This is a genomic window from Streptomyces sp. NPDC048825 (assembly GCF_043198355.1).
Classification (GTDB): Bacteria; Actinomycetota; Actinomycetes; order Streptomycetales; family Streptomycetaceae; genus Streptomyces; species Streptomyces xiangluensis.
Genome location: NZ_JBICUR010000013.1, coordinates 55,487 through 108,405 on the forward strand (window position 1 = coordinate 55,487; position 52,919 = coordinate 108,405).

63 protein-coding genes and 1 pseudogene (2 of these 64 running past the window's edge) are annotated in these 52,919 nt (G+C 69.5%); 33 read left to right on the forward strand and 31 right to left on the reverse strand.

What is annotated here, in order from left to right; translation table 11 throughout:
• The 4 genes from ACGFNK_RS28840 to ACGFNK_RS28855 form a co-directional block, all read right to left on the reverse strand.
• A protein-coding gene (locus ACGFNK_RS28840) for a hypothetical protein (protein ID WP_393420511.1) crosses the window boundary here: on the reverse strand, nt 1-168 show its 5' portion. 72 nt of this gene lie to the left of the window's left edge; only the first 168 of its 240 coding nucleotides appear in the window; it begins with the start codon at nt 166-168; its stop codon lies beyond the left edge, outside the window.
• Nucleotides 165-491: a DUF6247 family protein gene (locus tag ACGFNK_RS28845; RefSeq protein ID WP_393420513.1), complete on the reverse strand. Its 327-nt coding sequence runs from the start codon at nt 489-491 to the stop codon at nt 165-167. The genes ACGFNK_RS28840 and ACGFNK_RS28845 overlap by 4 nt, the downstream gene beginning before the upstream one ends.
• Nucleotides 492-590: 99 nt before the next feature.
• Entirely contained in the window at nt 591-884 is a 294-nt protein-coding gene (locus tag ACGFNK_RS28850; RefSeq protein ID WP_393420515.1) for a hypothetical protein, read from the reverse strand.
• Entirely contained in the window at nt 881-1,093 is a 213-nt protein-coding gene (locus tag ACGFNK_RS28855) for a hypothetical protein (RefSeq protein WP_393420517.1), read from the reverse strand. The genes ACGFNK_RS28850 and ACGFNK_RS28855 overlap by 4 nt, the downstream gene beginning before the upstream one ends.
• Before the next feature lie 138 nt (nt 1,094-1,231).
• Here ACGFNK_RS28855 and ACGFNK_RS28860 point away from each other — a divergent pair, with 138 nt between their 5' ends.
• Together ACGFNK_RS28860 and ACGFNK_RS28865 are read left to right on the forward strand one after the other, a co-directional pair.
• Nucleotides 1,232-2,056, forward strand: a complete 825-nt coding sequence (locus tag ACGFNK_RS28860; protein WP_393420519.1) for a helix-turn-helix domain-containing protein — start codon at nt 1,232-1,234, stop codon at nt 2,054-2,056.
• A complete protein-coding gene (locus tag ACGFNK_RS28865) occupies nt 2,053-2,298 on the forward strand; it encodes a DUF397 domain-containing protein (protein ID WP_393420521.1) in 246 nt (81 codons plus the stop codon). Before ACGFNK_RS28860 ends, ACGFNK_RS28865 begins: the two co-directional genes overlap by 4 nt.
• Here the strand turns inward: ACGFNK_RS28865 and ACGFNK_RS28870 are convergent.
• A complete protein-coding gene (locus ACGFNK_RS28870; RefSeq protein ID WP_393420523.1) occupies nt 2,295-4,064 on the reverse strand; it encodes an Imm49 family immunity protein in 1,770 nt (589 codons plus the stop codon). The genes ACGFNK_RS28865 and ACGFNK_RS28870 overlap by 4 nt on opposite strands.
• 167 nt (nt 4,065-4,231) lie before the next feature.
• Nucleotides 4,232-4,618 (reverse strand): MerR family transcriptional regulator, encoded by a 387-nt coding sequence (locus tag ACGFNK_RS28875; RefSeq protein WP_393420855.1) that lies wholly within the window; start codon nt 4,616-4,618, stop codon nt 4,232-4,234.
• An 82-nt stretch (nt 4,619-4,700) separates the two neighbouring features.
• Between ACGFNK_RS28875 and ACGFNK_RS28880 the strand changes: the two genes are divergently transcribed.
• Nucleotides 4,701-5,588, forward strand: coding sequence for an NAD(P)-dependent oxidoreductase (locus ACGFNK_RS28880; protein WP_393420525.1), 888 nt, complete (start codon nt 4,701-4,703; stop codon nt 5,586-5,588).
• A gap of 154 nt (nt 5,589-5,742) precedes the next feature.
• Here ACGFNK_RS28880 and ACGFNK_RS28885 read toward each other — a convergent pair whose 3' ends face one another.
• Nucleotides 5,743-6,351, reverse strand: coding sequence for a TetR/AcrR family transcriptional regulator (locus tag ACGFNK_RS28885; RefSeq protein ID WP_393420526.1), 609 nt, complete (start codon nt 6,349-6,351; stop codon nt 5,743-5,745).
• Nucleotides 6,352-6,445: 94 nt separating this feature from the next.
• On the opposite strand from ACGFNK_RS28885, the gene ACGFNK_RS28890 reads away from it, so the two are divergent.
• From ACGFNK_RS28890 to ACGFNK_RS28900, 3 genes are all read left to right on the forward strand, one after another.
• Nucleotides 6,446-7,192: an SDR family NAD(P)-dependent oxidoreductase gene (locus tag ACGFNK_RS28890; RefSeq protein ID WP_393420528.1), complete on the forward strand. Its 747-nt coding sequence runs from the start codon at nt 6,446-6,448 to the stop codon at nt 7,190-7,192.
• A 241-nt stretch (nt 7,193-7,433) separates the two neighbouring features.
• Nucleotides 7,434-8,111, forward strand: a complete 678-nt coding sequence (locus ACGFNK_RS28895; RefSeq protein ID WP_386353832.1) for an RNA polymerase sigma factor — start codon at nt 7,434-7,436, stop codon at nt 8,109-8,111.
• Entirely contained in the window at nt 8,108-9,241 is a 1,134-nt protein-coding gene (locus ACGFNK_RS28900) for a CU044_5270 family protein (RefSeq protein ID WP_393420530.1), read from the forward strand. The genes ACGFNK_RS28895 and ACGFNK_RS28900 overlap by 4 nt, the downstream gene beginning before the upstream one ends.
• Before the next feature lie 22 nt (nt 9,242-9,263).
• On the opposite strand, the gene ACGFNK_RS28905 is transcribed toward ACGFNK_RS28900, so the two are convergent.
• The 4 genes from ACGFNK_RS28905 to ACGFNK_RS28920 form a co-directional block, all read right to left on the reverse strand.
• On the reverse strand, nt 9,264-10,730 hold the full coding sequence (locus tag ACGFNK_RS28905; protein ID WP_393420531.1) for a sensor histidine kinase: 1,467 nt from the start codon (nt 10,728-10,730) through the stop codon (nt 9,264-9,266).
• Complete coding sequence (locus tag ACGFNK_RS28910; RefSeq protein ID WP_344386615.1) at nt 10,727-11,461, reverse strand: response regulator transcription factor; 735 nt, start codon at nt 11,459-11,461, stop codon at nt 10,727-10,729. Before ACGFNK_RS28910 ends, ACGFNK_RS28905 begins: the two co-directional genes overlap by 4 nt.
• 113 nt (nt 11,462-11,574) lie before the next feature.
• Nucleotides 11,575-11,793: a hypothetical protein gene (locus ACGFNK_RS28915; protein WP_393420533.1), complete on the reverse strand. Its 219-nt coding sequence runs from the start codon at nt 11,791-11,793 to the stop codon at nt 11,575-11,577.
• Between the two features lie 52 nt (nt 11,794-11,845).
• The gene (locus tag ACGFNK_RS28920; RefSeq protein WP_393420535.1) at nt 11,846-13,063 is read right to left on the reverse strand and encodes a S1C family serine protease; all 1,218 of its coding nucleotides are present in this window, start codon (nt 13,061-13,063) and stop codon (nt 11,846-11,848) included.
• Between the two features lie 297 nt (nt 13,064-13,360).
• Here ACGFNK_RS28920 and ACGFNK_RS28925 point away from each other — a divergent pair, with 297 nt between their 5' ends.
• Complete coding sequence (locus tag ACGFNK_RS28925) at nt 13,361-15,097, forward strand: trypsin-like serine protease (protein ID WP_393420537.1); 1,737 nt, start codon at nt 13,361-13,363, stop codon at nt 15,095-15,097.
• 184 nt (nt 15,098-15,281) lie between these two features.
• On the opposite strand, the gene ACGFNK_RS28930 is transcribed toward ACGFNK_RS28925, so the two are convergent.
• Together ACGFNK_RS28930 and ACGFNK_RS28935 are read right to left on the reverse strand one after the other, a co-directional pair.
• On the reverse strand, nt 15,282-16,301 hold the full coding sequence (locus ACGFNK_RS28930) for a LacI family DNA-binding transcriptional regulator (protein WP_386353820.1): 1,020 nt from the start codon (nt 16,299-16,301) through the stop codon (nt 15,282-15,284).
• 23 nt (nt 16,302-16,324) lie between these two features.
• A complete protein-coding gene (locus ACGFNK_RS28935; RefSeq protein WP_393420539.1) occupies nt 16,325-17,143 on the reverse strand; it encodes a winged-helix domain-containing protein in 819 nt (272 codons plus the stop codon).
• A 247-nt stretch (nt 17,144-17,390) separates the two neighbouring features.
• Between ACGFNK_RS28935 and ACGFNK_RS28940 the strand changes: the two genes are divergently transcribed.
• The 9 genes from ACGFNK_RS28940 to ACGFNK_RS28980 all read left to right on the forward strand — a co-directional run bounded on the left by ACGFNK_RS28940 (nt 17,391) and on the right by ACGFNK_RS28980 (nt 23,870).
• On the forward strand, nt 17,391-18,266 hold the full coding sequence (locus ACGFNK_RS28940) for an alpha/beta hydrolase (RefSeq protein WP_393420541.1): 876 nt from the start codon (nt 17,391-17,393) through the stop codon (nt 18,264-18,266).
• Between the two features lie 49 nt (nt 18,267-18,315).
• Complete coding sequence (locus ACGFNK_RS28945) at nt 18,316-18,570, forward strand: MoaD/ThiS family protein (RefSeq protein ID WP_033324387.1); 255 nt, start codon at nt 18,316-18,318, stop codon at nt 18,568-18,570.
• Nucleotides 18,571-18,878: 308 nt separating this feature from the next.
• Nucleotides 18,879-20,174 carry a hypothetical protein gene (locus ACGFNK_RS28950; protein ID WP_393420857.1) on the forward strand — a complete coding sequence of 432 codons (1,296 nt, stop codon included), beginning with the start codon at nt 18,879-18,881 and terminating at the stop codon, nt 20,172-20,174.
• 459 nt (nt 20,175-20,633) lie between these two features.
• Complete coding sequence (locus ACGFNK_RS28955) at nt 20,634-21,383, forward strand: DUF2993 domain-containing protein (RefSeq protein ID WP_393420543.1); 750 nt, start codon at nt 20,634-20,636, stop codon at nt 21,381-21,383.
• A 233-nt stretch (nt 21,384-21,616) separates the two neighbouring features.
• A complete protein-coding gene (locus ACGFNK_RS28960) occupies nt 21,617-21,700 on the forward strand; it encodes a putative leader peptide (protein WP_352376456.1) in 84 nt (27 codons plus the stop codon).
• Nucleotides 21,701-21,853: 153 nt separating this feature from the next.
• Entirely contained in the window at nt 21,854-22,699 is an 846-nt protein-coding gene (locus ACGFNK_RS28965) for a sulfurtransferase (RefSeq protein WP_393420545.1), read from the forward strand.
• 36 nt (nt 22,700-22,735) lie between these two features.
• On the forward strand, nt 22,736-23,023 hold the full coding sequence (locus tag ACGFNK_RS28970; RefSeq protein WP_033324392.1) for a DUF1416 domain-containing protein: 288 nt from the start codon (nt 22,736-22,738) through the stop codon (nt 23,021-23,023).
• A gap of 135 nt (nt 23,024-23,158) precedes the next feature.
• Nucleotides 23,159-23,425: a DUF3099 domain-containing protein gene (locus ACGFNK_RS28975; protein WP_165343081.1), complete on the forward strand. Its 267-nt coding sequence runs from the start codon at nt 23,159-23,161 to the stop codon at nt 23,423-23,425.
• Between the two features lie 25 nt (nt 23,426-23,450).
• On the forward strand, nt 23,451-23,870 hold the full coding sequence (locus tag ACGFNK_RS28980; RefSeq protein ID WP_393420547.1) for a VOC family protein: 420 nt from the start codon (nt 23,451-23,453) through the stop codon (nt 23,868-23,870).
• On the opposite strand, the gene ACGFNK_RS28985 is transcribed toward ACGFNK_RS28980, so the two are convergent.
• Complete coding sequence (locus ACGFNK_RS28985) at nt 23,864-24,226, reverse strand: DsrE family protein (protein WP_393420549.1); 363 nt, start codon at nt 24,224-24,226, stop codon at nt 23,864-23,866. The genes ACGFNK_RS28980 and ACGFNK_RS28985 overlap by 7 nt on opposite strands.
• Nucleotides 24,227-24,504: 278 nt before the next feature.
• Between ACGFNK_RS28985 and ACGFNK_RS28990 the strand changes: the two genes are divergently transcribed.
• From ACGFNK_RS28990 to ACGFNK_RS29000, 3 genes are read left to right on the forward strand one after another with little or no spacing between them, the layout of a single operon-like run.
• Nucleotides 24,505-25,080: an FABP family protein gene (locus ACGFNK_RS28990; protein ID WP_393420551.1), complete on the forward strand. Its 576-nt coding sequence runs from the start codon at nt 24,505-24,507 to the stop codon at nt 25,078-25,080.
• 16 nt (nt 25,081-25,096) lie between these two features.
• A complete protein-coding gene (locus tag ACGFNK_RS28995) occupies nt 25,097-25,564 on the forward strand; it encodes a Fur family transcriptional regulator (protein WP_388687289.1) in 468 nt (155 codons plus the stop codon).
• Nucleotides 25,565-25,598: 34 nt separating this feature from the next.
• Entirely contained in the window at nt 25,599-26,573 is a 975-nt protein-coding gene (locus ACGFNK_RS29000) for a YgfZ/GcvT domain-containing protein (protein ID WP_393420553.1), read from the forward strand.
• A 19-nt stretch (nt 26,574-26,592) separates the two neighbouring features.
• On the opposite strand, the gene dtd is transcribed toward ACGFNK_RS29000, so the two are convergent.
• Nucleotides 26,593-27,018, reverse strand: a complete 426-nt coding sequence (gene dtd, locus ACGFNK_RS29005; protein ID WP_393420555.1) for a D-aminoacyl-tRNA deacylase — start codon at nt 27,016-27,018, stop codon at nt 26,593-26,595.
• A gap of 168 nt (nt 27,019-27,186) precedes the next feature.
• Here dtd and ACGFNK_RS29010 point away from each other — a divergent pair, with 168 nt between their 5' ends.
• The 4 genes from ACGFNK_RS29010 (at nt 27,187) to ACGFNK_RS29025 (ending at nt 31,682) form a co-directional block, all read left to right on the forward strand.
• The gene (locus ACGFNK_RS29010; RefSeq protein WP_393420859.1) at nt 27,187-27,876 is read left to right on the forward strand and encodes an aerial mycelium formation protein; all 690 of its coding nucleotides are present in this window, start codon (nt 27,187-27,189) and stop codon (nt 27,874-27,876) included.
• Between the two features lie 224 nt (nt 27,877-28,100).
• On the forward strand, nt 28,101-28,892 hold the full coding sequence (locus tag ACGFNK_RS29015; RefSeq protein ID WP_393420557.1) for a carbonic anhydrase: 792 nt from the start codon (nt 28,101-28,103) through the stop codon (nt 28,890-28,892).
• A gap of 192 nt (nt 28,893-29,084) precedes the next feature.
• Nucleotides 29,085-30,197 (forward strand): LacI family DNA-binding transcriptional regulator, encoded by a 1,113-nt coding sequence (locus ACGFNK_RS29020; protein ID WP_393420558.1) that lies wholly within the window; start codon nt 29,085-29,087, stop codon nt 30,195-30,197.
• A gap of 285 nt (nt 30,198-30,482) precedes the next feature.
• Nucleotides 30,483-31,682: a glycoside hydrolase family 1 protein gene (locus ACGFNK_RS29025; RefSeq protein ID WP_393420560.1), complete on the forward strand. Its 1,200-nt coding sequence runs from the start codon at nt 30,483-30,485 to the stop codon at nt 31,680-31,682.
• Between the two features lie 30 nt (nt 31,683-31,712).
• On the opposite strand, the gene ACGFNK_RS29030 is transcribed toward ACGFNK_RS29025, so the two are convergent.
• The 3 genes from ACGFNK_RS29030 to ACGFNK_RS29040 form a co-directional block, all read right to left on the reverse strand.
• On the reverse strand, nt 31,713-32,483 hold the full coding sequence (locus tag ACGFNK_RS29030) for a DUF1775 domain-containing protein (protein ID WP_393420562.1): 771 nt from the start codon (nt 32,481-32,483) through the stop codon (nt 31,713-31,715).
• Nucleotides 32,484-32,605: 122 nt separating this feature from the next.
• On the reverse strand, nt 32,606-33,211 hold the full coding sequence (locus ACGFNK_RS29035) for a sigma-70 family RNA polymerase sigma factor (protein ID WP_393420564.1): 606 nt from the start codon (nt 33,209-33,211) through the stop codon (nt 32,606-32,608).
• Nucleotides 33,212-33,290: 79 nt separating this feature from the next.
• Nucleotides 33,291-34,004, reverse strand: coding sequence for a hypothetical protein (locus ACGFNK_RS29040; RefSeq protein ID WP_393420566.1), 714 nt, complete (start codon nt 34,002-34,004; stop codon nt 33,291-33,293).
• Nucleotides 34,005-34,196: 192 nt separating this feature from the next.
• Here ACGFNK_RS29040 and ACGFNK_RS29045 point away from each other — a divergent pair, with 192 nt between their 5' ends.
• Nucleotides 34,197-35,255 (forward strand): nitrous oxide reductase family maturation protein NosD, encoded by a 1,059-nt coding sequence (locus ACGFNK_RS29045; RefSeq protein ID WP_393420567.1) that lies wholly within the window; start codon nt 34,197-34,199, stop codon nt 35,253-35,255.
• Nucleotides 35,256-35,328: 73 nt separating this feature from the next.
• A complete protein-coding gene (locus ACGFNK_RS29050) occupies nt 35,329-36,357 on the forward strand; it encodes a methyltransferase (RefSeq protein WP_393420569.1) in 1,029 nt (342 codons plus the stop codon).
• Nucleotides 36,358-36,462: 105 nt separating this feature from the next.
• Here ACGFNK_RS29050 and ACGFNK_RS29055 read toward each other — a convergent pair whose 3' ends face one another.
• The 11 genes from ACGFNK_RS29055 to ACGFNK_RS29105 form a co-directional block, all read right to left on the reverse strand.
• Nucleotides 36,463-36,795, reverse strand: coding sequence for a TcmI family type II polyketide cyclase (locus tag ACGFNK_RS29055; RefSeq protein WP_393420861.1), 333 nt, complete (start codon nt 36,793-36,795; stop codon nt 36,463-36,465).
• A 50-nt stretch (nt 36,796-36,845) separates the two neighbouring features.
• Nucleotides 36,846-37,325, reverse strand: a complete 480-nt coding sequence (locus tag ACGFNK_RS29060) for an SRPBCC family protein (protein WP_386353781.1) — start codon at nt 37,323-37,325, stop codon at nt 36,846-36,848.
• 1 nt (nt 37,326) lies between these two features.
• Complete coding sequence (locus tag ACGFNK_RS29065; RefSeq protein ID WP_386353779.1) at nt 37,327-37,584, reverse strand: acyl carrier protein; 258 nt, start codon at nt 37,582-37,584, stop codon at nt 37,327-37,329.
• A 63-nt stretch (nt 37,585-37,647) separates the two neighbouring features.
• Nucleotides 37,648-38,889, reverse strand: a complete 1,242-nt coding sequence (locus ACGFNK_RS29070; protein ID WP_393420572.1) for a beta-ketoacyl synthase N-terminal-like domain-containing protein — start codon at nt 38,887-38,889, stop codon at nt 37,648-37,650.
• Nucleotides 38,886-40,154, reverse strand: coding sequence for a beta-ketoacyl-[acyl-carrier-protein] synthase family protein (locus ACGFNK_RS29075; RefSeq protein ID WP_393420574.1), 1,269 nt, complete (start codon nt 40,152-40,154; stop codon nt 38,886-38,888). The genes ACGFNK_RS29070 and ACGFNK_RS29075 overlap by 4 nt, the downstream gene beginning before the upstream one ends.
• Nucleotides 40,151-40,612 (reverse strand): cupin domain-containing protein, encoded by a 462-nt coding sequence (locus ACGFNK_RS29080; protein WP_386353773.1) that lies wholly within the window; start codon nt 40,610-40,612, stop codon nt 40,151-40,153. The genes ACGFNK_RS29075 and ACGFNK_RS29080 overlap by 4 nt, the downstream gene beginning before the upstream one ends.
• Before the next feature lie 102 nt (nt 40,613-40,714).
• Nucleotides 40,715-41,845, reverse strand: a complete 1,131-nt coding sequence (locus ACGFNK_RS29085) for a SchA/CurD-like domain-containing protein (RefSeq protein WP_393420576.1) — start codon at nt 41,843-41,845, stop codon at nt 40,715-40,717.
• Between the two features lie 182 nt (nt 41,846-42,027).
• A complete protein-coding gene (locus ACGFNK_RS29090) occupies nt 42,028-42,660 on the reverse strand; it encodes a class F sortase (protein WP_393420863.1) in 633 nt (210 codons plus the stop codon).
• Between the two features lie 339 nt (nt 42,661-42,999).
• Nucleotides 43,000-43,578 (reverse strand): hypothetical protein, encoded by a 579-nt coding sequence (locus ACGFNK_RS29095; RefSeq protein WP_393420578.1) that lies wholly within the window; start codon nt 43,576-43,578, stop codon nt 43,000-43,002.
• 144 nt (nt 43,579-43,722) lie between these two features.
• Nucleotides 43,723-45,402 carry an FAD-dependent oxidoreductase gene (locus ACGFNK_RS29100; protein ID WP_393420580.1) on the reverse strand — a complete coding sequence of 560 codons (1,680 nt, stop codon included), beginning with the start codon at nt 45,400-45,402 and terminating at the stop codon, nt 43,723-43,725.
• Between the two features lie 153 nt (nt 45,403-45,555).
• Nucleotides 45,556-45,909, reverse strand: a complete 354-nt coding sequence (locus ACGFNK_RS29105; protein WP_393420582.1) for a hypothetical protein — start codon at nt 45,907-45,909, stop codon at nt 45,556-45,558.
• Nucleotides 45,910-46,048: 139 nt separating this feature from the next.
• Here ACGFNK_RS29105 and ACGFNK_RS29110 point away from each other — a divergent pair, with 139 nt between their 5' ends.
• The 7 genes and pseudogenes from ACGFNK_RS29110 to ACGFNK_RS29140 all read left to right on the forward strand — a co-directional run bounded on the left by ACGFNK_RS29110 (nt 46,049) and on the right by ACGFNK_RS29140 (nt 51,097).
• Nucleotides 46,049-47,128, forward strand: coding sequence for a YihY/virulence factor BrkB family protein (locus ACGFNK_RS29110; RefSeq protein ID WP_393420584.1), 1,080 nt, complete (start codon nt 46,049-46,051; stop codon nt 47,126-47,128).
• Between the two features lie 73 nt (nt 47,129-47,201).
• Nucleotides 47,202-47,750 (forward strand): phosphatase PAP2 family protein, encoded by a 549-nt coding sequence (locus tag ACGFNK_RS29115; RefSeq protein WP_393420586.1) that lies wholly within the window; start codon nt 47,202-47,204, stop codon nt 47,748-47,750.
• A gap of 134 nt (nt 47,751-47,884) precedes the next feature.
• Nucleotides 47,885-48,304 carry a phage holin family protein gene (locus ACGFNK_RS29120; protein ID WP_393420588.1) on the forward strand — a complete coding sequence of 140 codons (420 nt, stop codon included), beginning with the start codon at nt 47,885-47,887 and terminating at the stop codon, nt 48,302-48,304.
• A complete protein-coding gene (locus tag ACGFNK_RS29125) occupies nt 48,301-48,804 on the forward strand; it encodes a DUF3618 domain-containing protein (protein WP_393420590.1) in 504 nt (167 codons plus the stop codon). The genes ACGFNK_RS29120 and ACGFNK_RS29125 overlap by 4 nt, the downstream gene beginning before the upstream one ends.
• Nucleotides 48,801-49,065 (forward strand): annotated as a pseudogene (locus ACGFNK_RS29130) (DUF4235 domain-containing protein). Before ACGFNK_RS29125 ends, ACGFNK_RS29130 begins: the two are co-directional and overlap by 4 nt.
• A gap of 282 nt (nt 49,066-49,347) precedes the next feature.
• Nucleotides 49,348-49,746, forward strand: coding sequence for a DUF5994 family protein (locus tag ACGFNK_RS29135; RefSeq protein ID WP_393420592.1), 399 nt, complete (start codon nt 49,348-49,350; stop codon nt 49,744-49,746).
• A 622-nt stretch (nt 49,747-50,368) separates the two neighbouring features.
• Entirely contained in the window at nt 50,369-51,097 is a 729-nt protein-coding gene (locus ACGFNK_RS29140; protein WP_393420594.1) for a glycosyltransferase family 32 protein, read from the forward strand.
• A gap of 126 nt (nt 51,098-51,223) precedes the next feature.
• On the opposite strand, the gene ACGFNK_RS29145 is transcribed toward ACGFNK_RS29140, so the two are convergent.
• Both ACGFNK_RS29145 and ACGFNK_RS29150 read right to left on the reverse strand, forming a co-directional pair.
• Nucleotides 51,224-51,394 carry a hypothetical protein gene (locus tag ACGFNK_RS29145; RefSeq protein WP_393420596.1) on the reverse strand — a complete coding sequence of 57 codons (171 nt, stop codon included), beginning with the start codon at nt 51,392-51,394 and terminating at the stop codon, nt 51,224-51,226.
• A gap of 35 nt (nt 51,395-51,429) precedes the next feature.
• Nucleotides 51,430-51,786 (reverse strand): PRC-barrel domain-containing protein, encoded by a 357-nt coding sequence (locus tag ACGFNK_RS29150; protein ID WP_393420598.1) that lies wholly within the window; start codon nt 51,784-51,786, stop codon nt 51,430-51,432.
• 468 nt (nt 51,787-52,254) lie between these two features.
• Between ACGFNK_RS29150 and ACGFNK_RS29155 the strand changes: the two genes are divergently transcribed.
• Nucleotides 52,255-52,919, forward strand: partial view of a BTAD domain-containing putative transcriptional regulator gene (locus tag ACGFNK_RS29155; protein ID WP_393420600.1) — the 5' end (the start) only. It continues 2,530 nt past the right edge of the window; 665 of the gene's 3,195 nt are visible here — the first part of the coding sequence; its start codon is at nt 52,255-52,257; its stop codon lies beyond the right edge, outside the window.

Genomic DNA, 52,919 nt, shown 5'->3' on the forward strand with positions numbered 1-52,919 from the left:
CTTGAAAGCAGCCGACCAGCTGTTGTCACGGTTGCTGATCGCAGGCGGACCGAAGGGGTTCAGGCTGAGCCGTTTCTCGAGTACCTCCAGCGACGCACGCTGGGGCGAGGCCAAGGCCGCCTTGCACTGTGCCGCACGATCCACGTACCTGATGGCGTACGCGCTCACCCACACCTGCCCACATCGATGGGCTGGTTGTCGGCGTCGTACGCATTGCCGTCCGCGTCGCGGAAGATCACGCCATCGGTGTCGCCCTCAGCCATGGCCTTGACGGTCTGTTCCACCTCGTCGATGTAGCCGGGCGTCGCGCAGGCGCAGGCGAAGGGGAACCACTTGTCGATCACGTCGTCGAGCGCCGAGTGATCGAAGTCCGCCGCCGCGCTCAGCCAGTCCTGCTCGAAGGCCTGCAACCAGTCGGGGCGCCGCTGCAGCGCTGCGCGAATCGCCTCCGGCGTTCTCTCGCAAGAGTTCGGATCCACCTCGTGGGCCATGATCGGTTTCTCTTCTCCGGCGTGGAGCGTGTGTGGTGACCGGACCTCCACGGTAGAGCGTTGCCGGTGTTGATCGCTGATGGATACGACTGTCACGGTTCACTCGCCTCGGCAATCGGTCATCTGGATGCGGGCGCCTCGGCTGGCCGCGATGCGAAGTACGTCTCCCAGGGACTCCGCCGCCCTCGTGAGCGCGAAGCGCACGGCTCGTTCACCGGCCTTGGCGTCCGCGAGCACTGCTTTGGCTCCTGCGAGTACCTGTTCTCCGGAGCGGAGTTGGGCCTCTTCCACGTCGTCGGCGAGCAGGGAGAGCCTGCTTTCGTCGTTGTCGGTGCTGAGGTAGCAGGGGTTGCCCTCGGGGGTCGTCCAGGGGAGCAGGCGGAGCGTTGTCATGCGGGGAGCTCCACTCCGTGGATGCGGCGGGGGCCTGCGTCGATGCCCTGCACGGCCAGCCAGAGCTCGCGACGCCGTCGGCGTTGCAATCGCCGTTCCCGGTAGGTCAGTTGGGGCGAGGGCGCTCGGTGGCGGCCCTGCGCGGGCAGCAGTACTCGTAGCAAAGCCATCAGCAGTGACTCGCAGAGTTCCGCGATACGTGCGCTCATGTCGGCGCTCCTTCTTGCCGGTTGACATCGTCGTGACGAGCGTTGATTACCGTTCGTGCCCAGATCGTCACAGGCTCGGCGTACTCTGCGGAAGAGGTTCGGTGTTGCCTGGGGCGCCAGGCAACGGGGAGGGGTGACATGGGCGAAGTCGTTGACGGAAAGCGGGAGTCGGGGCGCGCTGTGCTCGGGCGGACGCTGAAGTTCCTGCGCGAGCAGGCCGGGAAGTCGCTGGGGCAACTGGCCGAGGAGACCGGGTACGACAAGAGCTACCTGAGCCGACTGGAGTCGGGTGAGCGGCTGTCCAAGGTGACGGTCATGGAGGACCTGGACGGGTATTACGGGGCCGGTGACCTGCTGGTCAGGCACTGGCAGGCGGCGCGGTTCGATGCCTTCAAGGACCAGTACAAGGAGTTCATGGAGCTGGAGGCGACGGCGCGGGTCATACGGGTGTTCACGCCAGCGGTGCCGGGCCTGCTGCAGACCGAGGACTTTGCCCGAAAGGTGTTGTCTGGGGCTCAGACAACGGCTGACGGTGACGAGGCCGTCGAGGAGCAGGTGGCGGCACGGCTGGGGCGGCAGTACCTCCTACGTCAGAAGCCGGAACCCGACGTCCGCATCGTCATGGACGAGTTCGCGCTTCGGCGTCCCGCTGCCCGTGCCAAGATCTGGCACGATCAGCTACTTCATCTTGAGGCTGCCGCGATGTGGGCCAACATGACGCTCCACGTACTGCCGTTCTCCGCGGGAGCGCACCACCATATGACCGGGTCGCTGACTCTGCTCTGGCAGAGAGACGGAAGCGCCGTTGCCTACAAGGAAGGCAACGGTTGCAGTCGGCTGATCGAGGAACCGGACGAGGTTCTGCGCCAGCGCTTGTCCTACGATCGGCTTCGCGATCTGGCGCTGTCCCCGTCGGACTCGCTCGCGTTCATCAGGGACGTACTGGAGGAGCACAGATCATGACGCGCACCCCCGACCTCAGCACCGCCTTGTGGCACAAGTCGAGCTACAGCGAAGGGGGAGCCAACGACTGTGTCGAGGTCGCCGACGGATACCCCGGCATAGTCCCGGTCCGCGACAGCAAGGTCCCGGACGGCGGGGTGCTCCTGTTCGGGTCGATCTCGTGGGAGTCCTTCCTCGTCTGTCTCGGGCGCGGAGAGCCGCCGTTGACTTTCCCCTCCGTTCGGGCACGCGGCGGGCTCTAGAACGGCTCCGCCGCCCGCAGTACCCGCGTCGGCAGATACGGCGACGTGACCCGGATGTTCCAGCCGCGGCGCCGCGCATGGCAGGTCAGCGCCAGGATGTCCAGGTTGATCGCGGCGTCGCAGTCCGTTGCGCGGTCGGCGACCCGGTGGTGGTCGCGGTGGGCTTCCAGGGCGTCGAGAAGAGCGAGGTTGAAGCTTTCCTCGTCGCCCTCGACGAGTTGGGAAAAGAGGACGGCCGGGGGCGGGAGGAAGGTCTGGTCCTTCGCCTTCTCGTAGTCCCGTAGCGCGCGGTCCGTGGCGGGTTCCGGGTCCTCGCCGCGCAGGTAGTCGTGCAGGGCCTCACGGTACGAGGCGAAGAGGGACCCGTCCTTGTGAGCGCGCGTCGGGCCGGCGAGGACCAGCGGTGCCAGGTCCTCGCGGCGGCCCGTGATCAGGGCGAAGTCGACGGCCTTGTGCCAGGAGCCCGGCCCGGCTTCCTCGTCGAGGCCAGCGGGATACCTCACCGTCGTACCGTCGATCGTCACCTCGACGTCGGTGCCGGGTTCCGCGAGAGTCGTACGGAAGAGCGCGGCGCCCAACTCCGCGGCGAGCCGCAGGTTTCCGAGCTGGAGGTCCGTGACGTCGGTGGAGTGCGAGGCGCGGGTCTTGAAGAGGATCTCCTGGTCGGTCATCGCGTGCGCCAGCTGCCAGACGGCGAGTTGCTCGCCGGGCACCGGCGTGAAGGCCTCTCTGGTGAACCGCTCGAACTGGGCCGCGCTCTCGAGGGTCAGCGGCTGCGGATCCACGGGACGCTCGAACTCGACCACTCCGTGGGCCAGTTCGATGATCGCGTCCGCGCGCCGGTCACGGCCGTACGGACCCACCCTCGGCGGCGCGGTCTCGAAACCGGTGACCAGCGCGCGCGGGAGGTAGTCGGTGTCGACGGGGAGCGGCCAGCCCTCGCGGCGGTGGGCGAGGGCCGTCAGGGCGAGGGGGAGAAGCGGCAGCAGGGTGCTCGGGGAGGCGCCCTGGCCGGGGAGGGCGGCGTGCGGAAGGAGGAGACTCACGACCGCGGTGCCGAAGGCTTCCTGATCGCCCACAGTGAGGGCCCGCAGGGCGTACAGCGCGGTGGTGTGTGGCCGGTCGAGCAGGTCCTCGGTCACCTCGGCGTCCTGGAGCCAGATTCGGGCCAGTGCCGCGTTGATTGCTGCCAGCTTCTCCTCGCGGGACGGCGGGTGGTTCGTGTCGTCGTCTCCGGTGTCGCCGATGACGTACGCCATGAAGCCGTTGATCAGCTCGGCGTCGGGGTGTCCGGCCCGATCCTTCTGGGGATGTTCGCGGGCGAAGTGGAATGCCTCGCCGTGCCATTGGGCCTTGTCGGCGAGAACGGCCAGGCAGAAGGCGTCGAGCCACTGAGCAGCGGTGACCGACTCGGCGCTGCCCTCGGACCCGGCGTCGTAGACCATGCCCCAGTTGACGTAGTTGAGGAAGACCTGGAAGTGGTTGTGCGGGTAGTACGCCGCGTACGCCACGGCTCCGGCGGCGGCCTCGGCGGCGTCCTGCAACACCGCCTTCGCCTCCGGGGTGTGGAGATCGGGCGTCTCGGCAGAGAGCGCACCCAGGTAGTCGACGAACTCCTCGGCCAGCGTCCACCACTCGTACGACGTCACCGGGCCGGCCTTCGACATCGACCGGACCTGCGAGCCGATGCGGTTGGTGAAGTCCTCGCGTACGGCCGAGACCGCCGCCTCACCGACCCGGTGCCGCTCTATTCGCTCCGCTCGCATTGCCCGCTCCCCCCGTTCAAGATCCGGCCCCAGCCTAAATCGCGTCGGCAGCGGTCTTTCGACGGGGTGAGTTCCGGCGTGAGGGAGAGGCGCCCGTCCCGCCCGTCAGGGCGCCGACCAGTCCGTCCTGGTTCAGTGGCGGGTTCCATGTCCGGAGCGGGGTGGGATCACTCCGCTCCGGACATACGGCTGTCCCGTGGCACCCGCCGTTCGGTGGCCTCGACGTAGTCGCGGAGCGCCTCGCGGGAGCGGGTGAGGGTGTCGATCTGTTCGTCCAGCGCGCGCAGGCGTGTTCGTAGGCCTTCCAGGAGTTCGGGGCAGGGCTCGAGGTCAGGAGCCGTGCCGGTGACACAGGGCTGCAGGAACCTGATTTCCTCGGTCGACAGTCCGGCGTCGAGCAGCTTCCTGATCTGCGCCACGGTCAGGACGGCGTTGTCGGCGTACTCGCGGTAGCCGCTGGCGCCGCGGCTCGGCTCGAGCAGGCCCTGTGCCTCGTAATAGCGCAGTTGATGCGCACGGACCCCGGTCTTTCGGCTCAACTCCCCGATCAGCACGCTCAATCCCCCTTGACCTTCATACCGGTATGAATGTTGAGGATTCTTCCATGGCTGCCAAGCCACTTGGAGGGAGCACATGATGAAGAATCGCGATGCAAGCCACACTCCCGTGACGGTCATAGGCCTGGGGCTGATGGGCCAGGCGCTGGCCGGAGCGTTCTTGCGCGACGGCTACCCCACGACGGTGTGGAACCGCACGGCGGCGAAGGCCGACCAGCTTGTCGCCCAGGGCGCGAAGCTCGCCGACTCGGCCCGCGACGCTGTCGCGGCCAGTCCGCTCGTGGTCGTCTGCGTCTCGGACTACGACGCCGTGCACGAACTCCTCGATCCGGTGGGCGAGGTCCTCGACGGCCGGGTCCTGGTGAACCTGACCTCGGGAACCTCGGCACAGGCCCGCGAGACCGCCGAGTGGGCGGCACGGCAGGGGAGCACCTACCTCGACGGCGCGATCATGGCCATCCCTGAGGCCATCGGCACGGCGGACGCCGTCATCGTCTGCAGCGGGCCGCGGTCTGCCTTCGACCTGCACGAGCCGGCCCTGAAGAGCCTCGCCGCGGAAACGACGCACCTCGGCGACGACCACAGCCTGTCGGCGGTGTATGAAGCGGCTGTGCTGAGCCTGATGTGGAGCATCGGGAACGGCTTCCTGCAAGGTGCCGCCATGCTCGGCGCGGCGGGGGTCGACGCCGCGACGTTCGCCCCGCTCGCGAAAAAGGGAATCGAGACCGTGACCGGCTGGCTGCCCGGTTACGCCCAGCAGATCGACGACGGCACGTATCCGCCCCTCGACGCGACCATCGACACTCACCTGGCCGCGATGGACCACCTCATCGACGAGAGCGAGTTCCTCGGCGTCAATGCCGAATTTCCAAGGCTCATCAAGGCGCTGACCGACCGGGCAGTGGCCGAGGGACACGGCGACGACGGCTACGCAGCGCTGATCGAACAGTTCCGCAAGCCTTCATGACCGGCTCAGATGCCGACGCCGGGGGCCGCCGACGCCCCCGGCAAGCGGATCGTTGCACCGCGCCGCCGCCCTCCGTCGGTGGCAATGTCACGTCGCTGCCCGATCGTCTTGCCGCAGAGCCCTCGGTTGTCAGAGCCCTCGGTCGTCGGGGCCGTCAGGCAGGTGGCCAGCTCTGCAGGGCCATGTCGGCCACCTGCTGGAGTTGGTCGCGGGTGGCGCCGCCGGCGGCTTGGACGGCGATGCCGTTCGCCACGGTCATGAGGTAGCGGGCGAGTAGTTCGGGGTCGGTGCCGGGGGGCAGGTCGCCTTCGTCGACGGCTTGCCGGAACCGGTCGCGGAGAAGGGAGGTGTGCTCGTTGCGCCAGACGATGAGATCGTCGCGGGCGTTGCGTCCCGGGTCGCCGGCGGCGAGGGACCCTTGGACGCCGAGGCACCCGGCGGGGCAGCCGGGGCGGGTGGTGGCCCGGACGGAGCCGTTCAGGAACGCGGTGGCCACCTGCCGGGCGGTCGGTTCTTGCAGGGCCCGGGCCCCGTACGAGGCGGGGCCTTCGGTGTAGCGCTCCAGGGCCTTCCGGAACAGGTCCTCCTTGTTGCCGAAGGCCGCGTACATGCTGGTGCGGGTGATTCCCATGGCGTTGGTCAGATCGGTGAGGCCGGCGCCTTCGTAGCCCTGTTGCCAAAAGACCCGCATGGCGTGTTCGAGGGCCTCGTCGGCGTCGAAACCCCTCGGCCGGCCGATCGGTGCCTTCTGCCGCGTCTCCATGCGATCGATCATACCTCTTCCGTACTGATCGGTGCAGATGCGCTACGGTCCCGTTCGGTATCGATCGGTACTGAATTTTGTGGAGGTCATTCGCATGGGGCAGCTTGAAGGCAAGACCGCAGTCGTCACCGGCGGCGGCACCGGGATCGGCCTGGCCACCGCCGTTCGGCTGGCGGCCGAGGGCGGTCACGTGTTCATCACCGGCCGGCGCAAGGACGTACTGGACGCGGCCGTCGAGACCATCGGCCCGGCACGGGCCACCGCGGTGGTGGGTGATATCTCCAACTTGGCCGACCTGGACCGGCTCTATGCCACGGTCCGCGCCCGGGGCCGGGGCCTGGACGTGTTGTTCGCCAATGCCGGCACCGCTTCGTTCGCGACGCTGCAGCAGGTCACCGAGGACCACTTCGAGGAGACCTTCAACGTCAACGTCCGGGGCACATTGTTCACGGTGCAGAAGGCGCTGCCGCTGCTCAACGACGGCGCGTCGGTGATCCTGAACTCCTCGGTGCGCGCCGATGACGGTGTCGCGGCGTTCGGCACGTATGCGGCCTCCAAGGCGGCGATACGGTCCTTCGCCCGGACCTGGGCCAACGAGCTCAAGGACCGCGGCATCCGGGTCAACGCGATCTCCCCGGGCACCATCGACACTCCTGGACTCGACGCCGTGGCCGCAGGAGGCGCGCCCCTCACCAAGTCACAGTTCGCCGCAGGCGTCCCACTGGGCCGGATCGGGCGCCCGGACGAGGTCGCCGACGTGGTGGCTTTCCTCGCTTCCGCTCAGAGCAGTTTCATCCTCGGAGCCAATCTGTACGTCGACGGCGGCGAGAACCAGATCTGACCGGCGGACGACATCCGTCGCGCGATCACCAGCGGCGCCGTCACGAGCGGCGACGACCGTGACTGACCGAGAAAGTGACAAGCTCGCCATCCGCAACGAGGCGACCATGCTGGCCGTAGTCCTCAACGAACAGCTATGACCAGCACTTCCCCATCAGAACCAACTACCCCAACCACCTTGTGACGCACGTCACGGGAAGGCGGCACCTCCTGCCGTACAGCTCATAGAGGTGACCACTCATATGCGAACCCGGGTACGGGCCGGGGATTCGAGCGCTTACGCCGAGCTCTTCGACACGTACTCCCGCGCGGTGTACAACCACGCGTTCCGGCTGACCGCGGACTGGTCGACGGCCGAGGACGTGATGGCCGCGACCTTCATGGAGGCTTGGCGGCTGCGGGACGGGGTCGACCCCGAGGGTGGCTCCCTACGGCCCTGGCTGCTGGGCATCGCCACGAACACGGCGCGCAACCAGTACCGCAGCAACCGGCGCTACCGCCGTGCCGCGAACGCCGCCGCGGCGGCGGAGCTATCCGTGCCCGACCACGCCGACGAGGTCGCCGACCGCGTCGACGACCGGCGCCGCCTCGCCACCGCCCTCACCGCGCTGGCGGCCCTGCGTAGACCCGAGCGCGAGGTCATCGCGCTCTGCCTGGGGGAGGGACTCGACTACGAGGCCGCGGCGGAGGCGCTGGGCATCCCGGTGGGCACCGTCGCCTCCCGGCTCTCCCGGGCCCGTAAGAAGCTGCGCGCGATCGCCGAGGCCCAACTGGCGCGTCCCGAAAGCGACTTGGGTCGCCCCGCTCCCGAAACCGCACTCGAGAAAGTTCGTGGAAAACGGGAAGGACCCCGCCCCGCCCGACAGACAAGAGGCGATCACATGAACGCGATCCGGCCCGCACAGGAAGGAAACCGATGAACGCGAACACGTCCCGGCAGCACCCTGCCGAGTGGGACCAGGAGGCACAGCTCCTCTCCCAGACGGCGCGTGACCTGCCGACGGGCCGCCACGAGTTCCACAAGGAGCGTCTGATGGCCCAGATCCACGAGCAGATCCAGCGGGAAGAGCGGGAAGAGCGGGAAGAGCGGGAAGAGCGCACGGCGGCCACGGCGGTGCCCGGGAAGGCACGACGATTCCGGTTGCCGCGCCCGGCGATCATGCTGCCCGCGATGGCGGCCGCCCTGTCCGCGGTGGTCGTCGCCGGGATATTGACGCGCGGCGGTGGCGAAGGGGTGCGGGAGAGCGGCGTCGCCACCGGCCCGGCCCTGACCACCGACCTCGGTACCGCGACCACGAAGGGGGTGCCCCAGCTGATCGACCAGATCTCACTGGCGGCTGCCGAAAGCGACCACCCGACCGTCAAGCCCGGCCAGTACATCTACATCGAGTCCGTGCTGGCCGACACCTTCCTGAAGACCGTCGACGACAAGACCAGTCTGGCCAGCCACAAACTGCACCGCCGCCAGATCTGGAACTCCCCGGACGGCGTCAAGGGCTGGCTGATCGACCCCGCCGTCAACGACAGCCCGGAGGGCGAGACCCTGAGCCTGCCCGACGAGCAGGGCAACACCCCGAAGGCGCATCTCGGCAGCCCGTCGTACGACTACCTGGCCAAGCTGACCACCAACCCCGACGCACTGCTGGCCAAGATCTACAAGGAGACCAAGGGCCAGGGGAACTCCCCCGATCAGCAGGCCTTCACCACCATCGGTGACTTGCTCGGTGAGAGCTACCCGCCGCCGGAGCTCTACTCGGCACTGTTCGAGGCCGCCGCCAGGATTCCGGGCGTCGTCGTCGTCGACGACGCGGTGGACGCGGCCGGCCGGCACGGAGTGGCGGTGGCCCGGCTGGACGAGATGAGCGGGCAGCGCGAGGAGTGGATCTTCGACAAGAAGACCCATGTCTACCTTGGCTCGCGCAGTGTCCAGGTGAAGCAGCTCAAGGGAGTGGACGCCCTGATGAAGCCCGGCACAGTGACCTTCACCAGGGCCATCAAGAACCGCGCCGTGGTCGACGACATGAAGCAGACACCGTCACAGGCGGGCTGAGGCCGGCCCTTCCGGGCCCGCCTCAGTCCAGCACGGGCGGCGGTGTCGGGGCGCCGGGCAACCGGATGGTCGCCACCGTTCCGCCGCCCTCCGCCGGCGTCAACGACACCTCACCACCCGCCTGTTGGACCGTACGTGCCACGATCGACAGGCCCAGGCCCGAGCCCGGCAGGGCGCGGGCCGAGGGGGAGCGCCAGAAGCGGTCGAAGACGTGGGGGAGGTCCTCGGTGGGGATGCCGGGGCCGTGATCCCGGACCGTTAGTTCGCCGGCCTTGAGGTTCACGTCGATCGTGGCGCCGTCCGGGCTGAACTTCACCGCGTTGTCGAGGACGTTCACGATCGCCCGCTCCAACGCTGTGGGTTCGGCGCGTACGTACCAGGGCTGGACGTCCGCCGTGATCGTCAGTTCCGGGCCGCGGAGGCGGGCGCGGCGCAGCGCCGACTCCACCGTTTCCTGGAGGTCCAGGATCTGGACGCGGTCACCCTGCTGGCCCGAGTCCGAGCGGGACAGTTCCTGCAAGTCGCCGATCAGGGACGCCAGTTCGCTCATCTGGGCCTTCACGGAGTTCAGGAGCGCCTTGCGGTCCTCGGGCGGGATCGCCCGGCCCGTCTCCTCGCTGCGGCTGAGGAGTTCGATGTTCGTACGGAGTGAGGTCAGGGGCGTACGGAGTTCGTGGCCCGCGTCCGCGATCAGTTGCTGTTGCAGGTCGCGGGACGAAGCCAGTGACGCCGTCATCGAGTTGAAGGAGCGGGACAGGCGGGCGATCTCGTCCTCGCTGTCGTCCTCCACCGGGATGCGGATGGTGAGGTCTTCGGTGCGGGCCACGTGCTCGACCGCGTCCGTGAGTTGGTCTACGGGGCGGAGACCGGCGCGGGCGACCCACAGGCCCGCCAGTCCCGCGCCCACCACTCCGATGCCGGAGACGGCGAGGAGGAGCAGGGCCAGTTCGTTGAGGGTGGACTCGGTGCTGTTGAGGGGGTAGGCGATGAGGAGGGCCGTGTCCTCGGCCACGATCTGGTTGTCAACGCTCAACTCGCCGATGGGAACGGTCAGCACGCGTACGGGATTGCCGTCGCTGTCGGTGCCGTTGCGGAATCGCCCGTCGCCGGAGTAGGTGTTCTCGATCACGTCGGTGTCACTGCCGGTGACGTTCACCGTGCCCGCGGAATCGTCGAAGACGCAGGGAGTGCCGTCGGCCTTGACCAACTGGAAGTAGTAGTCATTCCGGTGCGGGAAGCCATCCACGCCCCTCGGTGTCTCGGGGCAGGCGCTGAGGAGCGTCTGGATCTGAGTGATCGACTGCGGCTTGCGCGACTTCGCCGTCAGATCCTCGTTCAGCTCGTCGTACAGCTTCCCTTGCACAATGAACCAGCAAGCCACCGATACCGCGGCCACCGCGAACGCGACCGCCGCCGCGACCAGCAGCGCCAGGCGCGAGCGTATGGGCAGCGACCGGACGCGCCGTACGACCTTCGTGACTCCGTTCACTCCGCGCCGCCCGATCGCAACACATACCCCACGCCCCGCACCGTGTGCACGAGGCGCGGCTCGCCGCCCGCCTCGGTCTTGCGGCGCAGGTACATGACGTACACATCAAGGGAGTTGGAGGAGGGCTCGAAGTCGAAGCCCCAGACGGCCTTCAGGATCTGCTCGCGGGTGAGGACCTGGCGCGGGTGCGCCATGAACATCTCCAGCAGCGTGAACTCCGTGCGGGTCAGCTCCACTTGCCGCCCGCCTCGCGTGACCTCGCGTGTGGCGAGGTCCATGCGGAGGTCGGCGAAGGTCAGGGCCTCGTTGTCCTGGGCGGCGCCCGCCACGGACGCCGCGTACGAGCTGCGGCGCAGCAGGGCGCGGATACGGGCGAAGAGCTCGTCGAGTTCGAAGGGCTTGACCAGGTAGTCGTCGGCGCCGGCGTCGAGCCCGGTCACGCGGTCGCCGACCGTGTCGCGGGCGGTGAGCATGAGGATGGGCGTGGTGGTGCCGGCGCCGCGCATCCGGCGGGCGGCGGTCAGTCCGTCCATGCGGGGCATCTGGATGTCGAGGACGACCAGGTCGGGCTGGTACGCGGTCGCCTTCTCCAGCGCGTCCGCACCGTCGACGGCGACCTCGGTGTCGTATCCCTCGAAGGCGAGGCTGCGCTGGAGTGCTTCACGCACCGCGGGCTCGTCGTCGACGATCAGGATGCGCTGGATGTCACGGTCGCCTTCGGCGGAGCTCATCGGAGTTCGTTCCTCGGGTGGAATAGGTGGTGGGGGCCGGTTCGAGCCGCCTTCAGCGTCGCACGTTTCCGGGAACGTTTGCGGCGTCGTACGGATCAAGCTCGTAAACCGGCTCAACTCCGTACGGTACGGCGGCGGGCCGACGCCCTGCGCGCGGGCCGGGCGGCGGTGACGGGCGCCGGGGCCACCTCGGGCGCCCGGGCGAGCGGCGGGTGCAGGGCGCGGGCCACATCGAGGGCGAGGGCGAAGGCGGCGGGGTCGGTGATGGCGGGCAGGGCAGCCTCGCCTGCCGCGCCGTGCGACACCTGCTTGATCGATACGTTCCTGGTCATGGCGACCTCCAAGGTCTCCGGAGCTGCTGAGTGGCAGCTCAGTGGGGGTGGCTCAGTTGTCCGAGCCGCCCGCGCGCAGCGTGTCGAGGTCGGACTTGACGGTGTTGATCGGGATGGCGAAGCCGAGGCCGGCGCTGCCCGCGCTCGCCGAGGTGGCGGAAGCCGGCGAGTACATCGCGGAGTTGATGCCGATGATGTTGCCGCTCATGTCGATCAGCGCGCCGCCGGAGTTCCCGGGGTTGAGGGAGGCGTCCGTCTGGAGCGCCTTGTACGTCGTCGTCGACGACCCGGTGTCACCGTTGAACTCCTGGCCGCCGAAGCCGAACGGCCACTGGTCGTTGCCGCCGCCCTGCCCTTGGCCCTGACCCTGGTCCTCGTCCGTGGAGACGGTGACGTCGCGGTCAAGCGCGGAGACGATGCCGCTGGTGACGGTGCCGGTCAGGCCCTCGGGGGAGCCGATCGCCACGACCTCGTCGCCCACCTTGACGCCGTCGGAGTTGCCGAGCGTCGCGGCCTTCATCCCGGAGGCGTCCTGCAGCTTGATCAGCGCGAGGTCCTTCTTGCTGTCGGTGCCGACGACCTCCGCGGAGTACGACTTGCCGTCGCTCGTCCTCACCTTGATCGAGTCGGCGCCGGAGACGACGTGGTTGTTGGTGATGATCTCGCCGTCACTGGTGATGATCACGCCGGACCCGGTGGACTCGCCCACCGCGGAGGTCGCGTTGATCTCGACGATGCTCGGGCTGACCGCCTGGGCGACCCCGGCGACGGTGCCCTTCTGGCTGGTGGGCACGACGCTCGTGGTGGTGCTGCTCGTGGCGACGTCGTTGCCGCCGCTCAGCTCCTGGAAGGCGTACGCGGTGCCACCGCCCACGGCCGCGGCGGCTATCGCCACGGCGGCCAGCAGCGCCAGCGGACCCCGGGCGCGCCGGCGGCGGGTGGCGCCGGCGGAGACCGGCTCGGTGAGGAGAGCGGTGGGGGCGGCGGCCTGCTGCGACGGGTCGTGCGCCGGGGGCGCGGTGTGCGTCGGCTCGTGTGCCTGCGCCGCGTTGTGCGTGGGTTGCGGCGCCGCGTTGTGCGTCGGCTCGTACGACGGCGGGTCGTACGCCGGCGGAGGCGGCCACTCCGGATTTACGGGGGAGGCCGCGGAGGAGCTCGCGAAAGAGGAGTGCTCCTGCTCTGAAGTGGCGTGCTCCTGCTGGGAGTACGCGGACTGCTGCTGCTGTTCGCCCTGGGGGTACTCGCCGTTGCGGCGGAAGCTCTCGGTCATGACTCAGAGCTTGGCCCGCAAGCATGAGAGCTCCCTGAGTCCATGCTGAGAAGCCCACCAGAACCGCGTTTGCCCGATATAAAGCCGCGGGCCGGTGAAGCAGGTGGAACGAGGGGTTACGGCACGGTGCTGTGACGGAAGCGGCGGACGAACACTTGTCGGCCTGCTGTGCAGCTCATGTGCAGACGGGCTCGCGTGCCGCAATCTTGGTGGGTTCACGACACGTACCCCTCTCAACACCACCCCTCTCAGGAGCCCTGAGTGATAATTGCATTGCGTGGCCGCCGAAGATCGACTTTGACGGCGGCCGCTCTCGCGCTGGCGCTGAGCTGCGCCGGCGTTCTCGCAGCACAGTCCGCGACCGCGGCGGACGAGCCGCGCGGCCTCCCGGAAGCGGGCCTCGGGCAGGCCGCACCAAAGCCCACCGCGTCCACGAAGGAACTGCGCGAACGGATCGTCGACGCCGCCGAGGACCAGGCGACCGCAGCCGAAAGCCGGACTCCGGCCGAGGGCCAGGCCCCGGCCGAGAAGCAGACCCCCTTCATCATCGGCGGCTCGGAGACGACGATCTCCAGCGCCCCGTGGATGGTCCAGCTCGGCTACCACGACGAGGCCACCGGCGAGAGCTACTTCTGTGGCGGCACCCTCGTCGCCCCGAACAAGGTCCTCACCGCCGCCCACTGCGTCGCGGGCCTGGACTGGACCGCCAACGGCGCCGTCCTGGCAGGCAGCACCGACCTCGACGACTACGCGAACGGCACCCCTGCCGGCGTCTGGGCCCAGTGGTCGCATCCGCGCTACAACGAGGCCACCATCCAGAACGACGTCGCGGTCCTCACCCTCGACCGTCCGCTGGAGCAGCAGTGGCTGCGCTTGGCCGCGTCCGACGACAGCGCGCTCTACACGCCCGGCACCACCGGCACCGTCTACGGCTGGGGCCTGACCTCCGGCGGCGAGGGCGGCGAACTCGCGGCGAAGCTGCGTAAGGCGAGCCTGCCGTTGGTCGCGGACTCGACCTGCAACAGCGCGATGCAGTCCGTACTCGGCAGCGACCGCTTCATCGAGGGCTCGATGACCTGCGCGGGCACCCCGGCGACCGGCACCGACGAGGGCACCAACAGCCCCTGCAACGGCGATTCCGGCGGCCCGCTGGTCGTCGGCGGCAAGGTCGTCGGCATCGTCTCGTGGGGTGTCGCGGGCTGCACGGCCGAGGGTGCGTACCCGGTGTTCACCAAGGTGTCCTCGTACACCTGGGCGGCCCAGCCGCGCATCGACGACACCGATCTGTCGTACGACGGCCGCGCCGACCTGCTGGCCCGTACGCCCTCGGGCGGCCTGTTCCTGCAGGAGAGCAGGGGCACTTCACTCGCGCAGCGCGCCTACCAGAACACCGGCTGGGACTACATCAGCTGGGGCATGCAGGCCGACCTGGACCGGGACTTCTACCAGGACATGATCATCCGGGACAAGGACGACGGCAAGCTGTACCGCAGCTACATGGACCACTCCACCTGGGAGTGGACCTGGATGCCGATCACCACGGTCTGGGGCGGCTACAAGTCCTACGCCATCCCCGGCGACCTGACCGGTGACGCCCGCCCCGACCTGGTCGCGGTGGACGCTGACGGCTCGACGTACGTCTACGCGGGCCGGGGCAACGGCGAGTTCAACGCCAAGGTCAAGGTCGTGGACCGCGCCTGGAAGGGCGTGAAGGTCATGGGCCGCGGCGACCTTTCCGGCGACGGCAAGCCCGACCTGCTGGTCCGCTCCCCCGACAACACCCTGTGGCTGTACCGCGGCACGGGCAAGCAGTCGGCCCCGTGGTCGGCCCGCATCCAGGCGCGTACAGGCTGGAACTTCACCTCGCTCGTCACCAACGGCGACGTCTCCGGCGACGGCATAGCCGACGTCATGGCCCGCGGCTCGGACGGCACGCTGTGGCTCTACCGGGGCACGGGCAAGGCGTCGACGGACCTGTTCTCGTCACGCGTGAGCCTGGGCACGGGCTTCAACCAGTACAACTTGCTGTTCTGAGAACCGGTGTCCCCGCGCCCCTTCAGGGGCGCGGGGCTGTGACCTTGTGCGGCTCCGCCGCGATGGGGGCCCCGCTCATGGGGGTCCTCCCGCTCGAGCGAAGCCGGGAGTGGGAGAGCAGCCGAGAGTGGGGGAGCGACCAGCCACGACGGACCGGCAGTCAAGAACAGCCCTTCCCGCGGAGCTACTCGCAGCCGCAGGACCGGCGTACCACCAGCCGTGAGGGGAAAAGCTTCAACCGCTCCTGGCGAGAGCCGACCCGCACCCCGTCGTCGAGGACCAGGTCGACCGCCGCACGGGCCATGGCCGAGCGGTCCGAGGCGACCGTCGTCATCGGCGGATCAGTAAGTGCGGCTTCCTTGATGTCGTCGAAGCCGGCGACCGCCAGCTCGCCCGGTACATCGATACGCAGCTCACGAGCCGCTCGCATCACACCGACCGCCTGGTCGTCCGTCGAGCAGAAGATCGCGGGCGGCCGCTGCGGACCGGCCAGCAGCTTCAGCCCGACCTGGTACGCGTCGTACCGGTTGTAGAGCGCCTCGAAGAGGCGACCCTCCGTGGACTTCCCGGCCTCGTGCATCGCACGCCGCCAGCCCTCGACGTGATCGGAGACGGGGTCACCGACCGTGGGGGTCTCCGCGACGCCGCCCAGACAGGCGACGTAGTCGTAGCCGTGCTCCAGGAGATGGCGGGTGACGAGCTCGGCGCCCCCTATGTCGTCCGTCACGACCGCGACGTCGTCGATCGCCTCGGGCCGCTCGTGCAGCAGCACCACCCGGGCGTCCCACGCCTCGATCTCGGCGGCGGCCAGATCGTTCAGCGCGTGGCTGACGAGGATCAGCCCGGAGACCCGCATCCCGAGGAAGGCCCGCAGATAGTGGACCTCGCGCTCGCCGACGTAGTCCGAATTGCCGACGAGCACCATCTTTCCGCGCTCGAACGCGGCCTCTTCGACCGCGTGCGCCATCTCGCCGAAGAACGGCTGGCGCGCGTCCGGCACGATCAGGCCTATGAGGTCGGTCCGCCGCGAGGCCATGGCCTGGGCGACCCGGTCGGGCCGGTACCCCAGCTCCTTGATCGCGGCGAGAACGCGCTCGCGCGTGGCCGGGGCGACCGGCCGGGGTCCGTTGTTGATGACATAGCTGACGACGGCGGTGGAAGTACCCGCCAGTCGCGCCACATCATCCCTAGTCACCTTGGCCACGCGCGGAGTCTACGCGGATGGACCTACCTCTGGGCAGGGCGTACGGCGGCTTCCTCGGCCTCCGTCGTGAGCCCGGCGTCCGAGGTGGCGTCAAGGTGCGCCGTCTCGTCCGCATCCTCCTGCTTTGGCCGGTCTGCCGGGGCCTTCGCCTCGGTCGCGGTGCGGTCCAGCTTCTCCGGCGTAACGAATCGATAACCGACGTTCCGGACGGTCCCGATCAGTGACTCGTGCTCCGGACCGAGCTTCGCGCGCAGTCGCCGGACGTGCACGTCGACCGTTCGGGTGCCGCCGAAGTAGTCGTAACCCCAGACCTCCTGCAAGAGCTGGGCGCGCGTGAAGACCCGACCAGGGTGCTGCGCGAGGTACTTCAGGAGCTCGAACTCCTTGAAGGTCAGGTCCAGGACCCGGCCCTTGAGCTTCGCGCTGTAGGTCGCCTCGTCGACGGACAGGTCGCCATTACGAATCTCCATGGGGGAGTCGTCGTTGACGATCTGCTGGCGGCCCATGGCCAGCCGCAGCCGCGCCTCGACCTCCGCCGGACCGGCCGTGTCGAGCAGCACGTCGTCGATGCCCCAGTCGGCGGTGACGGCAGCGAGGCCGCCCTCCGTCACGACGAGGATCAGCGGACAGCCGGGCCCGGTCGACCGCAGCAGCTGGCACAGGCTGCGAACCTGCGGCAGATCCCGGCGGCCGTCGATGAGGATGACGTCGGCACCAGGGGTGTCGACAAGAGCGGGGCCTTCCGCCGGAGCCACTCGCACGTTGTGCAGAAGCAGGCCGAGAGCGGGAAGCACCTCCGTCGACGGCTGAAGGGCATTGGTCAGGAGCAGCAAAGAACTCATCGTGTCCCACCTACCCGGGTCGTCCTGCGGTTGTGCATGGTTCGCTCGCCCATAACGTCTGGTTCCTCCTCGGTCCCTGCGAGGACGTTTACGGCACTGCTTCGAACTCTTTGCGGCTCCCGCGCCCCCGGGTGCCGCGGTTCGCGCTTTCGCGTCGTATACAGCGTTCGTATACATCGCTCCAGAAAGCGCAAAAGGACCCGGGGGCTACGCTGCCCGAGTCCTCATGCCCAGCAGAATAGCCCACATGAACCAAGGTCCGGCAGGTCATGTGACGCGATCCTTCAATCGTCCACTACCTGAGACAGCCCGGCGAGCCCAGCGGCGGAGATTTCTGCGCACGGTCGACGGGGTCACGATCGACGCCATGTACGAGCCCGGAAAGGGCACGTCCGTGCCCTCTTCCGATCTTTCCGGCGAGCTCGCGATCGTCATCGCACACGGTTTCACCGGGGATCTCGACCGGCCACACGTACGCCGGGTGGCAGGCATCCTCGCGGAGCACGCGGCCGTGGTCACGTTCTCCTTCCGGGGCCACGGGGCCTCCGGCGGGCTCTCCACGGTGGGCGACCGGGAGGTGCTCGACCTGGCGGCGGCGGTCGCCTGGGCACGAGAACTCGGCCACACCCGCGTCGCCACGGTCGGCTTCTCGATGGGCGGATCCGTGGTCCTGCGGCACGCGGCGATGCACCGCCGGGGGCCCGCTCGGGAACAGGTGGGGCGCACGGGAGCGTATACAGACGCGGTGGTGTCGGTGAGCGCCCCCGCACGCTGGTACTACCGCGGTACGAAGCCCATGCGCCGGCTCCACTGGGTGGTGACCCGCCCGCTCGGCCGCACGATCAGCCGCTACGGCCTGCGCACCCGGATCCACCACCGCGACTGGGACCCGGTCCCCCTCTCCCCGGTCGAGGCGGTCCCGCTGATCGCCCCCACACCCCTGCTGATCGTCCACGGTGAGCTGGACGGCTACTTCCCGCTGGACCACCCCCGGATGCTGGCCGAGGCGGGCGAGGACCATGCCGAGCTGTGGCTGGAGGCGGGCATGGGGCACGCGGAGCACGCGGCGGACGATGCACTGCTGGGGCGGATCGGTGAGTGGGCGGCTTCGGTGTCCGGCTAGCCTGGCCGTGTCGACCGTTAACAATGACAAGCACTGATCGAGGAACCTGATGGCACAGGGCACGGTGCGTTACTGGGCCGCCGCCAAGGCCGCCGCCGGCGTGGCCGAGGAGCCGTACGAAGCGGAGACCCTCGCCGAGGCGCTTGACGCGGCGCGCGAACGACACCCCGGCGAACTCGTCCGCGTCCTGCGGCGATGCTCGTTCCTCATCGACGGTGACCCCGTGGGCACCCGCGGACATGAGACGGTACGGCTGGCCGAGGGCGGCACGGTCGAGGTGCTCCCGCCGTTCGCAGGAGGGTGACGGGCATCATGAGTAACCAGCCGTGGGGGTCCCCCCGCTCGAGCGAAGCCGAGAGTGGGGGAGGGTCCCACGAGGGCCACGGCTCCCATGACGGGCACGGCTCCCATCAGCAGCAGCCCCGCTGGCCCGGGCAGCAGCCGTCCGACGAGGACGCGCAGCAGCAGACCCAGCAGTGGGAGGGGCAGACCTGGGAGACGCAGACGCATGCGCGGCCTGCGGGGGTTGTGCCTCCGGCTGCGGCGCCGAACCCAGCTCCGAACCCGAACCCGAATCCGGCTGCGACGCCGGTTCCGGCTCCGGCTGAGCCGGTGTATGGGACGGGGCATGGGTACGGGGTTCGTGATTCGGGGTGGGATCGCGGGGCTGAGGGGTACGGGGCTCAGGCCCAGGCGTCGGGGTATGGGGCGCCGGCGTCGGCGTCGGACCAGCGGTCCCGGCGGTCTCAGGGGTATGGGGCTCCGGTTCCAGCGTCGGATCAGGGGTCTCAGGGGTATGGGGCTCCGGTTCCAGCGTCGGGCCAGCGGTCTCAGGGGTATGGGGCTCCGGCGGCGGCGTCGGACCAGCAGTCCCAGGGGTACGGGGCTCCGGCTTCGGATCAGCGGTCTCAGGGGTACGGTGCCCAGGCTCCGGCTCCGGATTGGGATCACGCGAACCAAGGCCAGAGCCAGGGGTACGTGCAGGGGCCCGCGTACGGGGACTTCGCGCTCGCGTCCGCTGCTGCATCCGCACCTTCGCCCAGGCCCGCAACTGCGCCCGCGTCGGCGGCAGTCGGCGATCAGGCTGCCGCTGTCCCTGCCTCCGGCCCCGCCCCGGTGTACGGGCCGCCCACCCTCACCGGAAACCCCCGCGTCACGGACGCCCAGCGGGCCCGTGCCGAGGGGCGTTCGCCGATCATCGAACCGGGTGGGCAGCCGGCCGTGCTGACGGCGGTACTCGGATTGCTGCTTGCGGGAACGGCGGCGATCGGCGAGTACGCACTCGTCGTCCCGCTGGTGATCCTGCAGGCGGTGACCGCGGCGGGCTGGTTCCGGCTGAACGGCATGTGGCCCGCCCGGCAGGGCATCGCGCTGGCCTTCGCGGGCGCGCTCACGGCGGACGCCGTGCTGCTGGCGGCCGGGCGCGAGAACGCTCCCGCCGCCATCCTCGGCACCCTCGGCGTCTGGGTCCTGCTCACCCTGGTCCTCCAACTCCGCAGCCACGCCGAACCCGACGAGCGCATGTACGGCCTGATGGCCACGGTCGCCTCGGCGGCGCTGGCCATCCTCGCGGCGGGGCATCTCGCGGCGGCTTCGGACGCGGTGACAGTGGGCGGGGCGGCGGTCGCGGCGGCGGTCCTGGCCCGCGCGCTCCCCCTCCCGACGCCGGGGTCGCTGCTCGTCGCCCTGCTGGCGGCAGGGGGTGCGGGCCTCGCGGCCGGCGCCCTGACGGACCTGGGCACGGGCGGCGCCCTCCTCGGCGCCGCGGCCGGAGCCTGCGCCCTCATCGGCCACCGGGTCGCCAGCTACGACTACCCGTCCCGCTTCGTCCACTTCACAGCGGGAGTGGCCCTGCCGCTGGCGGCGGCGGCTCCGGCGGTGTATTTGCTGGGCAGGGCGCTGGGCTGAGGCGGGTTTTCTCGCCCCCGCCGCCCCTACCCGTCCCGTCCCTGGGGCTTCGCCCCAGACCCCACCAAGGGCTGCGCCCCTGGACCCCATCGGCCTGAACGGCCTCGTCCTCAAACGCCGGACGGGCTGATTGATGCGGGCCTGCGCTGACAAAGTTCGGCCACGAAAAATCAGCCCCTCCGGCGATTGAGGAGCGGCGGTCCGGGACTGGCACCCGAAACGGGGTCCGGGGCGGAGCCCAAAGGTGTCTGGGGGCGCAGCCCTCAGCGGGGTCCGGGGCTGGCCCCGGTATGGGACGGGCAAGGGCGGCGGGGCCGAAATCCCTCAGGCCCCCCAACCCCCACCTGTCACAGGTGATCGACAACCCACCCCATCCCCGCCGACCAACCCCCCACCCGAGTTACCCTCGCTCGACGGCCACCGGACGCCGTCGATGCCGAGGTGGGGGAACACCAAGACATGCGCGCACTGCGAATACTTCTGATCGTCACCGTCATCCTGGGTGGGCTCTTCGTCATCGCCGACCGCGTAGCCGTCGGCTTCGCCGAGGACGAGGCCGCGGACAAGCTGAAGACCAGCGAGGGCCTGGCCAGCACCCCCGACGTGTCGATCAAGGGCTTCCCCTTCCTCACCCAGGTCGTCGGCGGCGAACTCGACGAGATCGAGGTCGGCATCCAGAACTACGAGGCGGACACCGGCGGCACCGCACAGAACACCGGCCCCGACAAGATCCGTATCGACGACCTCACGGCCCAGATGCGCGGCGTCGCCTTCTCCGGCAACTACAGCTCCGCCACCGCCGCCTCGGCCACCGGCACCGCCACGATCTCGTACGACGAACTCCTCAAGGCCGCCAAGTCCGAACCCGTACAGCTCGCGAGTGGAGTCACCGCCGAGGTCGTCGGCCTCTCCGACGGCGGCAACGGAAAGATCAAGGTCGAGGTCGAGGCCACCGTGCTCGGCGCCAAGCTCCCCCAGCCCGTCTCCGTACTGAGCACGGTCAGCGTCGAGGGCGACGTCGTCAGGGCACGCGCCGACGCGCTCCCCAACCTCGGCATCCAGCTCGCCGAGGACAAGGCCCGCACGGTCACCGACTTCCAGCAGCGCATCGACGGTCTCCCCGGCGGCATCAAGCTCGACAAGGTCGAGGCGGCCCCGAACGGCGTCGACATCACGGTGAAGGGTTCGGACGTCACGCTCGTCGGGTAGGACGGCAGGCGGGTACGACGACCGATGAGCTGACGACGGATGCGCCGCTGTCCGAAAGGCGAGACGCCCCTGTCCGCGAAGCAGGTGTGAAGAAGAGCACGGGTCTGCAATGTCCGTATGAGTGCGATCGAACGGGGCTTTCGCAACTCCACCGTCCCGCATCGCGGACAATCGCGTCTCACCATCCGACACGCCGGTGACATGCCAGCCCCACCCTCCCTACGATCGACCTCATGAAGCGACAGCAGGCGGATCTGACGAAGCGGCGGGCAGTAGACCTGTGCCGTGTCGCCGCCATGCTCTGTCGCACCTTCTGAGCGGAAGCGCCGGCTTCCGCGATCCCCGGGCCCTTTGACGCGCTCGCCAGGTCAGGGCCACCCCGTGCGCCACGTACGCCTCCGTGTCATGCGCGTACCGCACCCACTCATCGACGCACCGCCCCGCCGTAACTGCCCCGGAGGAGAAACAGAATGAGCCGCAGCGACGTCCTGGTAGACGCCGACTGGGTCCAGGAGCACCTGGACGACCCGAAGGTCGCCCTCGTCGAGGTCGACGAGGACACATCGGCGTACGAGAAGAACCACATCAAGAACGCCATCCGGATCGACTGGACCAAGGACCTCCAGGACCCGGTCCGCCGTGACTTCATCGACCAGGAGGGCTTCGAGAAGCTCCTGTCGGAGAAGGGCATCGCGAACGACACGCTCGTCGTTCTCTACGGCGGCAACAACAACTGGTTCGCGTCGTACGCCTACTGGTACTTCAAGCTGTACGGCCACGAGAACGTCAAGCTCCTCGACGGCGGCCGCAAGAAGTGGGAGCTGGACTCCCGCGACCTGGTCGACGGCTCGCAGGTGCCGGACCGCGCGAAGACCGAGTACAAGGCCAAGCCGCAGGACACCTCGATCCGCGCGTTCCGTGACGACGTCGTCGCCGCGATCGGCGCCCAGAACCTGGTCGACGTCCGCTCGCCCGACGAGTTCAGCGGCAAGCTGCTCGCGCCGGCCCACCTGCCGCAGGAGCAGTCGCAGCGCCCCGGCCACGTGCCGAGCGCCCGCAACATCCCGTGGTCCAAGAACGCCAACGACGACGGCACCTTCAAGTCGGACGACGAGCTCAAGGAGCTCTACGCCGAGGAGCAGGTCGACCTCGCCAAGGACACCATCGCGTACTGCCGCATCGGTGAGCGCTCGGCCCTGACCTGGTTCGTCCTGCACGAGCTGCTCGGCGTCGAGAACGTCAAGAACTACGACGGTTCCTGGACCGAGTACGGCTCCCTCGTCGGCGTGCCGATCGAGCTCGGCGCCAACAAGTAAGCCCCGACCTTTCAACTACCTCTTCAGGAGCAGCACATGTGTGGAGCAAAGGCCGGCGGCCCCGACGCCTCGACGATCAAGCCTGGTGAGACCACCATCCAGGGCCAGGTGACCAAGGACGGCGAGCCCGTGGTCGGCTACGTCCGCCTCCTTGACTCGACCGGCGAGTTCACCGCCGAGGTCCCGACCTCTGCGACCGGACAGTTCCGCTTCTACGCGGCCGAGGGCACGTGGACCGTACGCGCCCTGGTCCCGGGCGGCACGGCGGACCGCACGGTCGTCGCCCAGACGGGCGGGCTGGCCGAGGTTGCGATCGCCGTCTGAGCGCCGTTTGAACGGTCTGACGGCACGCGCCGTATGAACGGCTGAAGGGCCGCACCCCAGGGGGTTGGACGCCACCACTTGTGATCGGGGTGCGGCCCTTCAGCTTGCCCGGATCTCCGGGCCTACGCTGGACATATGTACGCACGACGGCGTCACGCCTACTTCGCCATGATGGGCACGTGCATCGGCCTCTTCGTCCTGGCCTGGGGTGTCGTGCGGCTGTGGTCGATGCCGGTGGCCATCGGTATGTGCGTCGTGGCGATGGTGATTCCGCCGCTCGCAGCCATGGTGGCCAACCGGCGCGGACCGGAGGACCGCTGGTGGGACGACCCGTCCGGAGACCCGAAGTCCGACGAGTGGTGGGACGAGCTGGACGGCAAGAAGCGGCGGCCTGGACGGTAAGCAGCACCGCCGCTAGAACAGGCCCATGACGCGTACGAAGGTGTCCACCGTCGTGCTCGATGCGCACGACGCCCATCAACTGGCCGATTTCTACGTGCGGTTGCTCGGGTACGAGGTACGCGCGGACGAGCCTCACTGGGTAATCGTCGGGCCCACGGACGGGGACGGCGTCTCGCTCGCCTTCGAGAGTGAGCCGGAGTACGTCCGGCCCGTCTGGCCCACCCTCCCCCACTCTCGGCTTCGCTCGAGCGGGGGGACCCCCATGCCCGGCGACCAGCAGATGATGCTGCACCTCGACATCGAGGTCGACGACCTGGAGGGCGAGACCGCGCGGGCCGTCGCCGCGGGCGCCACGCTCGCCGACTACCAGCCGCAGGACGACGTACGGGTGCTGCTGGACCCGTCGGGGCACCCCTTCTGCCTGTGGACGCAGACAGGTCAGTAGACGAGCGCCTGGGTGTCGTCGGCCAGCGCCTCCTGCACGAAGACCTGCGCCCCCGCGATCCGTACGCCCTCGATCACGTCCTTCTCCGTGATGTCGCGCCGGGCCGCGCACTGCGTGCACAGCGTGAGCCGGCCACCGGCCAGCACCGATTCGAGCAGGTCGGGGAGCGGAGCCGCATGCGGCAGCTCGAACTCGGCGGCGCGGTCCGGCAGCGCGAACCACGCCGACTCGCCGGTCAGCCAGAGCGAGACCTCCACCCCGCTGGCCACGGCGACCGCCGCCACCGTGAACGCCTGCGAGCACCGCTCTGGAGCATCGGCCCCGGCCGTCACCTTGATCACGAGCTTTTTCGCCATGGTCGAATCGTAGTCGCGTACCTCACGCGCGACCTCGCACAGAGCGCCCGACCATGGCCGCGTAAGCTGGAGCCCGGCTTCGTGTACGGCCCTACGCCCAACCCCGCTCATCCAAGGAGCACCCTGTGCTTGAGATCTTCTTCGAGGTTCTGCTGGTCCTGGTCTGCGTCGGCGTCATCGCCTTCGCGGGGCTGACCGTGAAGAAGCTGTACCAGGGCCAGCGCTGAGCGCCGTCACGGACGCCCCCATCACCCACGTACGAGACTTCTGAGCTGATCATGATCGAGATCCCGTCCGACCTCCACAAGGACCTGGTCCCCCTCGCCTTCCTGCTCGGTAACTGGACCGGCGCGGGTGTCCATGACTTCCCCGGTGCCGAGAAGTGCAACTTCGGCCAGGAAGTCAGCTTCAGCCACGACGGGCGGGACTTCCTCGAGTACCACTCGCGCACCTGGGTCCTGGACTCCGAGGGCAACAAGGTGAAGCCGCTGGAGACCGAGACCGGCTACTGGCGTATCGACTCCGACCGCAAGGTCGAGGTCGTGATGGTCCGCGACGACGGCGTCGTCGAGGTCTGGTACGGCGAGCTGGCCGACAAGAAGCCCCAGATCGACCTGGTGACGGACGCGGTCGCGCGCACGGCGGCCTCGGGCCCGTACAGCGGCGGCAAGCGCCTGTACGGCTACGTCAAGAGCGACCTCATGTGGGTCGGCGAGAAGCAGACCCCCGAGATCCCGCTCCGCCCCTACATGTCCGCCCAGCTCAAGAAGGCCGTCACCCCCGAGGACGTCGAACGCTGGGCCAAGGCCCTCCCGGACGACATGCCGGACGACGGGATCGCCTTCTTCAAGTAGCTCTAGACTTTCAGGTGTGGTGAGCACTCGAAGCAGCACCGGAAGCAGTGCCGAAGGCACTGACTGGAAGAGTGATCTGCGGCAGCGCGGGTATCGGCTGACGCCGCAGCGGCAGCTTGTGCTCGAGGCTGTGGACGCGCTGGAGCATGCGACGCCCGACGACATCCTCGTGGAAGTGAGGAAGACGGCGTCGGGGGTCAACATCTCCACCGTGTACCGGACGCTGGAGCTCCTGGAGGAGCTCGGGCTGGTGTCGCACGCCCACCTCGGGCACGGGGCGCCCACGTACCATCTCGCGGACCGTCATCACCATCTTCACCTGGTGTGCCGGGACTGCCGGAACGTCATCGAGGCGGATGTGTCGGTTGCCGCCGAGTTCACGGCGAAGCTGCGGGAGAGCTTCGGGTTCGACACCGATATGAAGCACTTCGCGATCTTCGGCCGGTGCAAGGACTGCTCGGGCAAGAGCGCGAGCAGGAAATAAAACAAGCAGCTACTCGGTCGTAGGCTGTATGCCCATGAAGAGCCCCCTGCTGTCCCTGCCCGGTGCCGTGCCCGCAGAGGGCGTGGACGAAGGCGTCGCCGCGCACTACGGCGACCTGTTCCGCGAACAGCGTGCCCTCGCCGACGGCACGGGTTTCGTCGACCTCTCGCACCGCGGCGTCGTCACCGTCTCCGGCGAGGACCGGCTCAGCTGGCTGCATCTCCTGCTCACCCAGCACGTCTCCGATCTCCCGCCAGGCCACGCCACCGAGGCGCTGGTCCTCTCCGCGCACGGCCATATCGAGCACGCGCTGTATCTCGTCGACGACGGGACGACCACCTGGGCCCACGTGGAGCCCGGCACCCAGGACGCGCTGATCGCGTACCTGGAGTCGATGAAGTTCTTCTACCGGGTCGAAGTCGCCGACCGGACGAGCGAGTTCGCGGTCGTGCATCTGCCGGCCGGTTCCATCGCCGAGGTGCCGGAAGGCGTCGTCGTACGCGAGACGTCGTACGGGCGTGATCTGTTCCTGCCCCGCAGCGACCTGGAGTCGTACGCGGCGGACGGCGAGAAGCACGGCCCGGTCGCCGGGATGCTGGCGTATGAGGCGCTGCGCGTCGAGCATCACCGGCCGCGGCTCGGTTTCGAGACCGACCACCGGACGATTCCGCACGAGCTGGGTTGGATCGGCTCGGCGGTGCATCTTCAGAAGGGCTGCTATCGGGGTCAGGAGACCGTCGCCCGCGTCCAGAACCTGGGCAAGCCGCCGCGGCGGCTGGTGTTCCTCCACCTGGACGGCAGCGAGGTGCACCTGCCGCCGCACGGTACGGAGCTCCGGCTGGCGGAGGAGGGCCCGGACGGGCGCAAGATCGGTTTCATCACGACATCCGTACGCCATCACGAGCTCGGCCCGATCGCCCTGGCCCTGGTGAAGCGCAACGTGCCGCTCGACGCACGGCTGATGGCCGACGCGACCGCCGCCTCGCAGGAGGCCGTGGTCGAGGTGTAGGGCGCAGTCTGTCGCGGGGCTACATCTCGAGCAGGACCGTGAACGGGCCGTCGTTCGTCAGCGATACGCGCATCTTGGCGCCGAAACGGCCCGTCGCCACCGTCGCGCCCAGGGAACGAAGCTGGGCGACGACCTCGTCCACGAGGGGTTCGGCGACGTCGCCGGGGGCGGCGGCGTTCCAGGTGGGGCGGCGGCCCTTGCGGGCGTCGCCGTAGAGCGTGAACTGGCTGATGACGAGCAGCGGCGCGTCGACGTCGCTGCACGACTTCTCGTCGTCCAGCATCCGGATCGACCAGAGTTTGCGGGCCAGTTGGGCCGCCTTCTCCTTGGTGTCCTGGTGGGTGACGCCCACCAGGACGCACAGGCCCTCGCCGCTGATCTCACCGACCGTTTCGCCGTCGACGACCACACTCGCGCCGTCAACCCTCTGTACCACCGCACGCATACGGACCATCATGCCGTGCGTCGGCTTGACCTCTGTAGGGGGTCTTCTTATCACTCCTTATGCCTCCATCTGGGGCGTATCGGAGGCACTCCGGCTCATAGCAGCCAGTGGGGGTGGCACGATGCATCCACACGCCGGTCGAGGGGACGGTTGAGGCATATGAGCACCATGAGCACATCGGGGATCGGGCAGTCGCCACCTGCGGTGGCGGGGGGAATCGCGGGGGCTGGGGGAGCAGAATTCTCGGGTACGGGCCATTCGATTACGGCGCCTCCGGTGGGGGTGCGTCCGCCCGCGCAGCGGACGGACAGCCCACCGGTCGAGCGCGATCTGTCGGGGCTGGGGCTGCCCGAGCTGCGGACGATGCGGCGGGGCGCCCAGCGGGACGAGGCGGACCTCAGCTATGTACGGCGGCTGGTCCAGGGGCGGATCGACATCCTGCGGGCGGAGCTCGGGCGACGGGCCGAACCCGCCCGGGCCCGGTCGTCGGCTGCGGCACCGGCTGCCGAGGGGGAGTCGGCCGGCTCGTCCATCTCTTCCGTTGTGGAGCGGCTGTCGGAGATCCTGACGGACGCGCCCGCACGGCAGCGCTCGTCGGCCCGGCACGTCACGGTCGGCACGCCGCACAGCGAGGAGTACCGGCGGCTGGCCGCGGACATGCTCGCGGAGGTGGAGCTGTCCGACCTTGAGGCCCGCACGGATCTGGAGCTGAACACCGCGATGGGGCGCCTCGTGCGGTACGAGCAGCAGGTCTCACGCCGGCGCCGGCAGCTCCAGCGAACGGCCGACGACTGCAGCGCGGAGATCGCGCGCAGGTATCGCGAGGGCGAGGCACACGTGGACGACTTGCTCGTCTGACGCCGGGTCTTCTGACCGTCTGACCCGTCTGAGCGTGCCGCCCGTACGAGTGAGGATTATGGGCTCGGCTCGGCCCTGCTCGGCCTGAGTTACCCGGCGTCACCTGCTGTGACGCCGGGTGAATTGGGTGAGGGCTTCTTCTGCCCTTCCTCAGAGCTGTACGGGCGCTAACCGACGGCCCGCCAGAGTGGCGTACCCGAACCGCACTGGAAGGGGAAAGACACATGGGTAGTGCTGTGCGACCACAGCGCAGGGCCATTCTCACCGGAGGACTGGTGGCGGCCACCGCGGCCTGCCTCACCTGCTGTTCGTCGAAGACGGACGGCGGCGCGGCGACGGCTTCGGCCGCGGGGGCTGCGCAGAAGACCTCCTCGTCACCGCCACCGCCACCGGCCGCGGACGGCGAGCGGCCGGTCTCGCCGTGGGCGGCGTTCGCGCGGCTGATGGAGGGCAACAAGCGCTGGGTCGACGGGGACCTTCAGCATCCGGACCGGGACCCGCTCCGGCGTCAGTTCGTCGCCGAGGAGCAGGACCCGTTCGGTGTGGTCCTCTCCTGCATCGACTCCAGGGTGCCGCCGGAGTTGCTGTTCGACACCGGGCTCGGGGACCTGTTCGTGATGCGTACCGGCGGGCAGGTGGTCGGCGACGTGGTCACCGGTTCCGTCGAGTACGGGCCGATGACCTCGGGCACTCCGCTGATCGTCGTGCTCGGGCACCAGCGCTGCGGCGCGGTCAAGGCGGCGCACAAGGCGCTGAAGGACAACAAGCCGCTGCCGGGCAACCTGCAGTCGATCGCCGAGGAGCTGCGCCCGGCGTACGAGGTGATCGCCAAGGAGAAGCACGCGGATCCGGTCGACGCCATGACTCGCGTGCATATCAAGCAGACCTCCGCCGATCTGCGGTCCAACAAGGATCTCGGCCCGTTGGTGAAGAAGGGCGACCTGGCTGTCGTCAGCGCGTACTACTCGCTCGACACCGGCCGAGTGGAAGTCCTGACCGGCGCGCCCACCGCCTGAGGCGTTTCCCGCGCCCCTGAAGGGGCCGCAGGCCCTCTTCAGGGGCGCGGGTCTCGAGCGGAGGGACCCCCACCGCCCTCGCTGCCACGTGCCGGATGTGCATCTGGGTCTGACGGTGGCCTGCGTCCGGCCCGACGTTGTATCTAAGCGCTTAACATAGGCGGCGGGACGGGGTCGGAAGAAGGCGAAAACGTGGCGAAGCGGGCGACGGTGTATGACGTGGCGCAGCGTGCCGGGGTGTCCATCGCGACCGTGTCGATGACCTTTCGCCGTCCCTACAAGGTGAAGGAAGGGACCCGGAGCATCGTCCTGGCCGCCGCCGAGGCGTTGAACTACGTGCCCAGCGCGAGCGCGCGCGGGCTGGCCCATGGTCACACCGGGGCGCTGGGTCTGTACGCGTTCGACTACTTCTACCCGGAGTCCTTCGCCGAGCCCGCCGCCGTGGAACCGGTCGGTCAGGGGCCGGCGCAGGGTGAGGTCGCCGTGGTGCGGGACGACCGGGACGAGGACCACCGGCTCTTCCCGCTGTACACCGACGAGGTGCAGCGCGGAGTCGAGCTGGAGTGCTGGCGCCGCGGCTATGCGCTGATGATCGGCGGGGGCAGCCGGGCCGACAGCGCGACCGTCGTCACGGACATCGTCGGACGCGTCGACGGGCTCGTGGTGTTCCCCACGTCCGTGCCCGATGACGTACTGGGGCGGATCGCGCAGCGGATTCCGGTGGTGGCGCTCTCGGAGGAGCTCCGGCACGAGGGGCTGAGTACCGTTTCGGTGGACAACCGCGGCGGTATGCGCGTCCTCACCGAGCACCTGGTCGCCGAGCACGGGCTGCGTGACCTGCAGTACGTCGGCGCGGTGAAACTCGTCGACTTCCAGGAGCGGTTCGCCGGCTTCAAAGAGGCGTTGCGGGCGGCGGGGCTGCGGGTGCCTCGCAAGCCGCTGGTCGGCCTGGAAGCCGAAGGGGACGACTTGCGGCATGTCGTCGCCGGGCTGCTGGCCGGTGACCGGCTGCCCGAGGGCTTCGTGTGCGTGACCGATCTGGATGCGATCAACCTGATGGAAGCGCTGGTCGAGCACGGGGTGCGGGTCCCCGAGCAGGTCGTGGTGACCGGCTTCGACGGCGTCATGGCGGGCCGGGTCGTCCGGCCCGCACTGACGACGGTGCGCCAGCCGATGCAGGCGATGGGAAGCGCCGCGGTGTCCGTCCTCGCGGAACGCGTCGCCAACCCCACGGGTCCGCCCATCGCACGGCGCTTGTCGGTGCAGGTGGTGCTGCGCGAGAGCTGCGGCTGCTCGCGGCCCTGACGGTTCGCGGTGCGTCGCCGCGCCCTTCCGCTGCACCACCGGCGCCTTGGCGATCCCTCGCCGGGGTGACTGCGCCTTGCCGCGGGCAGTGAGGGATCGTCCTCGTCGCCTCCTCGGCCATCACCCTTTACAGGCCATCACCTAAGCGCTTAGATTTCGACCATACCCAGGAATCTAAGCGCTTAGATCCGCCTGCGCTCTCCGCCTCCCACTCCGGTGGCGGATCGACGGAGAGGAGCAGCTGACGCCCTTTCCACCCCCCAACCTGAAGGACACGAACGCACGATGACGCACGCCTCCACGCCCTTCCCCGACGGCTTCCTCTGGGGCGCCTCCACCGCGGGGCACCAGATCGAGGGCAACAACGTCAACAGCGACTGGTGGCAGCGGGAGCACAGCGGCACGGCGGGCATCAAGGAGCCGAGCCTGGACGCCTGCGACAGCTACCACCGGTGGCAGGAGGACATGGACCTGCTGGCCGAACTCGGCTTCACCGACTACCGGTTCGGCATCGAATGGGCCCGTATCGAGCCCGCCCCCGGTCACTTCTCGCATGCCGAACTCGCCCACTACCGGCGGATGGTGGAGGGCGCCATCGAGCGCGGCCTGCGCCCGATGGTGACGCTGCACCACTTCACCGTGCCCCGCTGGTTCATGGAGCGGGGCGGCTGGACCGCCGACGGCGCCGTCGACCTCTTCGCCCGCTACGTGGAGGCCATCGCACCGGTCATCGGCACGGGCGTGCGGCACGTATGCACCATCAACGAGCCCAACATGATCGCGATCACGGCGACCGTGCTGAAGGGCGGCGACATCCAGTGGGGTCCGGTGGGCACTCCGACGCCCGACGAGGAGACCAGCCGGGCGGTCATCGCCGCCCACCACGCCGCGATGAACGCCGTCAAGAACATCGACCCCGGCATCCAGGCCGGCTGGACCGTCGCCAACCTGGTCTACCAGTCCCTGCCCGGCGCGGAGGAGGCCACGGCCGCCTACCAGTACCCCCGCGAGGACGTGTTCATCGAGGCGGCCCGCGGTGACGACTTCCTGGGCGTTCAGGCGTACAGCCGCAACAAGGTCGGTCCCGACGGGCCGGTCCTCGCCCCCGACGACGCCGAGCGCACCCTCACGGACTGGGAGTACTACCCGCCGGCGATCGGCCACGCCCTGCGGCATGCCGCCGAGATCGTCGGCGACGTCCCGCTGATCGTCACCGAGAACGGCGTCGCGACCGACGACGACAGCCGCCGTATCGACTACTACACCGGCGCCCTCGACTCGGTCGCCGCCGCCCTCGAGGACGGCATCGACGTACGGGGCTACCTGGCCTGGAGCGCCCTCGACAACTACGAGTGGGGCTCGTACAAGCCGACCTTCGGCCTCATCGCGGTCGACCCGGTCACCTTTGTACGCACGCCCAAGCCGTCCGCTGCGTGGCTGGGCGGCTTCGGCCGCACGCGGGAACTCCCGCGCGCGACCGGCTGATGTGTCCCTCAGCCCCGGAGCCGCAGTTCCTCAGGCGGATCCGCTGCGGCGGCTGTGGAGCCACCATGCCCCGCCGCCGAGTACCAGGACGGACGCGGCGATGCCCACCGGTACGCCGATGGGCATGCCGTCGTCGCCCTCACCGTCCGCGTTGTTCGACGCCGGCTCCGCCGCCGGTGCCGACGTGCCCGTCTTCGGCCCGCCCGCTGCCGTGTCGGACGAAGGGGCCGCCGTCGTGGGCTCCTCCGTCGGGCTCGGGCTCACGGGTTTGGCGCCGGGGGCGGCGGGTTTCAGGTCCAGGCGGGGGGCGGGGTTGCCGTGGCCGTGGCCGTCCGAGCTGCTGGTGTCGTCCAGTTCGATCCAGCGGTCCACCTTGCCGTCGCTGTAGCTCTGCACGGTCTTGAAGACCAGCGACTTGGCGTCGGGCAACTGCCGTACGGTGACGACGTATTCGGCGTCCTTTCCGACGGCGAGCTTCGGTCCGGAGACCGTGTAACCCCGGTCGGTGGGGGTGAGCTTCCAGCCGTCCGGACCTTCCTTGTAGGTGACGTCGCCGGGCGCGATGCCCTTCGGCAGGACCACCTCCAGCTTGCTGATGCCGGCTGAGCCGGATTCGGACTCCGCGTGGAAGGTCAGCGTGACGTTCTGGTCGAGGGCCCGGGCGCCCTCCGCCTCGACGTCCGCATGGGCGGCGGCCGGTCCCGCGGTGGCGACGGCGACCGCGCACGCGGCTGCCGTGAGGCCGCCGAGGGCGCCGACACGGCGCAGGCTGCGGGCAAGGGCAAGGCTCGGGTGATGCACAGGGACTCCTCGTACCGATGGTCGATGTGTAGGGGGCTGAGTTGGGGTTTTCCGGAGTGCCGCCGCCCGGCCCATGAGCCGGGCGGCGGTGACGTACGCGTCGTACAGGGCCGTACGAGATATCAGGCAGCCACCGCGGCCGGCGGTCGGTGGCCTTCGGCCTCGCACAGTGACTCGATCAGTGAGCTGCGGGCGCGTGCCACGCGTGAGCGCACCGTGCCGACCGGGCAGCCGCCGAACCGCGCTGCCTCCTCGTACGACAGGCCCAGCATCTGGGTCAGTACGAAGGCCTCGCGGCGGTCGTCGGGCAGTGCGGCCAGCAGTTCCGCGAGGGCGATGCCGTCGTCGAAGCCCGGCAGGCCGCGCGGCTGGCCGCGCTCGGCCGCCGACTGCCAGTTGTCCCGGTCCGACAGGCGGGGCCGGGCGGAGGCGTACCGGATGTTGTCGATGACCGCGCGACGCGCGATGGCCAGCAGCCAACTCCGCGCCGAGGAACGGCCTTCGAAACGGTGCAGGCTGCCGAGGGCCCGCAGGAAGGTGTCCTGGGTCAGGTCGTCGGCCGCTTGCGGATCGGCGCTGAGGTACGTCACGTAGCGGCTGACGTCCCGGTGGAGGGCGCGGACGAACTTCTCGACGGCGTCCGGGTCACCACCACGGGCGGCGAGCGCCCAGGACGTTATCGACTCGTCGTGCGGGCAGGGCGAACTGTGCAGGGCAGGAGTGAACACCTGTGTCCTTCTCGGGGTCCGGGAACCAGGCCGGAGCAGAGAGCTCGGCGGTTCCGGTGACTGTTGACTCCGGCTGTCGTCAGAGGACAGCGGGCCCGGCGGGCGGACCCCGAGAAGTGATGGCGTATACGAGGAGGAGTTGCCGCAGCGCGTGAACCGTACGGCCCCTCGGGGCGCGGACGCGCGGGCGGTACGGCGGCGTGGGCAGCCGGAGGGGCAGCCGCAGGGGAGCGACGAGCCACCCGGCGAGAACCCGCAGGATGCGGAAGGCGGCGCGCTCACCGTGGGCGAGCCACAGGCCGCCCAGCAGGGCGGCGGCCAGGTGGGCGGCGAGCATGCCGGTGAGGGACATGCCGTCCATGAGATGCCCCGCCTGGGCCGTGGAGGCCGAGGCGTCCATCGAGGACATGCCCGCCATTCCGTGGCTCATGGAGTGCGAGGTCGTCGCCGCGCCGTCCGAGTGCGTACCGCTCCCCGGCGGCGTGCACAGCAGATGGCGCACCCACCGCTGCGCGAGCGACGCCGGTTCCGGCCGTACGACCGCCTGCGCGAGCGAGAACACCGCGTGGAGGGCCACCTGGGTGGCGACCGAGAGGGAACCGACCACGAAGATTCCGCGTTCCCGGCCGGCCAGACCCCACGCCATACCGCCCGCGGCCACGGCTCCGGCGGCCAGTGCCCAACCGGGCACCGCGACACCGGAGGTCATCACGTGTCCCTGGACAGCGAAAAGCACGCAGACGACCGCGAACATCGCGGCCCTCAGCGTACGAACACTCCGTCCAGCACTCATGGAGGCTTCATCCTTGCACCGGCTGTTGGGCCGTCACAGCCCAATACGGACAACCACCGGGTGCGCCACTCAATCCGGCCCCTGTGATCCAGGCCACTGGCAGTCTCGCCGCCGGTGCCTCTGCCCGTTGGACACGCCGCCGGATGGCGCATCCGGCCTGCGCAGTGGCAATTGGTGCATAAAGTGTAGAATATGACGAAACGTAATATCGCCTATCTGGCGTGCGCAGCAGCAGTCATCGGGGCGGGGCTCGGTGCTGCCCCGCCGACCGCCGGCCATACGGTCCATGTGGTCCATCCGGGAGAGTCGATCCAGAAGGCGGTGGACGCCGCCAAACCGGGAGACAGCGTTCTCCTGCGCCGCGGCACCTACCGCGAGAGCGTCAACGTGAGCACACCCGGGCTCACACTGCGCGGCGTGGACCGCGGCGTCGTGATCAAGCCGGGCGCGAAGAGGGCCGCCAACAGCTGTGCCGCGGGCGGCAACGGCATCTGTGTGGTGGGGACGAAGGACCGCAGAGTCGCGGGCGTCACCATCGCCTCCCTGAAGGTGACCGGCTTCGCCAAGAACGGGTTGTACAGCGCGAGGACCGACGGTCTGAACGTGCGGAACGTGACCGCGGTGAAGAACGGGGTGTGGGGCATCGCCCAGGAAGGCTCCGTCCGCGGTGTGTTCCGGTGGAACACCGCCCGGGACAACGGCGATGCGGGCCTGTTCCTCGCCAACACGGTCACGGCCGAGCAGGGCGCGGCGAACGCCCGGGGAACGGTGGTGGAGCACAACCGGCTGGAGGGCAACCGCATCGGCGTCACCGTCCGGCGCCTGCGGAACCTCAGCGTCGCGGGCAACGACGTCACGGGCAACTGCGCCGGAGTGTTCGTCGTCGGTGACGAGAACAAGCCGAGGGCCGGCGACCTGTCCGTACGGGACAACCACATCGCGCGGAACAACGAGTACTGCCCGAAGACGGAACGGCTGCCCTTCCTGCAGGGCTCCGGCATCGTCCTGACCGGCGCCGAGAGGACTCTCGTGATCGGGAACGAGATCACGGACAACGTCGGCAAGTCGCCGTTGTCGGGCGGCATCGTCCTGTTCAAGAGCATGGTGGGCGTCACCAGCGAGCGGAACCGGATCAGCGACAACCGGCTTGAGGGCAACGCCCCCGCCGACCTCGTCAACACGGACACCGGCAAGGGCAACACCTTCGAAGGCAACTCCTGCGGGGCGTCCAGGCCCGCGGGACTGTGCTGACCGGCCGGCCGTATCCACCGCATCCATCGCATCCACTCGCAGAGCAAGAGAAGTGAAGGAAGGAACGCGGCACATGACGACCGCACAGACTGCCCCACCGCCGTCCATGAGGCTGAGGGAGCTCGTGTTCGGAGCGGCATGTGCCGCCGCCCTCCGCGCAGCCGTCCGGCTGGGGGTTGCCGACGCTCTCGGTGACGGCCCCATGGCTGTCGAGGACCTCGCGGGCGCGGTGAAGGCCGAACCCCGGCCGCTGCGACGGCTGTTGAGAGCCCTGTCCTGTTACGGCGTCTTCGCCGAGCGGCCGGACGGGACGTTCGCGCACACCGACATGTCCCGGCTGCTGCGCGAGGACGACCCGCACAGTCTGCGCAACATCTCGCTGTGGTGTACGGAGCCGTGGACGTGGGACGCGTGGCCCCGGCTCGACGAGGCGGTGCGCACCGGTCGGAACGTCGTCGAGGAGCTGTACGGCAAGGAGTTCTTCGTCTACCTCAATGAGGACGCCCCGGAATCGGCCGACGTCTTCAACCGCGCCATGACGACCTCCAGCGTGCAGTCCGCGCGGGATGTGGCCGACTTCCTCGATCTGTCGGGGAGTTCGTCCGTCGCCGACATCGGAGGCGGCCAGGGGCGTGTGGTGGCGAGCCTGCTGGAGAAGTACCCCTCGATGCACGGTGCGCTGCTCGATCTGCCGCGGGTGGTGGACAACGTCGATCCACGGCTTCGTGTGGGCGGCGAGTTCGGGGACCGGATGCGCATCGTGGCCGGGGACTGCCGGGTGGCCGTTCCGATCAGGGCAGATGCGTACATCATCAAGAACATCCTGGAGTGGGACGACGACAGTACGGCCCGGACCCTGCGCAACGTCATCGAGGCGGGCGGACCCGGGGCTCGGGTCGTGGTCATCGAGAACCTCGTCGACGACACCCCGTCGATGCGGTTCAGCACCGCCATGGATCTCCTGCTGCTCCTCAACGTCGGCGGGGCCAAGCACACCACCGAGAGCATGACGCGGCGGCTGACCGACGCGGGGCTGGTCATCGGTGACGTACGACCGGTCAATCCGTATCTGCACGCGTTCGACTGCACCGTGCCCGGCTGATCAGCGCGTTTCGCAGGCCAACGGCCGCCGGGCCCCCGACTGACTGTCGTGGGCCCGGCGGCCGTTGGCGTTGTGCGCTTCAAACGGTGCGCTTCAAACGGTGGTTCAGTCGGTGGGATCCCGCTCCCAGCGGTAGAAGCAGTGGGCCATCGCGTCCTTCGGGGATCGCCAGGTCGCGGGGTCGTACGCGGTGACATACGCCGACAGCCGCTCGCTGATGTCCCGGAACTCGGGGTGTCCGGCCATCTTGGCGATGGCCGGACCGGGGTCCTGTTCGGACTCGATGAGGTGCAGGTACACCTCACCGAACTGGAAGAGGCTGCGCCGGGCGACTCCCACGAGATGCGGCAGCTCGCCCCGGTCGGACTCCTCGAACACCTTGGCGATGTCGGGGGCCGAACCCGGCATCATCCGGGCGACGATCAGACTCTGGTGCATGGATTTGGGCTTGGACTTGGACTGCGGCATCGACCTGTTCTCCGTCCGGGTCAGTCGGTCAGGGACGGCACGGGACGACGTTCCCTGGCGGCCTGTTCGATGCGGTCCCGGATCAGGGCCATCTGGACCTTGGAGTTCTTGTTGATGTTGTCCGTCATCCAGGCGTCGTCGACCGGTGCGTCCGGCTTCATCGCGAAGTCCTGCGTCCACACCATCCGGGTGCCCTCCGGCACCTTCTCGTACTGCCAGCGGATGTTCATGTACGCGAAGGGCCCCGTCTCGACGCGGCGGGCGCGCACGCTGCGCGCGTCGCGGTCCGTTTCCCGCTCCGAGACCCAGCTCCACACGGTGCCGTTCTCGTCGGGCTTCATGGTCAGCCGGAACGTGGTCTTGTTGCCCTCCCGGGAGAGGATCTCGACCGAGGCGTACTCGCTGAACAGCTGAGGCCAGTTCGCCACATCGTTGGTCATGTCCCAGACCAGGTCCAGCGGGGCGGCGATGGTGATGTCGTTCTCCGTGTGTCCGGTCATGTCACGCTCCTGCCACGAGGGCACCGTTGACGAGGTCGAGGAACTGCCGCGGGGTCTTGCAGCGCTCCGCGTCGGGAGGCAGCGGCGTGCCGTACCGCTTCTCCAACTCGCCCACGACGCCGAGCAGACCGAGCGAGTCGATGCCGAGGGCGTCGAAGCCGGATTCGCTGCGCTCCTGCAGTTCGCCGGGGGCGACGGTGACTCCGGCTGCCTTCTTCATGAGTTCGGACAGCTCTTCCACGGTGATTTGCTCACTCATGCGCTTCCTCTCCTTTTGCTCCTCGCCTCGCAACGAGACGTTCTTTCGGTCGTTCGCCCACGCCTACGGGGCTCCACGCCGCAGCACGAGCGCCGAGTTCGACCCCATGAGGCCTCGGCTGAGCACCAGCGCCGTGCGCAGTTCTGCGGCACGGGCCCGCCCGGTCACGAGGTCGAGGTCATGGCAGACGTCGAAGACGTTGGGGGTGGGCGGGATCAGTCCGTGCTCCATCGCGAGCACGGCCGCCGCGGCGTCCAGCACGGACGCCGCGCAGTAGCCGCGGCCGATACCCGTCTTGGGGGCCGTGACGGGTACGCGTCCGCCGTGCGCGCCGAGGGCGTCGGCGATCGCCAGCGCCTCGGCCCGGTCCGCCTCCGGTACGCCGAGGGCGTCGGCGAAGACCACGTCGATCTCCCCGGGAGCGCAGCCGGCCTCCTCCAAGGCCCCGCCGATGGCCCGGGCGAGCCCTTGCCTGGACGCCGCCCAGCGGGAGGCGCCGGTGAACGTGGCCGCGTGTCCGGCGACGGTGGCCCGTACGCTCGCGCCCCGCTCCCGGGCCGCGCGCTCGTCCTCCACGACGAGCATGGCGCCGCCCTCGGCGGGCACGAATCCGCAGGCTTCGGCGGTGAACGGGCGATAGGCGTGCGCCGGGTCCTGAGCAGTGCTCAGTTCCCGGTAGCCGAGCTGGCAGACCACTGAGTAGGGGGCCAGCGGTGCCTCGGTCGCGCCGGCCACGATCACGTCGGTGCCGCGGCGCGCGGCGCGCGCCGCGTGGGCGAGAGCGTCCAGACCGCCGGCCTCGTCGGCGGCGACGACCGAGCAGGGGCCCTTGAAGCCGCGCCGGATGGAGATCTGGCCGGTGCTGGCGGCGTAGAACCAGGCGATGGACTGGTACGGGCCGACGTAGCGACTGCCCTTCCCCCACAGTTGCTGCAGCTCGCGCTGCCCGAACTCGCCGCCGCCGGAACCCGCCGCGGTGACCACACCCACGGAGAACGGCGCGTCGCCGGTGTCGGCCTGGCCGAGGCGGGCGTCGTCCAGCGCGAGGCCGGACGCGGCCAGCGCGAAGTGCGTGAACCGGTCGGTCTGCACGAGGTGGCGCTCCTCGACCGCCTCCGAGGCCTCGAAGCCCCGTACTTCGCCGGCCACCCGCAGTGGCAGGTGCTCACAGCCTTCGCGGGTGACGCGGTCGAGGACGCTGATGCCCTCCTGAGTGGCCTTCCAGAAGGACTCGGTGCTGGGTCCGTTGGGCGCGATCACGCCGATTCCGGTGACGGCGGCACGCCGCGGATACGGTTCGCTCATAGCGTCGTCTCCCTTGGCCGGGTCAGGACCACCGCGGACTGGAAGCCGCCGAATCCACTGCCCACGGAGAGCACGTTGTTCAGTCTCCGCTCGCGAGCGACGCGCGGAACGTAGTCCAGGTCGCACTCGGGGTCCGGTGTCTCGTAGTTCGCGGTGGGCGGTACCACCTGGTGGGTCAGGGCCAGCACACAGGCGACGAGTTCGATCGCCCCGATCGCGCCGAGGGAGTGGCCCACCATGGACTTGATGGAGCTCATGGGGATGTCGTAGGCGTGCTGTCCCAGGGCCCGTTTCACCGCGGCGGTCTCGTGACGGTCGTTCTGCTGGGTGCCCGAGCCGTGCGCGTTGACGTAGTCGACCGCTGTGCCGGCGAGCCCGGCATGGCCGAGAGCCGTCTCGATCGCCCGGGCCATCTCCAGGCCCTCCTTGGTCAGACCGGTCATGTGGTAGGCGTTGCCGAAGGTGGCGTAGCCGCTGAGCTCGCAGTACACGTGCGTGCCGCGGGCCAGGGCGTGTTCGAGGTTCTCCAGGACGAGTACGGCACTGCCCTCGCCCATGACGAACCCGTCACGGTTGGCGTCGAAGGGACGCGAGGCGTGGGCGGGGTCGTCGTTGTTCGCGGAGGTGGCCTTGATCGCGTCGAAGCAGGCCATGGTGATCGGCGATATCGGCGAGTCCGAGGCGCCGGCTATGCAGACATCCGCCCGGCCCTCCCCGATGGTGTGGAAGGCGTAGCCGACCGCGTCGAGGCCCGAGGTACAGCCCGTGGAGACGGTCTGCACCGGCCCGCACGCCCCGAACCTCTCCGCCACCGCCGAGGCGAGCGTGCTCGGCGAGAACGCGCGGTGCAGATGCGGGCCGGCCTCCCGGTGGTCCACGTCCCAGCGCTGTCCGTGCCGGCTGACCAGGACGTAGTCGTTCTCGAGGCGGGTGGTGCCACCCACCGCGGTTCCGAGGGAGACCCCGACCCGCCACGGGTCCTCCCGGCCGAGGTCCAGACCTGCGTTCCGTATCGCTTCCTCCGCGGCGACCAGGGCGAACTGCACGTACCTGTCGGAGCGTGCGACCTGCTCCGCGTCCAGCCCGTGGGCCGCCGGATCGAAGTCGCACTCGGCGGCTATCCGCGAACGCAGGCCGGTCGGGTCGAAGAAGGTGATGCCCCGGGTCGCCGTACGCCCGCCCGCCAGGAGGTCCCAGAAAGCCGGTACACCGATGCCGCCCGGGGCGACGACGCCTATGCCGGTGACCGCCACGCGCCGGGTCATGAACCGACCTTGCGTCGGTCGACCGTCCGGCCCCCACTCGTGCCGGCTCCCTCCGACGCGACCGTGACGGCGTCGGTCCCCTCGGTGTCGACGTGACCGAGCGGCGGGCTCGGCGCCAGCGGACCGAGGTGGAAGACGAGGCGCGCCTCCGCCTTGCCGACATTGCGGAAACGGTGCCGCATACGGATGGGGATCATGAGCCCCTGCTCGGGCCGCAGCGGCAGGGGATCGCCATCCAGGTCGACCTCCAGCTCCCCGCAGAGGACGTACACGAACTCCTCGGAGTACGGGTGGTAATGCTCACCGATGCGCTCGCCGGGCTGCACGATGGCCACGCCCATGAAACCGCTGGTGGAGCCGACCGTGGCGGGGGTGAGCATGGCGCGCAGATCGCCGCCGCGCCGGGTGTTGGGCTCAACCTCGCTGAGATCCACGATTCTGGGACGGGGTTTGATCACGACGTTGCTCCGATCGTGTGCTGTGCCGGCATGAGGGTTCGGCCGGCATGAGGGCCGTGGTCGCCGCGACCCGCGTAGTGGACGGATCAGGCTTCGGTCGAGTCAGGCTTCGGGCGAGCGGCGGTCGGTGACGAAGTCCATGCGGGCGAGGCCGAGAAGGCGGGGGAGGTCCGCATCGGCGGCTTCGTCCAGGAGTGTCGTCAGCTTGGTCGCGGGGCCGGGGTCCGGGAGGCCGAGGGCCAGCACCGGGTCGGCGGCGTCGAGGCCGCCGCGCACATCGATCAGCCGGACGACCACGTCGTCGCGCTGGAAGATCGTGCTGCGCAGCACCGGGCTGTACGGGCTGCCCGCCGCCGCTTCGTCCTGCCGGGCCAGCAGTTCGGCCAGCCGCATGCCGCAGCCGGGCCGCGCCGGGTAGTACAGGGCATGCCGCTCCGCCTGCGGGTCCTCCTGCTCCGCCGTCACATGGTGTACGGCGGGCAGCGCGGCCCGGGTGAAGAAGACCCGGGCGGACTCGGGGTCGTCGAGGTCCCGTTCCTGCTCCAGATAGGGGTTGATGGCCTCCTCCACGGCCCGTACCTCGGGCTGCCGGGCGACGTGACGCAGCGCGGTGAGCAGGTCGCCCCGCACCTCGATGGCCCGCACCACCCGGTTGCCGTGCATGAACAGGGACGTACGGCACAGCCGTGTGGTGTCGTCGACCCGTGGTTCGGGCGAGGCGTAGTCGGCGAGGATCTTCGCGACGGCAGCCTCACTGCCCGGCTTGACCGTGAAGGTGAGGGCGTGGCGGATCACGCCGTCCCCGATCCGGGGCGAGGCCTGGAGACGGCGCTTCGCGGGGGTGGCTTCCGCCGGGCCACCGGTCTCGCGTACGACATGGAAACGAAGCGACCTGGTGTCCCGGACACAGCTGTGCAGCGGCTCCACCATCTGGACGTGCTCCTCGCTGTTCACCCAGGCGAGGAACGGCGGGGCGCTCTCCCACTCACTGGTGATGAGCCACTGCGAGGGGTTCTCGATCGACTGGCACAACTGGTCGCTGACATGCCCGGGAACGGACGCGACCTGGTTGCACAGTTGCTCGTACGCCTCCAGAAACTGCTGCTGGGCTCCGTCGTGAACGTCCACCAGCAGGACGACACGAAGCCGGGATCCGTCGAACACGGACTGGGAGACACGCTGCGAGACCTGGCGCGTCAGCCGTTCTGAAGCAGGTGCGGACGTAGTGGTCATCCTGCTCACTTCTCCTTCGCGGGCAGAGGGGACGTCGGCCGCGGTGCTGCGACATCGGCGTGGCTCGATCCTGTGCCCGTCCCCGGGAGCGCGCGACTCGTATGGACTACGCGGGTGATGGGCCATGAGGGAACCCCGGCACCCAACTGCGCTGGGGTGGCCGGGGCTTCGGATACCGGGGTTCAGACGAGATGGGCGAAGACCACCAGGTTCTCCGGGTAGTCCTTGGCCGAACGGTCGTAGACACCCGCACAGGTGATGAGCCGTACCTCGGCCCGGTTCGTGTCGGCGTAGACACGATCGTTGGGGAACTTGTCCTTCTTGAAGGTCTCCACACTGTCGACCACGAAGGACGCCCTGAGCCCGTCGGCCCGTGCGACGTGGAAGACATCGCCCTTCCTCAGTTCGCGCAGGCGCGCGAACACGGCCGCGGAGGTGGTGGTGTCGACGTGCCCGGCGATGATCGACGTGCCCAACTCGCCGGGGGAGGCGCCCTTGGCGTACCAGCCGACGAGGTTGACGTTGTCGGCGGGCGGGGCTTCGAGCTGCCCCTTGGCGTCGAGGGCGAGGGGGATGAAGGGAGCTTTGACCAAGATCTTCGGGATGTGCAGGAGGGTTGGCTGCGAGGGGGGCAGCTGCTTTTCCGCTGTCGCAGGCGGCTCCGTCTGGGGCGGGGGCGTCACCGCCTGGGGTGCGGCGGGCGGGACCTGCTGGGCAGTCGGCGGGTGCAGGGAACGTTGGACGGTGCCGGAGGACGAGTCCTCGCCGCCGTACAGGGTGGCCGCCAGGACCACGAGGACCGCGGCGCACAGCATGGTCAGGGCCGTACGGAATCGGTTCTCGGCCGGGGCCTCGTCGTCGCCGGAGGCGGCGGGGCCGGGAGCGGGGGCGCGGCCGGGAGCGGGGGCGCGGCCGGGATAGGGGGAGGTGCTGGCGTAGGGGGAGTTATAGGCAGAAGGGGGAGAGGGTGGATACGTAGGACGAGGGGGATAAGGGGGAGCTGCCATCGGGGACCACCTCACTAGGACGCGGCAGCAGGTGGAGGGGCTCGCGGCGGGCGGTCCTCCGCGAGAGGGGCTCGGGGAGGGCCGGCCGGGCCGCCACACGGCAACGTGCGGGTGGCGGCCACGGCGGCTATGTCGTACGACACAGGGTCAGGCCACGCTCGCGACGCTCTTCTTACGGCGCGCCGCAAACAGGCCGGCTCCGGCGACCGCCAGGACGGCCAGCCCGCCCGCGGTCACCGACGGCTCGGCCAGGCCGCCGCCGCCGGTGTGCACGCCGCCGTGGGGCTTGTCGTGCTTGTCCTTCCAGTCCTTGCCGTGTCCCTTGTCCTTGCCCCAGTGGTCCTCGCCGACCGCGGTCAGTGCGCCGCCGCCGGTGTGCACGCCGCCGTGGGGCTTGTCGTGCTTGTCCTTCCAGTCCTTGCCGTGTCCCTTGTCCTTGCCCCAGTCGTCCTCGCCGACCGCGGTCAGCGCGCCGCCGCCGGTGTGCACGCCGCCCTTCGGCCAGTCGTGCTTGTCGTGCTTGCCCTTCCAGTCCTTGCCTTCCTTGCCGTGCTCCTTGCCTTCCTTGCCGTGGTCCTTGCCGTGGTCCTTGCCGTAGGAGGAAGAGTTCTCGCCCTTGGAGGAGGAGTCCTGCTGGTCCCAGTCACCCGCGTAGGCGCCGGGAGCGCCGATAGCCAGGACGGCCGCAGCAGCCCCGGTGGCCAGGAGCATTCGAGCAGAGCGCATCTGACGATCCTTCCGCCGTGGCCGGGCAGCCGACACCTCGTCAGCTGAGTCACCCGACCCCGATGTGAACCACCGTCAGTCACTTGTCCCTCGCCCACCACTCGGGGCGCTCAGCCGGGTGACGCCGCGCCGATCAGCTACCGGTCAGCTCAGTGCCAGGACCGTCGTCAGGACCTGGCGCAGCGTCAATTCCGCATCCTCTGCCGGACCTGAAGATCGCCATGCGACGAACCCGTCGGGCCGCACGAGTACGGCGCCTGTACGCGTCGTGCCATGGCGTTCCGCCCAGTCGGCATCGTCCTCGGGAGCCAGCTCGCTGCCGGCTCCGGTACCGAGCCGGTACGAGACGAGTGGCACGGACAACTCCTCGGCAAGGCGGACGGCGGCCTGGTGCCACCCGCTCGCGTCCTCGGTGTCGCCGTCGCTGAGCAGCACCAGGGATCGCTCGTAGAGGTCGAGGGTGGAGATTCGCCTGCCCTGGTGCCGTACCCACAGGTGAGGTGCCCGGCTGCCGGGGTCCCCGGTCAGGGCGAGTTTCTCCGGGACGACCGGGGCCGCGGGATCGGCGCCGAGGACAGCGCCGTGCGGATAACGGTGCCCGAGGACCACATTGAGGATGCCCTGCCGCGGACCGCCGCCGACGCCGGGCGGCGGGGCGAAACCGGGGTGGCTGTGCTCGGCCGACCGGACGGCGGCGCGGGCGCTGGTCGCCTCCGCCACCGGACGCCGTTCGACGTCGTACGTGTCCAGCAGTCCGTCCCCCGCCCAGCCGCCGAGTACCGCGGCCAGTTTCCAGGCGAGGTTGTGCGCGTCCTGGATACCGGTGTTGGAGCCGAAGGCGCCGGTCGGGGACATTTCATGGGCCGAGTCGCCGGCCAGGAAGACCCGCCCCGACCCGTAGCCGCGAGCCACGCGCTGGGCGGCGTGCCAGGGCGCCTTGCCGGTGATATGGACGTCGAGGTCCGCGTCCCCGACCGCGCGGCGGATGTGGTCGGCACAGCGCTCGTCGGTGAACTCCTCGAGCGTTTCGCCGAGTTCGGGGTGCCAAGGGGCGTGGAAGACCCAGTTCTCGTGGTTGTCCACCGGCAGCAGCGCGCCGTCGGCGTCCGGGTTGGTGAGGTAGCAGACGATGAAGCGACGGTCGCCCACCACCTTGGCGAGGCGGTGGGAACGGAAGGTCACGCTGATGTTGTGGAACAGGTCGCCGGGGCCGCTCTGGCCGATGCCGAGCTGTTCCCGTACGGGGCTGCGGGGGCCGTCGGCGGCGACGAGGTAGTCCGCGTGGATGGTGGTGTGTTCGCCCGTATGCCGGCTCTTGACCACCGCGCTGACACCGGAGGAGTCGGCGTCGAAAGACATCAGTTCGGTGGAGAACCGCAGGTCGCCGCCGAGTGCCGTGGCACGGTCGAGCAGGACCGGCTCCAGGTCGTCCTGGCTGCACAGACACCAGGAACTCGGGCTGAAGCGGGCCAGCCCGCCGCCCGGGTCGATCTCCTTGAACAGCCACTCGCCCGCGTCGCCGACCAGCGTGGGCGTCTGCAGGATGCCGTGGTTGTCGGAGAGGGTTTCCGCGGCCTCCCGGATGGCCGGCTCGACACCGGCCACCCGGAACAGCTCCATCGTGCGTACGTTGTTGCCCCGGCCGCGGGGATGGATGGAAGTACCGGCATGACGCTCCACCAGCGTGTGCCGCACCCCCAGCCGGCCGAGAAACAACGAGGTCGACAGGCCGACCAGGGAACCGCCGACAATGAGCACCGGGACCTCGTGGGCCGCAGGACCGGATCGGCCAGCCTGACCGTCTCGATCGGCTCTTTCGTTCATCACGCGCGCCTCCAGGGTGTGGGCCATTTCCGCCGACTCGGCCGAATCAGGCCGGGATCTCCATACATGCCCCGCAACACGGAGGGTGGCCCAGTCTTCACCCGGAGCGATGTGCCGGCCGTGACTCACTCCCGCGACCGGACTACGCAGTCCTCAGGAACGGTGGGTGACCCAGCGCAGGACGGAATCGGTGACCGCGTCGCCGAGGGAGCTGATGGCATCCACGGCGTACCGGTCGCCGGGGCGCGGTGCGATACCGCGGACGGTGAGCGCGGCATACAGGTCCAGCCGGCGCTGGTCCGCGGCGCTGAGGACGACGATGTTCAGACGCTGAGTGGGATCGGGAGGCGGCAACAGGTGGTCACTGCTGCTTCCGCTGCCTCCGTACGTGGTCGGGCGGTAGGCATCGTGTCCGGATTCGGCTGAGGAGACATATGGGTCGCAGATGGGGTCGCAGTCGGCCCAGACATCCTCGGTCGGGACGAGCGTGTCGCTGAATGCGGTCACCGCGGATCTCCCTTGCTCGGGTGTGTGTCTGCCCGTTGAAGTCGCCAGGCCGGTCGGCGTTGGTTGCACCGTTCCTCAGCAATCCCCCGAATGCCGCAAAAGTATGGATAGGCGCTGCTCGGCCGGATACTCGTGCGGGATGGTACGGACACTGAAACGGCATGGAAGGCACGGCAGGCACGGTGTGGCCGACCAGAAGGCCGAGACCGTGCGGGCACCGGAGGCACATCAAGCACCCGAGGCCGGGCCGGACGAGCAGGTGGAGCGGCAAGCGCCGGACACCCCGACGGATCTGCCCAAGCGCTCCTGGTTGGCTGTGCTGAAAGGCACTCTGAAGGAGTTCAAGAAGGACGAGCTGACCGACCGGGCCGCGGCGCTGACGTACTACGGGATCCTGGCGCTGTTCCCGGCGCTGCTGGCGTTGATCTCGCTGGTCGGGATCGCCGGACGGGCGGCGACGCGGGAGGTGCTGGACAACATCCAGAGTCTCGCCCCGGGGGCGGCGCGGGACGTCCTGAGCAACGCGGTGCAGCAGTTGCAGGGTAGGGCCGGGATCGGCTCCGTCATGGCGATCGTGGGTCTGGTGCTCGCGGTGTGGTCGGCTTCCGGCTATGTCGCCGGGTTCATCAGGAGCGCGAACGCGGTCTATGACGTCCCCGAGGGCCGTCCGGTGTGGAAGGTGCTGCCGGTACGGGTCGGGGTGACCGTGGTGCTGATGCTCATGGCCGTGATCAGTGCGCTGATCGTCGTGTTCACCGGCGCTCTGGCCCGGCAGGTCGGCACCACGCTGGGCGTCGGTGACACGGCCCTGACGGTGTGGTCGTACGCGAAGTGGCCGGTGCTGGTCGTCCTGGTCACGGTCATGATCGCGATCCTGTACTGGGCGACGCCGAACGCGCGGGTCCGCGGCTTCCGCTGGATCACGCCAGGCAGTTTCCTGGCGCTGGTGATCTGGATGATCGCCTCGGCCGGGTTCGCGTTGTACGTGGCGAACTTCGCCTCGTACAACAAGACCTACGGCACGCTCGCCGGTGTGATCGTTTTCCTGGTGTGGCTGTGGATCACCAACCTGGCGATCCTGCTCGGCTTGGAGTTCGACGCGGAGCTGGCCCGCCAGCGCGCTGTCGCAGGCGGCTACCCGGACGAGAAGGAGCCGTATGTGCAGCCGCGCGACACTCGGAAGTGGGACGAGGAGGACCGCCGCCGTCTTGAAACCTGAGGTGGCGGATCACCGCCGCGAGCCTGGTGTGAGAGGGCCCTGGACAGGAAGTCGGCTGGTCATGGGGTTGGTCATGGGAACGATGGCGGATCTGCGTGGCGGGGATCACCGGCTCGCCAGGTGGTCGATCGGGTGGCGGCCACCCTGGGTGCGGCGGGTCGTGCCCGCGGTGGAGGAGGCGGCCGAGCACACCAAGCTGTGGTGGGCGGCGGCCGGGCTGATGGCCGCCGTCGGCGGGTGGCGCGGCCGTACGGCTGCCGTCGCCGGAGTGGTGTCCATGGCGACGGCGCAGGTGCTCTCCAACGCGGTCGTCAAGCAGCTGTCCCGGCGGCGCCGCCCGCCACGGGAATGGGTCCCGCCGGAGGACCTCAGGGGCCGCCCGGCCAGCTCCTCCTTTCCCTCCGGGCACACGGCTGCCGGCTTCGCCTTTGCCGGAGCCGTCACGCCGGTGTGGCCGGCCGCCGGTGCCGCTTGTGGGATGTCGGCGGTGATGGTGGCCGCGGAGCGCGTGCACAGCGGTGCGCACTACCCCTCCGACGTGGCTGCCGGCGGCGTGATCGGGCTGGCCGCAGCCGCCCTGGTACGCGCCGCACCGCGCCTGCCGTGGCGACATGTGTTCTGACGTGTGGTGATGTGCCGTCGCGGGGTACTCGGGGCACTCGACTCGGGGCACCCATCGGACGGCGGAAGAGGGGGGCCGCCGATTTCGCCGAAAGGCCGACGAAGGACCGACCGACGAAGGACAGGTGAGCACCCATGGCAGCAGAGGGCTCCCCTCGCACCGGCAGCGGACCGCAGGAACCGGTCGGTGACCTGGTTCAGCGCGCCTCGCAGCAGCTGTCGCAACTGGTCCGCGACGAGATGCGCCTGGCGCAGGCGGAGATGACCGAGAAGGGCAAGCGGTTCGGCAAGGGCGGCGGCCTGTTCGGCGGCGCCGGCCTGGTGGGTTTCTTCACCCTGCAGGCACTGCTTGCCACCGCGATCGCCGCGCTGTCGCTTGTACTGGACGTGTGGGCAGCGGCTCTGATCGTCGCCGGCGCCCTGGCCGTCATCACCGCGCTGATGGCGACTCTCGGCAGGCAGCAGGTCGGCAAGGCATCCCCGCCGAGGCCCGAGCAGGCCATGGACAGCGTCAAGGCCGACGTGGCCGAGATCAAGGAGAAGGCACAGCGATGACCAAGGACAAGCCGCCCACGGGCGATGAGGCAGCACCCTCCTCGGAGGAACTGCGGGAGCAGGTCGAGGCGACTCGTGAGGAGCTCGGCGAGACCGTCGAGGCCCTCGCGGCGAAGGCGGACGTCAGGGCCCGAGCCCAGGAGAAGACGGTGGCCGTCAAGCAACAGGTCGCCCAGAAGAGCACACAGGTCAGGGCTCAGCTGCGGGACAAGGCGGCGCACGCGGCCCACGTGGTGCACGACAGGACCCCGGAGCCGGTGCGCGACAAGGCCGCCGCCGCCACGGGGCAGGTCCGCGACAAGGCGACCGCCGCCACCGGGCAGGTCCGCGACAAGGCGGCGCATGTCGGAGAGCTGGCCCGGGAGAAGGCTCCGGAGCCGGTACGGGAGAAGGCCGGCAGGGGCATGCAGGCGGCGCGGGCCAACCGCACCCCGCTGCTCGCCGCGGCCGGCGCGCTCATCGCGCTGGTGCTCATCCGCCGCTCCAGGAGGCGTCGATGAAAGCCTCGAAGTTCGCCTAAGCCGGTCGGCATGGCCATGGGCGCCCTCAGCGGCGTCTTGGCCGGTTCGGTGTTCAAGCAGGTCTGGAAAGAGCTCGGCCACGAAGAGGACGCCCCCGACGCGACCGACGAGCACCGCACCTGGCGCGAGGTCGTGTCGGCAGCCGTCGTGCAGGGCGCGATCTTCGCCGGCGTAAAAGCCGTCGTCGACAGAGGCGGCGCCGTCGCCACCCGCCGCCTGACGGGCACCTGGCCCGGCTGACTGACGCGCGCCGGAAACGAGCCGGGCTCACCGGTGCGGTGTTCCGCCGGCAGGATGCAGGTGCGTAGACCGCACGCCGACGCGACGCCGTCGCGGACCGGGTTGTCGCCGACCCGACGGAGCCCCGTCCTTTCTGCCTGCGCGGGAGTACCGTGGGCAAAACGAGGGTCGTCGTGCCCACCTGACAGGTCGTCTCCAGCACGCCACCCATCCACCAGGGGCAGCCCGTGACCCCGGCCGCGCCTCCTCCCCGCGGCCTTCACCCAGGTCAAGGAGCCCCGTATGACGACCGCACTGCCACTCCCGCTTCCCTCTCACCCCGTCCTCCGGCTGCGCCTGGCACCGCACGGAGGCATGCCCCGGCCCATCGACGGAGCCTGGTGGCCCCGCTCGTACGACCTGCTCGCGGAACTCCCGCGGCTGCTCGCCGGGTTGCCGCGCGCATGGGGCCACATCAGCAGCGTCACGGTCAACGGGGCGGTGTGGTCCGCGACGCCGGGCCGGATGCTCGTCGTCAACCAGGTCGTACGACTGCGAAGGACCCTGGCGGCATCGGCCCAGCACACCGTCGTCCTCATCGCCCCCGGCCGGGGGCGCTGGGATCTGCTGGTCGTCCCGCCGGAAACGACCGAGGAGGCCGCGGAACCGCTCATGGCCGCCGCGGCGGGCAGCCACGTCTGAGCAGCCGCGGCGGTCGGTCACTTTGAGCAACTTCACGATGCTCAGGCAGGTTCAGGTGCCGGGGGCCGCTCCGTACAGCTTCCTCTTCCTCGAAACGACGGCAGCTTGAGGGCGGGTGTCCACCGCCACGACACTTCGCGCTGCTCGCGTGTCACACCGATGGAACCCAAAAGCAACACGTGAGGTCCTGCCCTGCCCTGCGGGACGGTCCTACCATCGAGTCTCTTCTGCGCGTGTCGGGGGACGGGGGAACCGGGGGGTGAGGGCCATGCGAGGCAGGGACCGGGTCGTGAGCGGGGTGGCGTCCGCGCTGGGGCGCATCGCCGGAGTGGGCGCGCCTGCGGCGCGGACCCGGGCTCCGACGCGGACTCGTCACCCTTACCGTCACTGCGACAACTACGGCGACAGCGTCCACTAGGACTCCCAGGCGTACTGGGCGGTCCGGGGCGGCCCGGCGTTCCAGCCCGAGCCCCCGGGCATCCGCGTGGAGAGCAAGTTCCACCCCGTGGACACTGCCCCACGCGAGGTCGCCGAACTGGCCTGATCACAGGCCGATACACCGAGCCCGCCGCCATATGCAGGCGGCCGGCTTCCTCAACACCATGGTCCGCTGAGAGGCACCGTGATCCGCAACAGGTTCCGTAGATCCACTGTCAACGTCGCAGATGCCACGCAGGCAGGCATCCCCAAGTTGATTCACATCATCTGGGTCGGCGAGAAGGCCTTCCCCTACCGGGACAACTTCCGCACCTGGAAGGAGCACAACCCCGACTACCGGGTGCAGCTCTGGACCGACAAGAACCTCCCGGCACTGCACAACCAGTGGGTCTACGACGCCCTCGCCGACCAGCCGCCCGCCGTACGGGCCGACCTTCTCCGCCTCGAACTCCTCGCCCAGCACGGCGGCATCTACACCGACGCCGACTCCTGGTGCACCCAGCCCATCACCCCCCTGATCGACGGCCTGGCTCTATTCGGCATGACCGGCAACAAGGGCAACGTCCAGAACGCCACCCTCGGCACCGTCCGGGACCACCCCGCCTACCGCACGATGGTCGAAGGCGCCGGAGCGCGCTACCTCCGCCTGGCCTACGCCAAGCGCAACACGACCGAGAAGTACGAGGTCTTCGACATCTTCGGCACCCGCTACATCACCCCCATACTGCGTTCCTTCCCCGGCTTCACCCAGATCGACCATGGCGCGGTCAAGGGAAGTCGCCGCCTGATAGTCGTTGAGGGCCTGGACAAAACCAGCGAGGCATACATCGTCCACGCCAACGCCACCACTTGGAAAAAGCCGGACAGCGACAACCGGCTCACACTCACACCGGCCCGCCCCGAAATGTCATGAGCTGCCCCGAGTTTCGTAGAGCCCAAGAACCGTAGATCAGCTCAGGCCACCGGCTGCCGTCGCGCTTCCCGTGCCGTTGCTCGCGTCAGGAGGCCGGTCGCGGCGGCCCTCGCCGGTTGTCGTGCGTTATCGGATGGAGCGGTGACGGGAGCGCTGAGACCAGCTCACGGCAGTGACGGCCAGTGCGGCCACGAGGACCACGATGCCGATGATCAGCAGGTAGCCCAGCCCCTCCGTAACTGCTCCGATGAGTCCCAGCACGACGGCGACCAGAACGAGAAGCAGCAAGAGAGCCATGACCCGAACACCTCCTTCGGGATGAGCACGGACCGTCAGCGGCGGGCGAGTCGCCGCTCGCCGCCTGCGCCCCTCTGGTAGCTCATGTCGTAGTACTGGAAGATCGCTTCCTCTGCCTCGGCGGGCAGGACGTCGTCCACCCCGATCGAGGGCGCCTTCTTCACCAGCGCCTTGGCGTAGGGCACCTTGACGTAGTCCGGTCCGAGGAGCGCCTCGTCGAGGGGCACGAAGACCAGCTGGTAGTGGGTGGGGAGTCCGGTGCGGACTGTGGCCACGGCCGGTTCGTCGTTGGTGGTGTTCACGTAGACCGCTTCGAGTACGCCGATCTTGTGGCCCTTCGGATCGACGACGCTGTGGTTGCGCCACTCGCGGATATCGGCTGCATGGATCATGGCCTGCCTCCTGAGCCGTTGATCCGGGCCGGTACGAGCCGTCCCTGCGGGCAGTCGCAGCCCGCTGAGCTCGGTGGCCCTGGGTCCTTCCAGGTTATAGGGGAACCTCTGCCTCGCGCCCGAGGACCTCGCGCTGTGCTCGCGTTCGCCGGGCTTCGGGGCATTGGGATTGCTCACGCTGGTGAAAACGGCGCAGATGAGAGCGGTCCCGCAGCCGTCCGCAGAGGGTCTGCCATGTGACCGCAGAGAACGTGGCGGGACTCATCGTGGCCGTCTGTCCGGTCGGATGCCTCGTTCCGGCCCGGATCTTCCCGTAGGTCTGAGCCGCCCGGACATACCCACCGCACACCCGGTGCCGTCCGGTGCCGGAGGCCCTTTACCGGAGACGGTCAGGTGGGTGATGCTGACCCGGCGTTGGAGGGATGATCGACACGGCAGGGGCCGGTCGGTCCGGAGGGGGAGGCCGCCGTGGTGCGCGTAGTGCTGCTTGGACCGGTTCAGGTGTACGCCGATGATGTGACGCCGGTCGAGGTCGGTGGCGTTCGGCTGCGGATGCTCCTCGCCAGGCTGGCCCTCGAAGAGGGACGGACGGTGTCGGTCGACTCGCTCGTCGACGGCCTGTGGGGAGAGGAGCCGCCCGCCGACGGGGCCAACGCGCTGCAGGCACTGGTGTCCCGGCTGCGCAGGGCGCTGCGCGGGTCCGCAGCGGTGGAGTCCGTGTCCGGCGGCTACCGGCTCTCGGTGCGGGCCGAGGACGTGGACGTCCACCGCTTCGAGGACCTGATCGCTCGGGGCAGGCGGGAACTCGCAGCCGGGCGGGCCGGCGAAGCGGCCTCGCTGCTTGGAACGGCGCTCGGGCTGTGGCAGGGCGCGGCGCTCGCTGATGTCCTCGACGCCCCGTTCGCCGGGCCCGTCGCGACCCGGCTCGACGATCTGCGGACCGCGGCGGCCGAGGACCACTGCGATGCCGAACTGCGGCTCGGACGGTACAAAGAGGTGCTGGCCGACCTCGAAGCGGCCGGTGCCGAGCGGCCGTTGAGCGAGCGGGTCGCCGGGTTACGGATGCGGGCGCTGTCCGCGGCCGGACGGCAGTCCGACGCCCTCGCGGTGTACGAGGCGATACGGGAGCAGCT

What these genes read in the sequence shown, in the direction of transcription:
- ACGFNK_RS28965 (WP_393420545.1), top strand. Translation starts at nt 21,854, where the DNA reads ATGAGCCGCAGCGACGTCCTGGTAGACGCCGACTGGGTCCAGGAGCAC.
- ACGFNK_RS29100 (WP_393420580.1), bottom strand. Translation starts at nt 45,402, where the DNA reads ATGAACGAAAGAGCCGATCGAGACGGTCAGGCTGGCCGATCCGGTCCT.
- ACGFNK_RS29025 (WP_393420560.1), top strand. Translation starts at nt 30,483, where the DNA reads ATGACGCACGCCTCCACGCCCTTCCCCGACGGCTTCCTCTGGGGCGCC.
- ACGFNK_RS28935 (WP_393420539.1), bottom strand. Translation starts at nt 17,143, where the DNA reads ATGAGTTCTTTGCTGCTCCTGACCAATGCCCTTCAGCCGTCGACGGAG.
- ACGFNK_RS29145 (WP_393420596.1), bottom strand. Translation starts at nt 51,394, where the DNA reads ATGGCTCTCTTGCTGCTTCTCGTTCTGGTCGCCGTCGTGCTGGGACTC.
- ACGFNK_RS28920 (WP_393420535.1), bottom strand. Translation starts at nt 13,063, where the DNA reads ATGACCGAGAGCTTCCGCCGCAACGGCGAGTACCCCCAGGGCGAACAG.
- ACGFNK_RS28860 (WP_393420519.1), top strand. Translation starts at nt 1,232, where the DNA reads ATGGGCGAAGTCGTTGACGGAAAGCGGGAGTCGGGGCGCGCTGTGCTC.
- ACGFNK_RS28955 (WP_393420543.1), top strand. Translation starts at nt 20,634, where the DNA reads ATGCGCGCACTGCGAATACTTCTGATCGTCACCGTCATCCTGGGTGGG.
- ACGFNK_RS28940 (WP_393420541.1), top strand. Translation starts at nt 17,391, where the DNA reads ATGAACCAAGGTCCGGCAGGTCATGTGACGCGATCCTTCAATCGTCCA.
- ACGFNK_RS28880 (WP_393420525.1), top strand. Translation starts at nt 4,701, where the DNA reads ATGAAGAATCGCGATGCAAGCCACACTCCCGTGACGGTCATAGGCCTG.
- ACGFNK_RS28975 (WP_165343081.1), top strand. Translation starts at nt 23,159, where the DNA reads ATGTACGCACGACGGCGTCACGCCTACTTCGCCATGATGGGCACGTGC.
- ACGFNK_RS29075 (WP_393420574.1), bottom strand. Translation starts at nt 40,154, where the DNA reads ATGACCCGGCGCGTGGCGGTCACCGGCATAGGCGTCGTCGCCCCGGGC.
- ACGFNK_RS29095 (WP_393420578.1), bottom strand. Translation starts at nt 43,578, where the DNA reads ATGCGCTCTGCTCGAATGCTCCTGGCCACCGGGGCTGCTGCGGCCGTC.
- ACGFNK_RS29110 (WP_393420584.1), top strand. Translation starts at nt 46,049, where the DNA reads ATGGTACGGACACTGAAACGGCATGGAAGGCACGGCAGGCACGGTGTG.
- ACGFNK_RS29085 (WP_393420576.1), bottom strand. Translation starts at nt 41,845, where the DNA reads ATGACCACTACGTCCGCACCTGCTTCAGAACGGCTGACGCGCCAGGTC.
- ACGFNK_RS29045 (WP_393420567.1), top strand. Translation starts at nt 34,197, where the DNA reads ATGACGAAACGTAATATCGCCTATCTGGCGTGCGCAGCAGCAGTCATC.
- ACGFNK_RS29050 (WP_393420569.1), top strand. Translation starts at nt 35,329, where the DNA reads ATGACGACCGCACAGACTGCCCCACCGCCGTCCATGAGGCTGAGGGAG.
- ACGFNK_RS28900 (WP_393420530.1), top strand. Translation starts at nt 8,108, where the DNA reads ATGAACGCGAACACGTCCCGGCAGCACCCTGCCGAGTGGGACCAGGAG.
- ACGFNK_RS29010 (WP_393420859.1), top strand. Translation starts at nt 27,187, where the DNA reads ATGAGCACATCGGGGATCGGGCAGTCGCCACCTGCGGTGGCGGGGGGA.
- ACGFNK_RS28985 (WP_393420549.1), bottom strand. Translation starts at nt 24,226, where the DNA reads ATGGCGAAAAAGCTCGTGATCAAGGTGACGGCCGGGGCCGATGCTCCA.
- ACGFNK_RS29055 (WP_393420861.1), bottom strand. Translation starts at nt 36,795, where the DNA reads ATGCACCAGAGTCTGATCGTCGCCCGGATGATGCCGGGTTCGGCCCCC.
- ACGFNK_RS29000 (WP_393420553.1), top strand. Translation starts at nt 25,599, where the DNA reads ATGAAGAGCCCCCTGCTGTCCCTGCCCGGTGCCGTGCCCGCAGAGGGC.
- ACGFNK_RS29125 (WP_393420590.1), top strand. Translation starts at nt 48,301, where the DNA reads ATGACCAAGGACAAGCCGCCCACGGGCGATGAGGCAGCACCCTCCTCG.
- ACGFNK_RS29090 (WP_393420863.1), bottom strand. Translation starts at nt 42,660, where the DNA reads ATGCTGTGCGCCGCGGTCCTCGTGGTCCTGGCGGCCACCCTGTACGGC.
- ACGFNK_RS29015 (WP_393420557.1), top strand. Translation starts at nt 28,101, where the DNA reads ATGGGTAGTGCTGTGCGACCACAGCGCAGGGCCATTCTCACCGGAGGA.
- ACGFNK_RS28890 (WP_393420528.1), top strand. Translation starts at nt 6,446, where the DNA reads ATGGGGCAGCTTGAAGGCAAGACCGCAGTCGTCACCGGCGGCGGCACC.
- ACGFNK_RS29040 (WP_393420566.1), bottom strand. Translation starts at nt 34,004, where the DNA reads ATGAGTGCTGGACGGAGTGTTCGTACGCTGAGGGCCGCGATGTTCGCG.
- ACGFNK_RS28855 (WP_393420517.1), bottom strand. Translation starts at nt 1,093, where the DNA reads ATGAGCGCACGTATCGCGGAACTCTGCGAGTCACTGCTGATGGCTTTG.
- ACGFNK_RS28885 (WP_393420526.1), bottom strand. Translation starts at nt 6,351, where the DNA reads ATGGAGACGCGGCAGAAGGCACCGATCGGCCGGCCGAGGGGTTTCGAC.
- ACGFNK_RS28980 (WP_393420547.1), top strand. Translation starts at nt 23,451, where the DNA reads ATGACGCGTACGAAGGTGTCCACCGTCGTGCTCGATGCGCACGACGCC.
- ACGFNK_RS29135 (WP_393420592.1), top strand. Translation starts at nt 49,348, where the DNA reads ATGACGACCGCACTGCCACTCCCGCTTCCCTCTCACCCCGTCCTCCGG.
- ACGFNK_RS28895 (WP_386353832.1), top strand. Translation starts at nt 7,434, where the DNA reads ATGCGAACCCGGGTACGGGCCGGGGATTCGAGCGCTTACGCCGAGCTC.
- ACGFNK_RS28870 (WP_393420523.1), bottom strand. Translation starts at nt 4,064, where the DNA reads ATGCGAGCGGAGCGAATAGAGCGGCACCGGGTCGGTGAGGCGGCGGTC.
- ACGFNK_RS28960 (WP_352376456.1), top strand. Translation starts at nt 21,617, where the DNA reads ATGAAGCGACAGCAGGCGGATCTGACGAAGCGGCGGGCAGTAGACCTG.
- ACGFNK_RS28915 (WP_393420533.1), bottom strand. Translation starts at nt 11,793, where the DNA reads ATGACCAGGAACGTATCGATCAAGCAGGTGTCGCACGGCGCGGCAGGC.
- ACGFNK_RS28970 (WP_033324392.1), top strand. Translation starts at nt 22,736, where the DNA reads ATGTGTGGAGCAAAGGCCGGCGGCCCCGACGCCTCGACGATCAAGCCT.
- ACGFNK_RS28845 (WP_393420513.1), bottom strand. Translation starts at nt 491, where the DNA reads ATGGCCCACGAGGTGGATCCGAACTCTTGCGAGAGAACGCCGGAGGCG.
- ACGFNK_RS29065 (WP_386353779.1), bottom strand. Translation starts at nt 37,584, where the DNA reads ATGAGTGAGCAAATCACCGTGGAAGAGCTGTCCGAACTCATGAAGAAG.
- ACGFNK_RS28945 (WP_033324387.1), top strand. Translation starts at nt 18,316, where the DNA reads ATGGCACAGGGCACGGTGCGTTACTGGGCCGCCGCCAAGGCCGCCGCC.
- ACGFNK_RS29060 (WP_386353781.1), bottom strand. Translation starts at nt 37,325, where the DNA reads ATGACCGGACACACGGAGAACGACATCACCATCGCCGCCCCGCTGGAC.
- ACGFNK_RS29070 (WP_393420572.1), bottom strand. Translation starts at nt 38,889, where the DNA reads ATGAGCGAACCGTATCCGCGGCGTGCCGCCGTCACCGGAATCGGCGTG.
- ACGFNK_RS28910 (WP_344386615.1), bottom strand. Translation starts at nt 11,461, where the DNA reads ATGAGCTCCGCCGAAGGCGACCGTGACATCCAGCGCATCCTGATCGTC.
- ACGFNK_RS29120 (WP_393420588.1), top strand. Translation starts at nt 47,885, where the DNA reads ATGGCAGCAGAGGGCTCCCCTCGCACCGGCAGCGGACCGCAGGAACCG.
- dtd (WP_393420555.1), bottom strand. Translation starts at nt 27,018, where the DNA reads ATGCGTGCGGTGGTACAGAGGGTTGACGGCGCGAGTGTGGTCGTCGAC.
- ACGFNK_RS28990 (WP_393420551.1), top strand. Translation starts at nt 24,505, where the DNA reads ATGATCGAGATCCCGTCCGACCTCCACAAGGACCTGGTCCCCCTCGCC.
- ACGFNK_RS29115 (WP_393420586.1), top strand. Translation starts at nt 47,202, where the DNA reads ATGGGAACGATGGCGGATCTGCGTGGCGGGGATCACCGGCTCGCCAGG.
- ACGFNK_RS29150 (WP_393420598.1), bottom strand. Translation starts at nt 51,786, where the DNA reads ATGATCCATGCAGCCGATATCCGCGAGTGGCGCAACCACAGCGTCGTC.
- ACGFNK_RS28865 (WP_393420521.1), top strand. Translation starts at nt 2,053, where the DNA reads ATGACGCGCACCCCCGACCTCAGCACCGCCTTGTGGCACAAGTCGAGC.
- ACGFNK_RS28850 (WP_393420515.1), bottom strand. Translation starts at nt 884, where the DNA reads ATGACAACGCTCCGCCTGCTCCCCTGGACGACCCCCGAGGGCAACCCC.